Origin of the sequence: Kitasatospora sp. A2-31 (assembly GCF_022288725.1) — a bacterium.
Taxonomy (GTDB): Bacteria; Actinomycetota; Actinomycetes; order Streptomycetales; family Streptomycetaceae; genus Kitasatospora.
The window spans coordinates 173,015-227,661 of record NZ_JAKNTA010000013.1; the positions used below are offsets into that span (position 1 = coordinate 173,015).

General features: G+C 75.9%; 46 protein-coding genes and 1 pseudogene (1 of these 47 cut by a window edge). 24 read left to right on the forward strand and 23 right to left on the reverse strand.

Annotated elements, in window-relative coordinates; translation table 11 throughout:
* The 6 genes from MCM47_RS30390 to MCM47_RS30415 form a co-directional block, all read right to left on the reverse strand.
* Positions 1–1,054, reverse strand: the 5' portion of a protein-coding gene (locus tag MCM47_RS30390; RefSeq protein ID WP_238864948.1) for an MFS transporter. 536 nt of this gene lie to the left of the window's left edge; 1,054 of the gene's 1,590 nt are visible here — the first part of the coding sequence; it begins with the start codon at positions 1,052–1,054; its stop codon lies beyond the left edge, outside the window.
* 67 nt (positions 1,055–1,121) lie between these two features.
* The gene (locus tag MCM47_RS30395; RefSeq protein ID WP_238864949.1) at positions 1,122–1,685 is read right to left on the reverse strand and encodes a TetR/AcrR family transcriptional regulator; all 564 of its coding nucleotides are present in this window, start codon (positions 1,683–1,685) and stop codon (positions 1,122–1,124) included.
* A 209-nt stretch (positions 1,686–1,894) separates the two neighbouring features.
* Positions 1,895–2,287, reverse strand: coding sequence for a cell division protein SepF (locus MCM47_RS30400; RefSeq protein ID WP_238864950.1), 393 nt, complete (start codon positions 2,285–2,287; stop codon positions 1,895–1,897).
* 268 nt (positions 2,288–2,555) lie between these two features.
* A complete protein-coding gene (locus MCM47_RS30405; RefSeq protein WP_238864951.1) occupies positions 2,556–3,083 on the reverse strand; it encodes a DinB family protein in 528 nt (175 codons plus the stop codon).
* 71 nt (positions 3,084–3,154) lie between these two features.
* Positions 3,155–3,964 carry a TVP38/TMEM64 family protein gene (locus MCM47_RS30410; RefSeq protein ID WP_238864952.1) on the reverse strand — a complete coding sequence of 270 codons (810 nt, stop codon included), beginning with the start codon at positions 3,962–3,964 and terminating at the stop codon, positions 3,155–3,157.
* An 86-nt stretch (positions 3,965–4,050) separates the two neighbouring features.
* Positions 4,051–5,325 (reverse strand): MFS transporter, encoded by a 1,275-nt coding sequence (locus MCM47_RS30415; protein WP_238864953.1) that lies wholly within the window; start codon positions 5,323–5,325, stop codon positions 4,051–4,053.
* A 186-nt stretch (positions 5,326–5,511) separates the two neighbouring features.
* On the opposite strand from MCM47_RS30415, the gene MCM47_RS30420 reads away from it, so the two are divergent.
* From MCM47_RS30420 to MCM47_RS30450, 7 genes are all read left to right on the forward strand, one after another.
* On the forward strand, positions 5,512–6,705 hold the full coding sequence (locus MCM47_RS30420) for an ROK family transcriptional regulator (protein ID WP_238864955.1): 1,194 nt from the start codon (positions 5,512–5,514) through the stop codon (positions 6,703–6,705).
* Positions 6,706–6,889: 184 nt separating this feature from the next.
* On the forward strand, positions 6,890–7,306 hold the full coding sequence (locus MCM47_RS30425; RefSeq protein ID WP_238864958.1) for a molybdopterin-binding protein: 417 nt from the start codon (positions 6,890–6,892) through the stop codon (positions 7,304–7,306).
* A 35-nt stretch (positions 7,307–7,341) separates the two neighbouring features.
* Positions 7,342–7,794, forward strand: a complete 453-nt coding sequence (locus MCM47_RS30430) for a hypothetical protein (protein ID WP_238864960.1) — start codon at positions 7,342–7,344, stop codon at positions 7,792–7,794.
* Between the two features lie 76 nt (positions 7,795–7,870).
* Positions 7,871–8,626: a glycerophosphodiester phosphodiesterase gene (locus tag MCM47_RS30435; RefSeq protein WP_238864962.1), complete on the forward strand. Its 756-nt coding sequence runs from the start codon at positions 7,871–7,873 to the stop codon at positions 8,624–8,626.
* Positions 8,623–9,741, forward strand: a complete 1,119-nt coding sequence (locus MCM47_RS30440) for a winged helix DNA-binding domain-containing protein (protein ID WP_238864964.1) — start codon at positions 8,623–8,625, stop codon at positions 9,739–9,741. The genes MCM47_RS30435 and MCM47_RS30440 overlap by 4 nt, the downstream gene beginning before the upstream one ends.
* Positions 9,742–9,886: 145 nt before the next feature.
* Positions 9,887–11,008: an AI-2E family transporter gene (locus MCM47_RS30445; protein ID WP_238864966.1), complete on the forward strand. Its 1,122-nt coding sequence runs from the start codon at positions 9,887–9,889 to the stop codon at positions 11,006–11,008.
* A gap of 117 nt (positions 11,009–11,125) precedes the next feature.
* Complete coding sequence (locus MCM47_RS30450; RefSeq protein WP_238864968.1) at positions 11,126–12,004, forward strand: virginiamycin B lyase; 879 nt, start codon at positions 11,126–11,128, stop codon at positions 12,002–12,004.
* A 52-nt stretch (positions 12,005–12,056) separates the two neighbouring features.
* Here the strand turns inward: MCM47_RS30450 and MCM47_RS30455 are convergent, their stop codons facing one another.
* From MCM47_RS30455 to MCM47_RS30470, 4 genes are all read right to left on the reverse strand, one after another.
* On the reverse strand, positions 12,057–15,206 hold the full coding sequence (locus MCM47_RS30455; RefSeq protein ID WP_238864970.1) for a LuxR family transcriptional regulator: 3,150 nt from the start codon (positions 15,204–15,206) through the stop codon (positions 12,057–12,059).
* A 239-nt stretch (positions 15,207–15,445) separates the two neighbouring features.
* Positions 15,446–15,631, reverse strand: coding sequence for a hypothetical protein (locus MCM47_RS30460; protein WP_238864972.1), 186 nt, complete (start codon positions 15,629–15,631; stop codon positions 15,446–15,448).
* A 107-nt stretch (positions 15,632–15,738) separates the two neighbouring features.
* Complete coding sequence (gene lanM / locus MCM47_RS30465; protein ID WP_238864974.1) at positions 15,739–18,972, reverse strand: type 2 lanthipeptide synthetase LanM; 3,234 nt, start codon at positions 18,970–18,972, stop codon at positions 15,739–15,741.
* Positions 18,973–19,229: 257 nt separating this feature from the next.
* The gene (locus tag MCM47_RS30470; protein ID WP_238864976.1) at positions 19,230–19,475 is read right to left on the reverse strand and encodes a hypothetical protein; all 246 of its coding nucleotides are present in this window, start codon (positions 19,473–19,475) and stop codon (positions 19,230–19,232) included.
* 245 nt (positions 19,476–19,720) lie between these two features.
* Here MCM47_RS30470 and MCM47_RS30475 point away from each other — a divergent pair, with 245 nt between their 5' ends.
* From MCM47_RS30475 to MCM47_RS30495, 5 genes are all read left to right on the forward strand, one after another.
* The gene (locus tag MCM47_RS30475; RefSeq protein ID WP_238864977.1) at positions 19,721–20,494 is read left to right on the forward strand and encodes a sigma 54 modulation/S30EA ribosomal C-terminal domain-containing protein; all 774 of its coding nucleotides are present in this window, start codon (positions 19,721–19,723) and stop codon (positions 20,492–20,494) included.
* A 146-nt stretch (positions 20,495–20,640) separates the two neighbouring features.
* A complete protein-coding gene (locus tag MCM47_RS30480) occupies positions 20,641–21,153 on the forward strand; it encodes a pyridoxamine 5'-phosphate oxidase family protein (protein WP_238864979.1) in 513 nt (170 codons plus the stop codon).
* Positions 21,154–21,701: 548 nt separating this feature from the next.
* Positions 21,702–23,435 carry a cytochrome c oxidase subunit I gene (gene ctaD, locus MCM47_RS30485; protein ID WP_238865093.1) on the forward strand — a complete coding sequence of 578 codons (1,734 nt, stop codon included), beginning with the start codon at positions 21,702–21,704 and terminating at the stop codon, positions 23,433–23,435.
* Between the two features lie 195 nt (positions 23,436–23,630).
* Positions 23,631–24,164 carry a hypothetical protein gene (locus tag MCM47_RS30490; RefSeq protein WP_238864981.1) on the forward strand — a complete coding sequence of 178 codons (534 nt, stop codon included), beginning with the start codon at positions 23,631–23,633 and terminating at the stop codon, positions 24,162–24,164.
* Positions 24,165–24,484: 320 nt separating this feature from the next.
* Positions 24,485–25,204 (forward strand): response regulator transcription factor, encoded by a 720-nt coding sequence (locus MCM47_RS30495; protein ID WP_305068045.1) that lies wholly within the window; start codon positions 24,485–24,487, stop codon positions 25,202–25,204.
* Between the two features lie 40 nt (positions 25,205–25,244).
* Here the strand turns inward: MCM47_RS30495 and MCM47_RS30500 are convergent, their stop codons facing one another.
* On the reverse strand, positions 25,245–26,492 hold the full coding sequence (locus MCM47_RS30500) for a hypothetical protein (RefSeq protein ID WP_238864983.1): 1,248 nt from the start codon (positions 26,490–26,492) through the stop codon (positions 25,245–25,247).
* A gap of 270 nt (positions 26,493–26,762) precedes the next feature.
* Between MCM47_RS30500 and MCM47_RS30505 the strand changes: the two genes are divergently transcribed.
* Positions 26,763–27,323: a pyridoxamine 5'-phosphate oxidase family protein gene (locus tag MCM47_RS30505; RefSeq protein ID WP_238864985.1), complete on the forward strand. Its 561-nt coding sequence runs from the start codon at positions 26,763–26,765 to the stop codon at positions 27,321–27,323.
* Between the two features lie 150 nt (positions 27,324–27,473).
* Here the strand turns inward: MCM47_RS30505 and MCM47_RS30510 are convergent, their stop codons facing one another.
* Positions 27,474–29,171: a GAF domain-containing sensor histidine kinase gene (locus MCM47_RS30510; protein WP_238864987.1), complete on the reverse strand. Its 1,698-nt coding sequence runs from the start codon at positions 29,169–29,171 to the stop codon at positions 27,474–27,476.
* Positions 29,172–29,710: 539 nt separating this feature from the next.
* Between MCM47_RS30510 and MCM47_RS30515 the strand changes: the two genes are divergently transcribed.
* Together MCM47_RS30515 and MCM47_RS30520 are read left to right on the forward strand one after the other, a co-directional pair.
* Positions 29,711–30,580, forward strand: coding sequence for a universal stress protein (locus MCM47_RS30515; protein WP_238864989.1), 870 nt, complete (start codon positions 29,711–29,713; stop codon positions 30,578–30,580).
* A gap of 366 nt (positions 30,581–30,946) precedes the next feature.
* A complete protein-coding gene (locus MCM47_RS30520) occupies positions 30,947–31,954 on the forward strand; it encodes a hypothetical protein (RefSeq protein WP_238864990.1) in 1,008 nt (335 codons plus the stop codon).
* Between the two features lie 196 nt (positions 31,955–32,150).
* Here the strand turns inward: MCM47_RS30520 and MCM47_RS30525 are convergent, their stop codons facing one another.
* From MCM47_RS30525 to MCM47_RS30535, 3 genes are read right to left on the reverse strand one after another with little or no spacing between them, the layout of a single operon-like run.
* A complete protein-coding gene (locus tag MCM47_RS30525; protein ID WP_308222517.1) occupies positions 32,151–32,699 on the reverse strand; it encodes a copper chaperone PCu(A)C in 549 nt (182 codons plus the stop codon).
* Positions 32,700–32,737: 38 nt separating this feature from the next.
* Positions 32,738–35,074: a heavy metal translocating P-type ATPase gene (locus MCM47_RS30530; protein WP_374209235.1), complete on the reverse strand. Its 2,337-nt coding sequence runs from the start codon at positions 35,072–35,074 to the stop codon at positions 32,738–32,740.
* Complete coding sequence (locus MCM47_RS30535) at positions 35,071–35,253, reverse strand: hypothetical protein (protein WP_238864992.1); 183 nt, start codon at positions 35,251–35,253, stop codon at positions 35,071–35,073. Before MCM47_RS30535 ends, MCM47_RS30530 begins: the two co-directional genes overlap by 4 nt.
* 142 nt (positions 35,254–35,395) lie before the next feature.
* Between MCM47_RS30535 and MCM47_RS30540 the strand changes: the two genes are divergently transcribed.
* Complete coding sequence (locus MCM47_RS30540) at positions 35,396–35,743, forward strand: hypothetical protein (RefSeq protein ID WP_238864993.1); 348 nt, start codon at positions 35,396–35,398, stop codon at positions 35,741–35,743.
* A gap of 114 nt (positions 35,744–35,857) precedes the next feature.
* Here MCM47_RS30540 and MCM47_RS30545 read toward each other — a convergent pair whose 3' ends face one another.
* On the reverse strand, positions 35,858–37,924 hold the full coding sequence (locus MCM47_RS30545) for a TerD family protein (RefSeq protein WP_238865101.1): 2,067 nt from the start codon (positions 37,922–37,924) through the stop codon (positions 35,858–35,860).
* Positions 37,925–38,324: 400 nt separating this feature from the next.
* On the opposite strand from MCM47_RS30545, the gene MCM47_RS30550 reads away from it, so the two are divergent.
* Positions 38,325–38,951, forward strand: coding sequence for a hypothetical protein (locus MCM47_RS30550; protein ID WP_238864995.1), 627 nt, complete (start codon positions 38,325–38,327; stop codon positions 38,949–38,951).
* Positions 38,952–39,022: 71 nt separating this feature from the next.
* On the opposite strand, the gene MCM47_RS41990 is transcribed toward MCM47_RS30550, so the two are convergent.
* Positions 39,023–41,389, reverse strand: a complete 2,367-nt coding sequence (locus MCM47_RS41990; protein WP_255752990.1) for a lamin tail domain-containing protein — start codon at positions 41,387–41,389, stop codon at positions 39,023–39,025.
* 321 nt (positions 41,390–41,710) lie between these two features.
* On the opposite strand from MCM47_RS41990, the gene MCM47_RS30565 reads away from it, so the two are divergent.
* Positions 41,711–42,619, forward strand: a complete 909-nt coding sequence (locus MCM47_RS30565; protein ID WP_238864997.1) for an alpha/beta fold hydrolase — start codon at positions 41,711–41,713, stop codon at positions 42,617–42,619.
* A 125-nt stretch (positions 42,620–42,744) separates the two neighbouring features.
* Here MCM47_RS30565 and MCM47_RS30570 read toward each other — a convergent pair whose 3' ends face one another.
* A complete protein-coding gene (locus MCM47_RS30570; RefSeq protein ID WP_238864999.1) occupies positions 42,745–43,164 on the reverse strand; it encodes a PPOX class F420-dependent oxidoreductase in 420 nt (139 codons plus the stop codon).
* A 61-nt stretch (positions 43,165–43,225) separates the two neighbouring features.
* Entirely contained in the window at positions 43,226–44,539 is a 1,314-nt protein-coding gene (locus tag MCM47_RS30575) for a D-alanyl-D-alanine carboxypeptidase family protein (RefSeq protein WP_238865001.1), read from the reverse strand.
* Positions 44,540–44,764: 225 nt separating this feature from the next.
* Between MCM47_RS30575 and MCM47_RS30580 the strand changes: the two genes are divergently transcribed.
* On the forward strand, positions 44,765–45,772 hold the full coding sequence (locus tag MCM47_RS30580) for an alpha/beta fold hydrolase (protein WP_238865003.1): 1,008 nt from the start codon (positions 44,765–44,767) through the stop codon (positions 45,770–45,772).
* A gap of 71 nt (positions 45,773–45,843) precedes the next feature.
* On the opposite strand, the gene MCM47_RS30585 is transcribed toward MCM47_RS30580, so the two are convergent.
* The 3 genes from MCM47_RS30585 to MCM47_RS30595 form a co-directional block, all read right to left on the reverse strand.
* Positions 45,844–47,394, reverse strand: a complete 1,551-nt coding sequence (locus tag MCM47_RS30585; RefSeq protein WP_238865005.1) for a VWA domain-containing protein — start codon at positions 47,392–47,394, stop codon at positions 45,844–45,846.
* Positions 47,391–48,263 carry a MoxR family ATPase gene (locus tag MCM47_RS30590; RefSeq protein WP_238865105.1) on the reverse strand — a complete coding sequence of 291 codons (873 nt, stop codon included), beginning with the start codon at positions 48,261–48,263 and terminating at the stop codon, positions 47,391–47,393. Before MCM47_RS30590 ends, MCM47_RS30585 begins: the two co-directional genes overlap by 4 nt.
* A gap of 319 nt (positions 48,264–48,582) precedes the next feature.
* A complete protein-coding gene (locus MCM47_RS30595) occupies positions 48,583–49,254 on the reverse strand; it encodes a Tat pathway signal sequence domain protein (protein ID WP_238865007.1) in 672 nt (223 codons plus the stop codon).
* A 374-nt stretch (positions 49,255–49,628) separates the two neighbouring features.
* Here MCM47_RS30595 and MCM47_RS30600 point away from each other — a divergent pair, with 374 nt between their 5' ends.
* The 3 genes from MCM47_RS30600 (at position 49,629) to MCM47_RS30610 (ending at position 51,733) form a co-directional block, all read left to right on the forward strand.
* On the forward strand, positions 49,629–50,432 hold the full coding sequence (locus MCM47_RS30600; protein WP_238865010.1) for a TetR/AcrR family transcriptional regulator: 804 nt from the start codon (positions 49,629–49,631) through the stop codon (positions 50,430–50,432).
* Positions 50,433–50,567: 135 nt separating this feature from the next.
* Complete coding sequence (locus tag MCM47_RS30605; protein WP_238865011.1) at positions 50,568–51,215, forward strand: DUF6230 family protein; 648 nt, start codon at positions 50,568–50,570, stop codon at positions 51,213–51,215.
* A gap of 2 nt (positions 51,216–51,217) precedes the next feature.
* The gene (locus tag MCM47_RS30610; protein WP_238865014.1) at positions 51,218–51,733 is read left to right on the forward strand and encodes a DUF6114 domain-containing protein; all 516 of its coding nucleotides are present in this window, start codon (positions 51,218–51,220) and stop codon (positions 51,731–51,733) included.
* A 93-nt stretch (positions 51,734–51,826) separates the two neighbouring features.
* Here the strand turns inward: MCM47_RS30610 and MCM47_RS30615 are convergent, their stop codons facing one another.
* The gene (locus tag MCM47_RS30615; protein WP_238865016.1) at positions 51,827–52,951 is read right to left on the reverse strand and encodes an NAD(P)-dependent alcohol dehydrogenase; all 1,125 of its coding nucleotides are present in this window, start codon (positions 52,949–52,951) and stop codon (positions 51,827–51,829) included.
* Positions 52,952–53,096: 145 nt separating this feature from the next.
* On the opposite strand from MCM47_RS30615, the gene MCM47_RS30620 reads away from it, so the two are divergent.
* Positions 53,097–54,017, forward strand: coding sequence for a helix-turn-helix domain-containing protein (locus MCM47_RS30620; RefSeq protein WP_238865018.1), 921 nt, complete (start codon positions 53,097–53,099; stop codon positions 54,015–54,017).
* A gap of 187 nt (positions 54,018–54,204) precedes the next feature.
* Positions 54,205–54,647 (forward strand): annotated as a pseudogene (locus MCM47_RS30625) (flavohemoprotein); the annotation flags it as partial.

The following is a 54,647-nucleotide window of genomic DNA, read 5'->3' on the forward strand; positions in this document are numbered from 1 at the left end:
AGCCGATCATCCCGACGCCGAGGCCCATGGCCAGCAGACCCGCGGTCAGCGCGGCCCGGGCGCCGGTGCGCCGCACCAGCCGAGCGGTCAGCAGACCGCCGACCACCGCGCCGGCGAAGGCCGGCAGCTCGGCCAGACCGGCCTGGAGCGGCTCGTAGCCGCGGACCAGCTGCAGGTACTGCGAGGTCACGAAGACGACACCGGAGAGGCCGATCAGTGCGGTGAGCGAGGCCAGTACGGCCGCGGTGAACCGCCGGTCGGCGAAGAGCCGCACGTCCAGCAGCGGAGTCGGCAGGCGCAGCTGGCGCCGGACGAAGACGGTCAGCGCGGCGGCGCCCGGCACGGCGGCGAGGGGGACGTCCCAGCGGGCGACGCCGTGCGCGGCGGCCTCCTTGACGGCGTAGACCACGCCGATGACGCCGGCCAGCGAGAGCAGCACGCTGAGCACGTCCCAGCGGCCCGGTCGCGGGTCCCGGGACTCGGGCAGCAGCCACGCGCCGAGGACGAGCAGCAGGAGCAGCACAGGGATGTTCAGCAGGAAGACCGAGCCCCACCAGAAGTGCTCCAGCAGCGCCCCACCGACGACCGGGCCGAGGGCGGCACCGGCGGTGGCGCCGGCACCCCAGATGCCGATCGCGGTGGCGCGCTCGCGGTCGTCCGGGAAGAGGGCGCGGATCAGCGAGAGGGTGGACGGCATGATGGTCGCCCCGGCCACGCCGAGCAGCGCGCGGGCCAGGATCAGCCAGCCCGGACCGGGGGCGTAGGCGGCGAGCAGGGAGGCGGCGCCGAAGGCGGTGGAGCCGGCCAGCAGCAGCTTCTTGCGGCCGATCCGGTCGCTCAGCGCGCCCATGCTGACCAGGAGGCCGGCCAGCACGAAGGAGTAGGCGTCGCCGATCCAGAGCAGCTGGGTGCCGCTGGGGCGGAGCGTCTCGCTGATCGAGGGTATGGCGAGGGAGAGGACGGTCGCGTCGACGGCGACCAGGGTGACGGCCAGGACGAGGACGGCGAGGCCGGTCCAGCGCTGGCGGGGGCTGGTGTGGAGGGTGCTGCTCATGGGGTATCGGTTTCCGACCGCCTTCCGGCGGCCTGTGCGTCCGAGGTGCTGTGGGCGGGGGACGTGGTTACTGCGGATGCGGCTGCGGCGGGGTGCGCAGCGCGCCGCCGAGGAAGAGCTCGGCGAGCGAGAACGCCGCGTCGCGCGGGGCGAGCCGGCCGTCCTGGATGGCCCAGCCGATTCCGGCGACCAGGTCGAAGAAGGCCTCGCTGAGCCAGGCTGCGGAGAGCTCGACGCGGAAGACGCCCTGTTGCTGGCCGCGCAGGAAGAGCGCGTGCATCCGGACGATCTGCGACTCCCAGAGCTCGTCGATGGCCTCGTCGTCGTAGAGCTGGTTCTCCCCGGCGAGGAAGGCGCAGAGCGCGGCGTCCGGGACGACCGCGTCGACGAGGCGGCGCAGCGCGGCGTGCGCGTCGCCGTCCTCGATGGCCGCGGTGTCCAGGGCGGCGCGGAACCGCTGCAGGCCGAGCAGGCCGACCTCGCGGATCAGGGCGTCCCGGCCGGGGAAGAGCCGGTGGAGGGTGGCGCGGCTGATGCCCGCCGCGCGGGCGATCTCGTCGAGGTGCGCGGTGGGGCGGCGGGAGAGCACGCCCACGGCGGCTTCGAGGACGGCGTCGCGATCGGTGGCCATGATGCAAGCATACATCGATTGAGACATCAGTGTCTCAATCAATGGTGGCGTGATGCAGATGAGTCGGAATAGAAGCAATGGTGGTGGGGGGGAGCGGTGGGGGTGGGAGGTCTGGGGCGGGGGCCCGGGGCGGGACGGCAAAGAGACCGGGGACGGCGGTGGCCGTCCCCGGTCTCTTCGGTCGCGCGTGCCCGGCGGCACGCGGATGCTCAGCTCTGGTTGTAGAACCCGGTGTCGTCCAGCGGTCGGTCGATCACCATCACCTCGACGTCCGCCGGGGTGAGCAGGAACACCCGGCGGGCGATCCGCTCGATGCCGCCGCAGGTGCCGAAGACCAGCCCGGAGGCGAAGTCGACCATGCGCTTGGCCTCGGCCTCCTCCATCTCGGTGAGGTCCATGACCACCGGCGTGCTCGCCCGGATGTGCTCACCGACCGTCCGGGCGGCCTCGAAGCCGGTCGGCCGCAGGGAGACGATCTTCGTGGGGGCGGGGGAGGACGGTACCGTCTCCTGCTCGATCCACTCGTCGTCGTACACCGCGGCCGGGTAGTTCCCGGAGGGCATCAGCCACCCGTTGTGGTGCTCGTCGCGAAGTGCTCCCATGCCGCGCCTCCCTGCCTCGTTCCGTACAGGTCCCCCGGTGCGCGTGTCCTTTTGACACGTCATCCACTCGTCGGAACTGTCCGAGTATCGCACTGATCACCGGTCCCGTGCCCGCTCGCGACCCCCGTACGAGTCGTGCCGCGCCGGAAACCCGGGCGAACCCGGGCAACTGTTGCGACGCAACGGAACCGCGGACGGTTGCGCGCGTAGACCATATCGGTCGTGGTCACCGCCCAATTGACCCTTTGTCAACAATGCGGAAACGATTTCACTCGCCGGTGACGCCGTCCACCAGCTCCCGGAGCAGATCGGCGTGCCCGTTGTGCCGGGCGTACTCCTCGACCATGTGGACGAGGATCCAGCGGAGCGTCACCTGCTCGCCCCGGCGGTCGCGTTTGGCGACCGTCTCCAGCGGCAGGCCCTCGCACGCGGCCCGGGCGGCGGCCACCTCGGCCCGCCAGGTGCCGAAGTCCGCCGCGGCGTCCGCGCCCTCGATGTTGTCGAAGTCGCCGTCCGGGTCCTCGCGGGTCCAGTACAGGCCGTCGGGGCCGGTGTCCTCGCCGAGCAGGACGGTCCGGAACCAGTGCCGTTCGACCTCGGCCATGTGCCGGACCAGCCCGAGCAGCGAGAGCGTGGACGGCGGTACGGACCGCAGCTTCAGCTGCTCGTCGGTCAGCCCCTCGCACTTCAGCGCGAGGGTGGCGCGGTGGTAGTCGAGCCAGGCGGTCAGCATCGCGGTCTCGTCCGCCGTCATCGGGGGGTCGATCCGGGTGGTGGTCGTCGTCATGGCGGCCATCGTGGCGCACCCGGCGCCGTGGACGCGAGCGAATAGTCGGCGGGGCGGGGCGTGCCGCCGCCCGGGGGCGCTCAGGCCGCGCTCGAACGCCGTCGCGCGGCCGCCCGCCAGAGCCCCACCAGGCTCCCCACGACCAGGACGCCGATCGTGCCGGCCGAGAGCAGGAACGCCGCCGAGCCGGGCTCGTCCGCACTGGCGGCCGCCGTGACGTAGACGGCCGTCGCCGGGGTGACGCCGAGCGCGGTGGCGACCAGGAACGGAACGAACCGCACGCCGGAGAAGGCCGCACCGTAGTTGCCGGCCTGGAACGGCAGTCCGGGCATCAGCCGGAGCACCAGCACGCTGCGGAAGCCCTGCTCGGTGAACCGCTTGTCCAGGGCGAGCAGCATCCGCCCCCGCAGGTACGGGCGGAGCGCCTCGCGTCCGAGCAGGCGTCCCAGGGCGAAGGCCATCGCCGCGCCGAGCGTGGTGCCGACCACGGCCATCGCCACGCCCTGCTGGATGCCGAGCAGCAGCCCGGCCGCCGCGTTGAGCGCCGGCCGGGGGACGAAGGCGAGCGTGCCCACCGCGTACACCGCGACGAAGACCGGGGCCAGCCAGTACCCGGGCACCCCGGCGGGCAGTCCGCCGGAGAGCAGCGCCGTCGGGCTCCAGAACAGCAGCGAGCCGGCCGCCGCGCCCAGGACCAGGACCAGCAGGGCGAACCGCAGCCACGCTGAGCGCGCGGCCGGACCGGTCGGCGGCGTGGCCGCCCCGGTGGTCGGCGGTTCAGCGGCCGGCGGCCCGGTGGTCGGTGGCTCGGCGGCGGGCGGCGCGGGCGGCGCGGGCGGTGCGGGCGGCGCGGGCGGCGCGGGCGGTGCGGGCGGCGTGGTGTCGGGCACCGACCGAGCCTAACCGCTGCGCCCCGCCCGCCCGGCCCGGGACCGGGCGGGCGGCTGCCGGCCCCGGGCACCCCGGCCGCCCCCGGCTACCGGCCGAAGGGCGCGGCCGCCGGTTCGGCCTGGGGCCGGGCGTCGGCCCCCGGGGCGGCCGGGGCGTCCGGCTCGGCGCGGCGCAGCGCGCCCGCGCTCGGCAGCAGGGCCAACGCGAGGGCGGTCACCACCGTGAAGGAGGCGGTCAGCGAGGTGGCCTGGGCGAGCCCGCCGACGACGGCGGGGGCGATCAGTCCGGAGGTGTAGGTCACGGTGGCGACGCCCGCGATGGCCTGGCTCGGGTTGGTGCCGATCCGGCCGGCGGCCGCGAAGGCCAGCGGGACGACCACCGCTATGCCGATCCCGATCAGGGCGAACCCGGGGATGGCCAGCAGCGGGCTGTCCGCGCAGACCACCAGCACGCCGCCCGCGCCGGCGACCGCGCCGCTGAGCCTCGTCGCCCGGACGGCGCCGAGCCGGCGGATCGCCGCGTCGCCGGCGAGCCGGCTGACCGCCATGGTCAGCGAGAACGCCGTGTACGAGGCGGCCGCGAGGGTGGCGGAGGCGCCGGTGACGTCCTTGAGGTAGACGCCGCTCCAGTCCATCGAGGCGCCCTCGGCGAACACCGCGCAGAAGCCGACCAGGCCGATCACCAGCGAGCTGCGCGGGGGCAGCGCGAACCGCGGCGGCGCCTCCGCCTCCTCGGGGGCCCGGAAGTCCGGCAGGCCGCGGCAGACCGGCTGGGCCAGGGCGCAGAGCACCAGGGCAGTCAGGGGTAGCTGGAGCCGGGCGTCGAGGTCCTGGTGGGCGGCGAGGATGCCGAAGGCGGACGCCAGCAGCCCGCCCGCGCTCCACATCCCGTGCAGGCCGGACATGATCGAGCGCCCGACCCGCCGCTCGATCTCCACGCCCTGCGCGTTCATCGCGACGTCCGCCATGCCGGCGGTCGCGCCGTACACCAGCAGGGCCGCGCAGAGGGCCGGCAGCGAGGGGGCGAGCGCGGGCAGGACCAGTGCCAGGCACCAGACCGAGAGCAGTCCGCGCACCGCCGCCCGCCCGCCGTGGCGGTGGACCACCCGGCCGGCCAGCGGCATCGCCACGAACGAGCCGATCGCCGGCATCACCAGGGCGAGGCCGAGCTGGCCCGGCGAGAGGTCCAGCCGGTCCTGGATCCACGGGATGCGGCTGACGAAGGTACCGCCCACCGCGCCGTGCACGGCGAACACCAGGGCGATGGCGGTCCTCGCCCGGCGCGGCCGCTCCAGCGCCTCGTCGGCGGGGCCGGTCCCGGCCGGTCCCGGCGGGGGTCCTGCGGTCGGTGCGTCTGTCATCGGGTCTTCCCTCCCGGCCGCGCGGCGCGCGGCGATGCCCTGTGCCGTAGGCGCTCCCACCGGTGTGGGGGTTCCTACCGGTTCCTACTCTTGCGCGCCGCGGCGGACGGCCGTCCGTGCCCGGTGCGATTCGATAAATTATCAGGAAGGGACCCTGATAGAAACACTCTGGAAGGATGCACTTCCATGACCACCGCGCGTACGGCCACGCCGAGCACCGCCCGGGCGATCAACGACCGGCTGGCGCTCAACCTGCTGCTCGAACAGGGGCCATTGACCGCAACCGAGCTGCGCGACCTCACCGGCCTCTCCCGGCCCACCGTCGCCGACCTGCTGGAGCGCCTGCAGCGCACCGGCCTGGTCGCCGTCGTCGGCGAGCGCGGCGAGCAGCGGCGCGGCCCCAACGCCCGGCTGTACGCGCTCGTCGCCTCGCGGGCCCACCTCGCCGCCGTCGACGTCCGCTCCGGCGGCGTCAGCCTGGTCGTCGCCGACCTCGCCGGACAGGCCCTGGCCACCGCCGAGCTGGCCGTCGAGGGCGACGGCGACGACGGCACGGCGGGGCTGATCGTGCGCACCCTGCACGAGACCGCCCGGCGGGCCGGCGTCGAGCGCCTGCACACCATCGCCGTCGGCGCCCCTGGCCTGGTCGACCCCGCCACCGGGCGCCTGCACAGCACCGGCGCGCTGCCCGGCTGGCACGCCGAGCTCCTCGCGGCACTGCGCGAACTGCCCGGCACCGACGTGATCCTGGAGAACGAGGTCAACCTGGCCGGCCGCGCCGAGTACCGGATCGGTGCCGCCCAGGGCCGGGAGACCTTCGTCCTGATCTGGCTCGGCCACAGCGTCGGCGCCGCCGTGATCCTCGACGGACGGCTGCGCCGCGGGGCCTCCGGCGGCACCGGCGAGATCTGCTTCCTGCCCGTGCCCGGTACCTCCGGCCTGCCCAGCGCGGGCGGGTGCGAGGAGGGTTTCCACGGCCTGGTCGGCAGCGCCGCGGTCTGCGGCCTGGCCCGCGCCCACGGCCTGCCCGCCGACCCCGCCGACGACGCGGCCGCCGCCGAGGCCGCGGTGCGCGGCGCGCTCGGCGCGCTCGGCGAGGGCGAGCCGGGCGGTGCCTTCCTGGACGAGCTCGCCGCACGGATCGCCGTCGGGGCGGCCGCCGTCTGCGTCGTGCTCGACCCGGGCTGCGTCGTGCTCGGCGGCGAGATCGGCCGCGCCGGCGGCCCCGAGCTGGCCGGCCGGGTCGAGCACCGGCTGGCCGGCCTGTCGCCGCTGCGCACCGAGGTCAGGGCCGGGACGGCGGGCGGCGGCGCGGTGCTCGCCGGCGCCGTCCTCACCGCCGGGGACGCCGTCCGGCGGGACCTCTTCGGCGAGCCGTAGGACGTCCGCCGGCCGCCGGCCGCCCGGCTCGCCGCCCGTTCGACCGGCGGCGGCCCGCTCCGCTTGGCCCCGGGGGCGCCCGGTACGGCAGGATGGCGGCGACGGTCGCGACCGCGGCCGCCGCGACCACCGAGGACGGCCCCGGCCCCCGGGGGGCGATCCGAACCACCGTCAGGAGTCACCCATGGGCCAGTCCGAGGCGCCGGTCAACCCGTACCGGATCGGCGAGGCGGCGGCGATGCTCGGCGTGAGCGCCGACACCATGCGGCGCTGGGTGGACGCGGGCCGGGTCGCCGCCGAGCGCGACGAGCACGGCCACCGGATCATCCCCGGAGCCCAGCTGGCAGCCTTCGCCCGGGAACTCGCCCGACCCGAGAACGCCGAGGCCGAGGGGCGGCCCTCCTCGGCGCGCAACCGGTTCCCCGGCATCGTCACCGACGTGGTCCTCGGGGACGTCGCCGCGCAGGTGGAGATCCAGGCCGGGCCGTTCCGGGTGGTGTCGCTGATCAGCCGGGAGTCCGCCGAGGAGCTCGACCTGGTGCCCGGCGCCCCGGCGACCGCGGTCATCAAGTCGACCAACGTGATGATCGAACGACGCTGAAGCTCCGCTCCCGCCGACGAGAGGACCACCGCCCGATGCCCCACCCGCCGCTGCCGTCCACCCAGAGCGCCGTGTTCGCCGTCGAGGCGATGGCCGCCCGGCACGGCCGCGAGGTCCGGGCGAGCCACGACATCGGCCGCGACCGGACGTTCGCCGGGCTGGTCGGCGCCGACGCGGCCGCCGGCGGCTCCGAACCCGACGCGATACCCCACGAGGCGCTGCTGGAGATCGCCGGACGGCCCGCGATCAGCGTCCGCCTCTTCGTCCACGACGAGGCCGTGGTCACCGTCGACGACATCGCCTTCGACGTGCCGCGCGACAGCGTGCCCGCCTTCCTGCACTCGGTCTGGAGCGGCCTGGTCCACGTCAAGCAGCGAGCCTTCCCACCGTCCTGCACGCTGATCGTCACCGTCCCCGGCGAACCGGGCTACCGCGAGGCCGTCACCCGCCTCCAGCTGTCCCCGTGGCTCGCCGGACTGATCCGCTGAGTGCCCACCGCCCGGCCCGGCCCCGGCCGGCCCCTGTGATCCCGAGCGCGACCGACCCGAGGAACCCCACGCCGCGATGAACGCCGCCCGCCCGACCGCCGCCCGCTCGACCGCCGCCGGCCCGACCGCCGCCGGCCCCCGCCCGGTGCTCGCCGTCGCCCACCGCGGCGACCCCTACCGGTACCGAGAGAACACCCTGCCCTCGATCGAGTCCGCGCTCGCCGCGGGCGCCGACGCCGTCGAGGTCGACGTCCGCCTCACCCGCGACGGCGTGCCCGTGCTGCTCCACGACGAGACCCTGGAACGCCTCTGGGGCGACCTGCGCCCGCTGCGCCGCGTCCCGCTCGACCAGCTGGACGAGCTGCGCGACGGCGAGCTCACCATCCCCACCCTCGCCGAGGCGCTCAATGCCGTGGCCGCGACCCCCGCCGCCCGGCTGCTGATCGACCTGGACGACCCGCACCCGGTCGCGGCCACCTGGGAGGTCGTCACCGGCCTCGGCCTGGAGCACCGGGTGGCCTTCTGCGGCCCCGCCACCGCGATGCTCGCCGTCCGCGCCGCCGCCCCGCACGCCGAGATCGCGCTCACCTGGAAGCAGCCCCGGCTGCCCGTCCGCGCCCTGCTGGAGGACCTGCGGCCGGCCTACCTGAACCCGCCGTTCGGCCTGGTCACCGCCGAGTTCACCGCCGCCGCCCACGACGCCGGGCTCGCCGTCTCCACCTGGACCGCCGACCTGCGCCGCACCATGCGCCGGCTGTGCGCGGCCGGCGTCGACTCGATCACCACCAACCGGATCGACCTGCTGCGCTCCGTCCTGGACGGCCGGCGGTGAGCCGGACACCCGCCGTCGCGCCCGTCCTGAGCAGCCGGGCGCTCGGTCGTGCGCTGCTGGCCCGTCAGCACCTGCTCGCCCGGTCCACCATGACGGCGGGAGCGATGGTCCGCCACCTCGGCGGCCTCCAGGCGCAGGCCGCGCCGCAGCCGCCCTACCTCGGCCTGCTCAGCCGGCTGGACGGTTTCGCCCACGAGGACCTGACCGCGTTGATCGCGGGGCGCGAGGTGGTCCGGATCGCCCTCCAGCGCGGCACCATCCACCTGGTCACCGCCGACGACTGCCTCACCCTGCGCCCGCTCGTCCAGCCCGTGCTCGACCAGGGCCTGCGCAGCGCCTACGGCAAGCGGCTGAACGGCCTGGACCTCGACGCGCTGGCCGCCGAGGCGCGGGCGCTGGTCGAGGAGGAACCGCTCACCTTCCAGCGGCTCGGCGCGCTCCTGGCCGCCGACCGTCCCGACCGCGATCCGGCCGCGCTCGCGCAGGCCGCGCGCTGCCGGCTGCCGCTCGTCCAGGTGCCGCCGCGCGGCATCTGGGGCCGGAGCGGCGGCGCCGCGCACACCACCGCCGAGCACTGGCTCGGCCGCCCGCTCGACCCGGCGCCCTCGCCGGACGACCTGGCGCTGCGCTACCTCGCCGCGTTCGGCCCCGCCACCGCCGCCGACCTGCAGAAGTGGTGCGGCCTCAGCCGGCTCGGCCCGGTCCTGAAGCGGCTCGAACCGCAGCTGCTGACGTTCCGCGACGAGCACGGCCGGGTGCTGTACGACCTGCCCGACGCGCCCCGGCCCGACCCGTCCGTGCCGGCGCCGGTCCGGCTGGTCGCGCCCTTCGACAACCTGATCCTCTCGCACGCGGACCGGACCAGGGTGCTGCCGGAGGAGTACCGGCCGCGGGTGATGACGCAGAACGGCATCGTGCCCGGGATCCTGCTGGTCGACGGCCTGGTCGCCGGCAACTGGGAGCTGACGGAGGGCGGGACCGGCGGGCGCACCGTGGTGATCCGCCCGTTCGCGGTGCTGGGCCGGGCCGACCGGCGGGCGGCCGAGGCGGAGGCCGAGCGGGTCCTCGTCTTCGCGGGCGGGAGCGGGGCGGTCCGCTTCGAGGAGGCGGGGTAGCGCGGGCGCGCTTCTTCCAGGTGCCACCCCGGGTGCGCTCGGGTTCGCTGCCTTGAGCGCATCGCATTCCGCACAACGGGCGATCCGTCACGTCATCTGCTGAGATGGGGCGAGCAGGGCGCGATCGACCCAGGCGGAGGTGGAGATGTCGGGGGAGGTGCCGGGGGAGTCCCCGTCCGGCGGCGGTCCCGCGGAACGCCGGGAGGACCACCGGCGGCCGTACCTGATGCTCCCGGCCGGGGTCCGGGCGGCCGCCGCCTGGTCGGCCGCGGTCATCCTCCTCATCGCCGTCGCCTCCCTGGTGGGCTTCGCCCTGGTCGAACTGCGCGCCGCCACCATTCCGGTCGCCCTCGCGCTGCTCGGCACCGCCCTGCTCCACCCCGTGATGCCGTGGATGGTCCGGCACGGGGTCGGCCGCGGCACGGCCGCCGGGCTCACCTGCGCCCTGCTGGTGGCCGCCGTCGGCGGCGTGGTGGCCCTGCTGGTCAACTCCCTGGTGCACAGCGCCCCGCAGATCGCCTCCGCGCTCCGGGAGGCCGGCGACCGGATCGCCGAGTGGCTCGGGCCGTTCGGCGAGAAGATCCGCCACGCGCTGGACAACGCGCAGGGCGAGAGCAGCGCGCTGGTCTCCACCGTCACCAACGGCGTGCTCTCCGGTCTCGGCCTCGCCACGCAGGTCCTGACCGGTGCGGTGCTGGCCCTGGCGCTGGTCTTCTTCTTCCTCCGTGACGGCCACCGCACCGGCGAGGCCATCCGCTCCCACCTCCCGCCCCGCACCGCCGAGACCGTCGTCGCCTGCGCCGACCGGGCCTTCGACGCGATGGCCGGCTTCATGCGCGGCACGACGCTGATCGCGCTGATCGACGCGCTCTTCATCACCGTCGGCCTGCTGCTGCTCGGTGTCCCCGGGGCGGCCGGGCTCGGCGCCCTGGTCTTCATGGGCGCCTACATCCCCTTCGTCGGCGCCTTCCTCTCCGGGACGGTGGCGGTGCTGGTCGCGCTCGCCGAGGGCGGCATCGGCACGGCGCTCTGGGCGCTCGGGATCGTCCTCGCGGTGCAGGCGGTGGAGGGCAACATCCTGCAGCCGCTGATCCAGAGCCGGACCGTCGAGCTGCACCCGGCCACCATCATGATCGCCGTGGTGGCCGGTGCGGGCCTCGCCGGGATCCTCGGCGCCCTGCTCGCCGTCCCGCTCTGCGCCGCCGGGGTGGGCGTGATCTCGGTCCTGCGCGGGGACGCCGCTCGCACCCGGCGCGGCTCCCGCTAGGGCGCGGGCGAGGACGGCCGTGCCGGGCGCCGGCCGCAGGTGGTTGCCGTACGGACCGGAGGCGTGACAGGATCGCTAATGCGACGCGAGTCGCGATAGCGAAGGGGTGGCTGGCGGATGGCGATCGAGCGGTTCCGGGTGTCGGACGGTCAGGCCGGGCCGTACGGGGTGGCGGTGGGGCCGGACGGCGGCGTCTGGTTCACCCTGGTCCACTCCGGGGAGGTCGGGCGGCTGGCGGCCGACGGTTCGGTGCGGCGGTTCGGCCCGGCCGCACCGGAGAGCGGGCCGGCGGTGATCACGGCGGGCCCGGACGGCGCACTGTGGTTCACCCGGATGCGGGACCACCGGATCGGACGGGTCGGCACCGACGGCCGGGAGCGCTCGTTCGGGCTGCCGACCGAGGGAGCCGGGCCGTACGGGATCACCGCGGGCCCCGACGGCGCCCTCTGGTTCACCGAGCCGAACGCCGGCCGGATCGGGCGGATCACCGTGGACGGCGAGGTGACGGAGTACCCGCTGCCGGTCGACGGCGGCTTCCCCTCGATGATCACCGCCGGGCCCGACGGGGCGCTCTGGTTCACCCTCAACCAGGCCCACGCCGTCGGCCGGATCACCGTCGCCGGGGAGGTCGCCGTGCACCCGCTGCCCACGGAGGGGGCGGCCCCGGTCGGGATCGCCCGAGGCGGCGACGGCGCGCTCTGGTGCGTCGAGATCGGCGCCGGGCAGGTCGCCCGGGTCGCGCCGGACGGCACGGTCGTCGAGCACCCGCTGCCCGACCGGGCCGCCCGGCCGCACGCGATCGCGGCCGACCCGCAGGGCCGGCTCTGGTTCACCGAGTGGGCCGGCAACCGGATCGGCAGCCTCACCCCGGGCGGCGCCTACCGCGGCTACGACCTGCCCGTCGCGGGTGCCGAGCCGCACGGCATCGCCGTCGGCCCGGACGGCGCCGTCCACGTGGCCCTGGAGATCGGCGAGATCGTCCGGCTGACGCCCTGAGCCGCGGTGCGGCCGGTACCCGCGGCAGCCCGGCCCCGCTCCACGGAAGGCCCTACGCGAGGGGGCCGGCGGCGAGTTCGGCGGCGAGGTCGCAGAGGGCGGCGCGGTCCGGGCGGCCGGTCTTGGCGAGCAGGCCGGCGATGTGCTTCTCCACCGTGCGCGGGGAGATGGAGAGCCGGCGGGCCAGCTGCTGGTTGCCCGGCCGCTCCGCGAGCAGCACGAAGACCTCGTACTCGCGCAGCGTCACGCCGCAGCCGCGCAGCTCCGCCGGGACGGCGTCGCGGCCGCCGCGGTGCTGGGCGACGCTGGCGCCGGCGCGGCGCAGCAGCGCGCGGCAGGCGGCCGCGACCGGCTGGATGCCGGTGGCGTGGAAGTACTCCTCGGCCGTGCGCAGCCAGGCCACCGGCTCGCCCCAGCCGTCGGCGAGCGCACTCTCGGCGGCGAGCCGCAGCGCGAGGTGGTGGGCGAGCGGGAACGGCGCGGCGGTCGCGCGGGCCGCGGCGACGGCGCGGGCGGCCTCCTCCGGGTGGCCCTCGCGGCCGAGCAGGATGGCGTCGGCGAAGCCCAGGAACTGGCGGTTCCAGGCGAGTTCGGCAGCGGGGGCGGTGGTGGCCCGGGCCAGGTCGGCGCGGTGCCAGGTGCCGGACAGCACCTCCAGCAGCGGGTGCAGGCCGTGCCGGCCGGCCAGGTAGAAGACGCTGGGGTGCTGCTCCTCCCAGGCGATCCCGGCGGCCAGTTCGGCCCTGGCCCGGTCGACGTCCTCGGCGAGCAGGGCGCCGACGGCCCGGCAGAGGCCGTGGCGCAGCGGCATCAGGAACGACTCCTCGCCGCCGGCCTGCCGGAACCGGGCCAGCTCGCGCTCCATCTCGCGGTCGCGGCCGAGATGGGCGGCGAGGGTGGCGGAGCCGAGCAGCAGATAGCGGTGGGCGCCCAGGTTGCGCAGCCGGGCGGTGGCGTCGAGGCGGGCGTCGATGACGGCGCGGGCGGTGTCCCACTCCCCGCGCAGCACGGCGTTCATGGCGAGCAGGCCGTCCAGGGTCTGGGTGAGCACGATCGCGCCGAGCGCTGCGGCGGCCTCCCGGGCGGCTTCCAGGCGGGCGCCGTCGCCGGTGCGCATGAAGGCGTTGGCGCCGAGCCGGAGCAGCGCCTCGACCCGCCAGACCGGGAGGGCGTGGGCCTCCGCGACGGCGAGCATCCGCTCCAGGCAGGCCTCGGCGTCGTCGAAGCCGCGCTCGCGGGCGAGCAGGGCGAGCAACTGCCACGCCTGGCAGGCGACCACCGGCAGGCCGGCGGCCTCGGCCACCTCGGCGGCCCGGCGGGCGAGGCGCTCGGTCTCGGCGAGGCGGGTGCGAGCCGGCCGGGGGTCGGTCGCGGCGGTGTTCCGGGTGTCGCCGGTGCCCCCGGGCTCTCCGGCTGCGTCGGTCCCGTCGGTCCGCCCGGCCGCCGCGGGTCGTTCCGGCCGTTCCGGCCGTTCGGCGCCGTCGGCGGCGGGGCCGTGGCCGGGCAGCAGGGCGAGGTGGCCCTCCACGACCACCAGGGCGGCGTCCTGTTCGGGGCGCAGGTCGGTGCCGGCCAGGGCCCGGGCGGCGGCGAGCTGGGCGGCGGCCTCGCCGGCGCGCTCGGCCATCACCGCGGCGAAGGCCAGCCGGGTGTGCAGGTCGATCCGGCGGTCGGTGGCGGGGCGGGCGTGGGCCGGCGCCCGCTCCGCGGACGAGCGCTCCGCCGGCGGGTGGCCGGCGGGCGCCGGCGGCAGCGCGTTCGCCGGCGCGGCGGAGGGTATCGCGGGCAGTGCACGGGCCAGTTCGAAGGCCCGGTCCAGCTGGCCTGCCTCGGCCAGTGCCAGCAGCAGCTGCTCGACGACGGCGGCACGGTCAGCCGACCCGGCGAGCTCGTGGGCGCGTTCCAGCAGCACCACGGCCGAACCGGCGGCGCCGGCCGCCAGGGTCCGCCGGCCGGCCTCCGCGAGGTGTGCGGCGGCGCCCGCCGGATCGCCCCCCGCCACCAGCAGCGCGGCCACCAACTGGCGCCGCTCGTCGCCGAGCTCGGGGTCCGCCCGCAGGACCGCCCCGGCGGCGCGGCGGGCCAGGGCGGCGCGCTCGGCGGGGGCCAGGGTCGCGATGACGGCGTCGGCGGTGAGGGCGTGCCGGAAGGCGTAGCGGTCCGGGTCGGCGCCGTCCGGCACGATGACGTTGGCCTCGCAGGCGGAGCGCAGGTGGCTGAAGAGCGTCCGGTCGTCGTGACCGGTGATCAACTGGACGGTGGCGACGGAGAACCGGCTGCCCAGGGTGGCGGCGGTGAGCAGCAGGTCGCGCACCGGCGGGTCGAGCTGGTCGATCCGCCCGCCCCAGCTGCGGACGACCGTGGTGGGGACGGCGGTGCAGAGGTCGCCGGCCACCTCCCAGCGGCCCTCCGACCGGCGCAGCGCGCCCGAGGCGAGCATGTCGGCGAGCAGTTCCTCGACCAGGTAGGGGCAGCCGTCGCCGCGTTCGGCGAGCCGTTCCAGCACCGGCGCGGGCACCTCGGCGGCCTCGCTCTCCAGGATGTCCGCGGCCATCGTCCGGACGTCGGCGGGCGGCAGCGGCCGCAGCTCGGTGACGGTGGCGGCGCGGCGGCGTTCGGCGGCCCGGACGAGGTCCAGCGCCGGTCCGGGCTCTCCGCGCAGCGTCCCGACCAGCAGGACCGGCAGGCCGTCCAGGTTGTCGACCAGGTACTCCAGCACGGCGACCGTCTCGGCGTCGGTGTCGTGCAGGTCCTCCAGGAGCAGGACGCATCCGGCGTCGCGGCCGAGGACGGCGAGCAGGCGCAGCAGTGCCTCGGCGAGCTCGACCACCGTCTCCGGGTAGGCGGGCGCGGTTCCGGCCGTTGCGCGCCACTCGGGCACCAGCCGGGCGAGGGCGGGGCGGTAGGGGGCGAGCTCGGCGTCGGTGGGCGTGCCGGCGGCCCGGAAGCGCGAGGCGAGGGCTTCGATCAGCGGCCGGAACGGCGTCACGGTCAGCGTCGAGGAGCCCCGGCCGCGCAGCACCGGCAGGCCGAGTCCGTAGGCTTGGTAGGCGCACTCGCCGGCCAGCCGGGACTTGCCCATGCCGGCGTCGCCGAGCAGGAAGACCGCCCGGCCGGACCGCTGGCGGGAAGCGGCCAGCGCGTTGCCGAGCAGGCTGATCTCGGCGTCCCGGCCGACGGTGATCGACGAAGTCGTGCGCATGGGCGCAGGCTACTTGACGGTTCGTCCGATCAGTAGTGCCGCTCATCGGCCACGAAGCGAACACGCTGCCATCGCCGGATCGTTACCGTACGACCGCATCTGCCGGTGGCCGGTCCGTTTCGGAGCGGAGAGGGCCCGGCGGCGTCGGATCGGACCCGGCCGGTTCGGGTGGCGGGGCGCCGCCACCGGGGGGCTGCCCGGTCCCCGGTGGCGGCGGTGTGACGGCCCGGCTCCGGGTCCTAGGCCGGGACGGTCATGGTCGGGAAGTCGAAGGCCGGTGCCGTGCCGCCGGAGGCGAGCAGCTGCGAGCGCAGGCCCAGGCCGCCGCCGGCCCGCAGGCGGATGTCGCCCGCCGGGTGGTCGAAGGAGTCGTCGGGCCGGGTGTCCGGGTACTGCCGGGTCGGCGCCGGGTCGGTGTCGTTCACGGGGTCTCCCATTCGTCGTCGGGGTGGGCGGTGGCGGTCGGAGCGGGCGGCTGGCTGCCCGCCCGCCGCGCCGCCCGCCATCCTGGCGGACGGCGGGCGCGGCGCGTTCAACGGGCCGGCGGACGAGCCGGCGGGGCGGTCGGTGTACCCGGGCGCAGCAGCAGCGCCGGCGGGACGCGTTCGGGGTAGCCCAGCCGCAGCAGGCCGTGGCCGATCCCGGCGAGGCCGGTGAGCAGACCCGGGTGCGGCACGTGGTCGGGGCTGCCGCAGCGCGGGCCGTCCTGGTCGAGGCCGGCCAGCAGCGCACCCGCCCGCCGCACCCAGGGCGTCCGGCCGGGCACGGGGCTGCCGTGGCCGAGCAGTTCGAGGACGCCCAGCTCGCCGTGGCAGAGGCTGTGGTCGGGCAGGCCGGCGGCCCGGGCGGTGTTCCGGGCGGCGCGCTGCAGCCACTCGGCGAGCGGTCGGTCGCCGAGGGCGGCGGGGCTGTCGGCCACGGCGAGGGCGATGCCCGGCCGGCCGCGGCACCAGGAGGACTCCCGGGCCCGGACGGCGGTGGCGGCGTGCAGGGCGGCGAGTCCGGCCGCGCGGTGCGGGCCGTGGGCGGGCTCCGCCACGGCCTCCGCGTACCGCAGCAGGGCCCAGCCGGTGCCGGCCGCGCCGTGCGCGAAGCCGGTCCCGGCGGGTGCCGCCGCGGCGGCCAGCCGTGCGGCGCAGTCGGCGGCGGCGCGCAGCGGCTCGGGCCGCCCGGTGGCGGCGTGCACGGCGAGCAGTGCGGCCAGGCCGCCGGCCGTGCCGCTGTGCACACCGGTGTCGGTCTCGCGTTCGGCGGCCGCCGCGGTGAGCGCCACGGCGGGCGCGCACCACTGCCGGATCAGCGGGTCGTCCAGGGTGCGGGCGATCTCGGTGAGCGCGTAGGCGATGCCACCGAGCCCCGCGAAGCCGCCGGAGCCGACGGCGGCGGGCCGGTCGGGGTGCGCGGCGAGCGTGTCCAGCAGCCCGGGGACGGGCGCGAGCGCCCGGCGGGCCACCTCGGCGTAGCGGTCCGAGCCGGTGAGGGCGGCGAGTTGGGCGAGGAAGAGCGCGGTGCCGGTGTAGCCGCCGGCGAGGTCGGCGCCGAGCGGCCGGACCCGCCAGTACCGGTCGGCGAGCAGTTCGAGGCCCAGCCAGTTGGTCCGGCTGCGCCCGCCGTAGGCGGCCGCGACCAGCTGGTCGCCGACGCCGCGGGCGGCGGCCAGCAGCCGCTCCGGTTCGGGGGCGGTGGCCCACAGGTTCTCCGGCGCCGGGCGGCCGGGCCGGTGCGCCGGTACGGCGGCGCCGCAGGCCATCGCGGCCCGGACGATCCACTCCTGGTCCTTGCGGTCCACCCCGCCGAGCGCGGCGAGCTTGGCCTCGGCGCGGGCCAGCCCCGTCTCGGCCAGCTCGCCGGGCAGCCGGCGGCCGTCGGCGGTCCAGAGGTCGCGGCCGCCGGGGCGGGCGGTGAAGAGCGGGACGTCGCCGGCCCACAGGTCGGCGAGTTCGTGCTCGGCCAGCCCGGGGCGGCCGGGGTCGTCCACGGCGTCGGTGCGCAGCAGGTCCAGGACGGCGCCGCGGTCGGCGGCGTCGCGCAGCAGGTCCGGGTGGGTCGACTCGTCCAGCAGCCGGGCGTAGACCCGGGTGGCCCGCGGCACCACCCGGACCTCGTCCTCGGCGAACGCGCGCAGCAGGCCGCGCGGCCCGGCGAGGTCCTCCCGGCCGTCGGCGAGCGCCGTGTAGCCGGCCCGGAACCCGGCCACCAGGGCCTCGGTGTGGTCGGCGGGGTCGACGGCGGCGCCGTCCAGCCGGGGGCGGTTGCGGGCCTCGCGGAACGGGCGGGCCCGCCGGACCAGCCGCATCTCGTCCGTGCCGGCGCCGGCCCAGTCGACGCCCTCCACCGGGGAGGTGGTGCGCAGACCGCCGCCGATGCCGGAGACGTCCACCGCGCCGGCGTCGCCCAGCAGCAGCTGCGGCAGCAGGCCGACCCGGTGGACCGACTCCTCCAGGGCACGGGCCGCCGGGTCTGCCGTCGGGCCGGCCGGGGAGGGCGGGTGGAACAGCGTCTCCACGTCCACCAGCACCGGCTGGTCCGCGCAGGCGACCACGTTCTCGACGTGCATGTCGGTGCCGTCCAGCACGTGCAGCAGCGCCAGCAGCGCGCCCTGACGCCGGTAGAACCGCTCGACCTCCGACCCGGTGCGGCAGGGCCGGAACTCGGCGAACTCCGTCCAGCCGTAGCCACCCCGGTCGAGCAGCCCGAGCGCGCGCAGCCCGGGCACGCCGGGCCGGCTGTTGTACCAGCCCAGCAGGGCGTTGAAGTGGCGGTGGGCCGCGACCGGGCGCGGCCGGTGGACGACGGAGGCGCCGTTGGCGAAGTGCAGCACCGCGACGGCCCGGCCGTGCCGGTGGCGGTCGCCGGCCTCGGTGTCGACGGCCACCAGCGGCCCCGGGTCGGTGCCGCGCAGCAGCCCGGAGACCAGCAGCGGGCGGTCGGCGAGGAGCCGGAGGAGCAGCTCGGCGTAGGCGTCGGCGGCGTCCAGGCTGGTCCGGGCCAGCAGCCGGGCGAGCACCGGATAGGTGCGCAGCAGGGCGGCGAGGCCGTCGCGGCGGGCGGTGAGGGCGACGAAGGAGCGGAACCGCTCCTGCGGGGTGCCGCCGCGGAGCCGGCCTGCGGCCCGGGCGGTGTGCAGCTCCAGCACCAGGGTGCGGGCGGCGATCCGGGCGAGGCGCTCGGTGAGCCCGGCGGTGAAGGCGGCCCGTAGGGCGGGCAGGTCGAGGTGGACGGCGAGGTCGGCCGGCGCGCTCCGCTCGGCGGGTGAGGCGTGGCCGGTGCGGTCGGTGCGGTCGGGCGGGGCGGCGGCGGGACAGAGGGTGGCCGACAGCCGGACGAGCGCGCGGTCGGCGAACGGCGCCAGGACGAGGCCGAAGCCGCTCAGGCCGGGGTACGACGTCTTCGGGACGACCGCGCGGACCGGTGCCGCGGCGACCGCGGCCTCGGTGAAGGCGGCCCAGTCGGGGCGCCCCGCGGGACGGGCCTGGCCCGGCGTCAGGGCCGGCTCCCACCAGGCGGAGGGGGCCGGCCCGGCCACACGGAGCCGGGCCGGGCCCGTCCGTCCGGCGCCCCGCGCCGCGTCGGGGGTCGATACCGCGGCGGGGGCCGGGGCGGAAGCCCTGGTCGGGGCCGGAACGGTGGCCCGGACCGGGGCATCGCCGGGCATCGGAGGGTGCGGGGTCGCGGTGGCCGTGGTGGGTACCTGCGCGACCGGGCCCTGATCCGGTGCGCGGCCCCCGTCGGGGCGCGCGCTGCGCACGGCGCTCACCTCTGCCACCACCGCACCTCCGATGCCGGGAGAGGGCGGCGCTGCCGTCGAAGTCGCTGCCCTCGGTGCTGAATCCTTGTCCTGCCGTGGCCGCCGGGGCATGGGGGACTCGCCCCCATCTTTGTGCCGTCCGGCCCGCATGATCCGCTCCCCTCGTTCCCCGCGACGTCCGGCGCCGTCCTCGTGGAGCGCTCCGGCCCCCGCCGGCCGGGAGTCCCTGAGCGTGCCTCCTCCGCGTCGACCGTAGTGGGCGCGCGGCCGGCCGGTCAGCGCCGGGCGACCAGGAGCGGGGCGGCGACGGTCGGACGCCCGTCCATCGTCCGCACCGGCGGGGTGCGTTCGGCGACGGGGTCGAAGGCGCCGAGCAGCTCGTCCAGCCGCTCCCGGGTGCGGTGACGGCAGACCGCGCCGCCGCCGGTCTCGAACACGCCGTGGCGGCCGGTCCGCTCGGGTGGCCGAAGGCCGCCGTGGGCGGAGTCCCGGTGCTCGGCCTGGTTGTCGAGAGTGGGCATGTCCCGATCATTCCACGGAGTGCCGGGTTCGTGGTGGGCGGCGCGTCGGGGCGATCGACGGGCTTGCCGGCGGGGCGGCTCGGGTGGGCGGTGCCGGCGTACCGGTGGGTCGAGGGGCTGGTGGGGTGGGGCCGTTCGGCCCTTGTCGGTGGTCCCGCAGCGGAGGGAGGGTGGGCGCCGAACAGGTGTGCGGCGCAGGCCCGGGGCAGGCCCGGCGGCGCACGGAGGGACAGGAGAGGGTCCGAGTGGGCGGGTTGGTCACGGTGCAGATGGACGAGCAGCTGGCACGGGATGCGGCGGCCGCCGCGCGGGCCCGGGTCGCGGCCGTCACGGGCGGGGCGGACGCCCTGGTCGAGGCGGTCCGGGTGCGGGTCGGCCGGATCGGCGCGGGGACCGTGGTGGCGCAGCTGAACGCCGAGGTGAACGGCCGGCGGATCCGCGTCCAGGAGACCGCCGCGGACCTCGGCGAGGCGTTGGACCGGCTGGCCGACGGGCTGCGCCGCCGGATCACCGCCGTGGTGGCCGGCTGGTCGCCCCGCCCGTGGCCCCGGCGGGGGCGCGGCCGGGGCCTCGCGGCCGCCACCGCCCCCGCACCGGACGCGCCCCGACCGCTTGCCGAAGTCCCCTGCGGCGCAGAGTCGTCGAGCATCGTCCGGCGCAAGCGGGTGGGCCTGGTCCGGTGCTCGCCGGACGCCGCCGCCCGGACCATGGACGCGATGGACTTCGACATCCACCTGTTCGCCGACCCCGTCACCGGGACCGACGCTGTCGTCTACCGGGTGGGCCCCACCGGGTACCGGCTGGCCCGGACGGCGGCTGCCGGTCCGCCGCTCCGGCCGGCCGTCCCGTTCACCCTGAGTCCCTGCGGCGCACCGGAGTTGACCGAGGAGCAGGCGGTCGCGCGGCTCTCCGCCGCCGAGCTGCCCTTCCTGTTCTTCGCCCACCCGGCGACCCGGCGCGGCCGGGTGCTCTACCGCCGGTTCGACGGGCGGCTCGGGCTGATCGAGGCCGCCTCGTGAGCGACGAGGCCGTGCGCAGGCGGCTCCGGGCGCGGCGCCGTCCGGCGGGGTCGGCCGGGGTGGCGAGGCAGGCGGGGTCTGCGGGCGCTGTGACGTCGGCGGGCTCTGCGGGGGCGGCCGGGCCGTCCGCGGTGTCCGTTCCGCCGGTGCCGGCGTCGGGGACCGTCCCGGTGCCCGGCGCCGCGCCGTCGGCCGGTGGCTTCCCGTCGGCCGGTGGCCACCCGCCGGGCGGGGACGTCCCGCCGCGTCACCTCGTACCGCTCGAACGGGCCGAGGCGCTGCGGCTGTTGGCCGGTGTCCCGTTCGGGCGGATCGTCTTCACCTCGCGCGCGCTGCCGGCCGTCCGGCCGGTCAATCACCTGCTCCTGGACGACGCCGTGGTGATCCGCACCCACGACGGCGCCGCGCTCACCGCGGCGGCGGTCGGCGCGCAGGAGGGCGTCGTCGTCGCCTACGAGGCCGACGCCATCGACCCGGTGACCAGGCTGGGGTGGAGCGTGGTCGTCATCGGCTACGCCCGTCCGGTCACCGATCCCGACCGACTGGCCCGCTACCGGGAGGCGTTGCGCCCCTGGGTGGCGGCGTCCATGGACCACACCGTGGCCATCCGGCCGGACCTCGTGACGGGCTTCCGGCTCGTCGCCGAGGCCGCCGGCTGACGCCGTCCGCCAGCTGACGCCGTCCGCCGGTTGGCGTCGCCCGCTCGCGGGCCGCTCGCCCGCTCGCGGGCCGCCGGCCCGCGGCAACTCCCCTCCGACACGCGGGTGTTGGAAGGGCCCTGGAGCGCGCCGGTACGGGCCGTCGGAGTTCGCCCCGACTCCACGCCCGTACCGGCGCTTCGGCATGCCCGGAGCGGTCCGGCGGGGCCGTCCGGAGGGGCGGCTGTGCGGTGACGACGACGCGCCTGCGGGGTGGCGGCCCGGCCGGGCCGTCGGCGGAGGTCCCGGGCGCGGCTCCGGAACGGAGGCCCACCGACCCCCGGCTGCTGGGTCCAAGGGCCCTGGGGCGCAAGGGTGTCGAGTTCTGATCATGGATCGCCATCCATCCGCAGTAGTTCCGAAGGAGTGCGTCCTTGAGCGCCATCGAGGCACAGGGCGACAGCGCGCCGCCGCCGTCCGCCGTCCGGTCGGGGGAGGTCCGGGTCCGAAGGCCCGGCTCGGCCCTGGTCAGGCTGCTGACGACCACCGACCACAAGACGATCGGCTCCATGTACCTGGTGTCGGCGTTCGGGTTCTTCCTGATCGGCGGCATCCTCGCGCTGGTCATGCGCGCCGAGCTCGCCCGGCCGGGGACGCAGATCCTCTCCAACGAGCAGTTCAACCAGGCCTTCACCATGCACGGTTCGGTGATGCTGCTGCTCTTCGCCATGCCGCTGTTCACCGGCTTCGCCAACTGGATCATGCCGCTCCAGATCGGCGCCCCCGACGTGGCCTTCCCGCGGCTGAACATGCTGGCCTACTGGCTGTTCATGTTCGGCTCGCTGATCGCCGCCGGCGGATTCGCCACCCCGCAGGGCGCGGCCGACTTCGGCTGGTTCCTCTACGCCCCGCTGTCCGACGCGGTCCACTCGCCCGGCGTCGGCGCCGACATGTGGATCATGGGCGTCACCCTCTCCGGCTTCGGCAGCATCCTCGGCGCGGTCAACTTCATCACCACCATCATCTGCATGCGTGCCCCCGGCCTGACCATGTTCCGGATGTCCATCTTCTGCTGGAACGTCCTGCTCACCTCGGTCCTGGTGCTGATGGTCTTCCCGGTCCTGGCCGCCGCGCTGCTGGCGCTGGAGTGCGACCGCAAGTTCGGCTCGCACGTCTTCGACCCCGCCAACGGCGGTGCGATGCTCTGGCAGCACCTCTTCTGGTTCTTCGGCCATCCCGAGGTCTACATCCTCGCCCTGCCGTTCTTCGGGATCATCTCCGAGGTGATCCCGGTCTTCTCCCGCAAGCCGATGTTCGGCTACGCGGGCCTGATCGCGGCCACCGTCGCCATCGCCGGCCTCTCGGTGACGGTCTGGGCGCACCACATGTACGTCACCGGCCAGGTGCTGCTGCCCTTCTTCTCGTTCATGACCTTCCTGATCGCCGTGCCCACCGGGGTCAAGTTCTTCAACTGGGTCGGCACCATGTGGAAGGGCTCACTGAGCTTCGAGACCCCGATGCTCTGGACCGTCGGCTTCCTGGTGACGTTCCTTTTCGGCGGGCTCACCGGCGTGCTGCTCGCGGCTCCGCCGATCGACTTCCACGTCTCCGACTCGTACTTCGTCGTCGCGCACTTCCACTACACGCTGTTCGGCACCGTGGTCTACGCGATGATGGCGGGCTTCCACTTCTGGTGGCCGAAGATGACCGGCAAGATGCTCGACGAGCGACTCGGCCGGATCAGCTTCTGGACCCTCACCGTCGGCTTCCACGCGACCTTCCTGGTGCAGCACTGGCTCGGAGCCGAGGGCATGCCCCGCCGCTACGCCGACTACCTCGCCTCCGACGGGTTCACCACGCTCAACACGGTCTCCACGATCGGCTCGTTCCTGCTCGGCCTGTCGATCCTGCCGTTCCTCTACAACGTCTGGAAGACCGCCAAGTACGGCGAGAAGGTCACGGTCGACGACCCGTGGGGCTACGGCCGTTCGCTGGAGTGGGCCACCTCCTGCCCGCCGCCCCGCCACAACTTCGCGACGCTGCCGCGGATCCGCTCCGAATCCCCGGCGTTCGACCTGCACCACCCGGAGATCGCCGCCCTCGACCACCTGGAGAACACCGGCGAGCCGGCCAAGCACCTCGCCGGGGTCGTCCCCGCCGCGTACGACACCCCCGTCCGGCGCGGCCTCGCCCGTCCGGCGGAGGCCCCGCCCGGTGGGCCCGGGCGGTCCGGGCGGGGGGCGCTGCCGGAGTCGCCGGAGGCGGCGAAGCCGCCGAGGCCGGCGGACGCGCCGGAGCGCTGACCCGGCCGCCGGGCACCGACCCCGGCGGCCACCCGAGACGCCGTCCCCGCCCGCCCCTCCCCGATGCCCCCGGCCGGGCGGGGACGGCCGCCCCGACCACCGCCCCGGGCACCGACCACCGCCCCGGGCACCGACCACCGCCCATCCGCACCCGCACACCATCGCTCGAACCCCATCGGCTGAGGAGCGCACGGCATGTCCCACACCGTTCTGGCCATCGGCACGGCCGCCATCACCGCCTCCGGCTGCGTCTGGTACCTGCCCGCCATCGCCGACCTCCAGGCGGGCGACGACCGCCCCCGGTCGGTCCGGACCGCGGCGGCCGCCTGCGTCGTCTGGTGGGCCGCGCTGGCGCTGGCCGGCGGACTGCTGCTGGCCGTGCCCGCCTGGCAGCCCGCGGCGCAGGTCGCCCTCGCCGGTCTGGTCGCCGGCCTCCTGCTGCGGATCCGGGCCTTCGCGCAGAGCCGGGCCGAGCGGCGCGAGGACCGGCTGCGCTGGGCGATGCTCGAAGCCGGGCCCGTCCCGCGTGGTCCGCGCCCGGCGGCCGCGGTCCTGATGGGCTGGCTGCTGGTCGGCCTGGCGGTCTCCTCGCTCGGCGCGCTCTCCATCCTGCTGGCCGGCGGCGGCGCGCTGGCCCCCCGGCTGGCCGCCGCGGCCGGCAGCGCGGTGGCGGTGTCGGGGGCGTTCCTCCTCGTCGGTATGGGCAACGCCCGCCGGCACCGCCCCTGACCGGACGTCCGCCGCCCGTCCCTGACCGGACGTCCGCCGGCACCGTCTACCGGACGTCTGCCGCCCGCCCCTGACCGGACGTCCGCCACCCGGGGCGGGGTGCCCTGACCGGCCCGGTCCCGCCCGCGTGTACGGCCGTACGGCCGCCGCCCCGGCTCCTCGCGGTCGACTCCCACCCCGTCCGAGGGCGGGCGCTCCCGCCGTGCTGACGGACCGGGCCGGAATGGGGCCGTTGGGCCCTGGGGGCGCCGGCCGCCGACCAGGCATGATGCGATGGACCCGCGGCAGCGTGCCGGGGCACGAGAAGGTGGAGCCGCGAGATGGCAAGCATGACGGGGGGCGTCGAGACGCCGGCGCCGGTCAGGGTGTTCCTGCTGGACGACCACGAAGTGGTGCGCCGCGGCGTCCACGACCTGCTCGACGGCGAGCCGGACCTGGAGGTGGTCGGCGAGGCCGCCACCGCCGAGCAGGCCCTCGTCCGGGTCCCCGCGCTGCGCCCCGACGTCGCGGTGCTGGACATCCGCCTCGGCGACGGCGACGGCGTGGCGGTCTGCCGCGAACTCCGCTCGCGCATGCCCGACCTGGCCTGCCTGATGCTCACCTCGTTCGACGACGAGGAGGCGCTGCTGGACGCCGTGATGGCGGGTGCCGCCGGGTACGTCCTCAAGCAGATCAGCGGCACCGACCTGGTGGCAGCCGTGCGCACCGTCGCCTCCGGCCGGTCCATGCTGGACTCGGGCGCCACGACCCGTCTGCTCAACCGCCTGCGCAGCGACGCCGAGCCGACCCAGCCGGCCGCCGCCGGGCCCGAGCTCACGGCGCGCGAGCAGGAGGTGCTGGAACTGATCGGCGAGGGCCTGACCAACCGCCAGATCGGCGAGCGCCTCTACCTCGCCGAGAAGACGGTGAAGAACCACGTCTCCCGGCTGCTGGCCAAGCTCGGCGTCGAACGCCGTGTCCAGGCCGCGCTGATAGCCACCGAGCGGCGCCAGTCGGCCGCCCCCACCCACGCCGGGCACCACACCCGGCCCCGCGGCTGACCCCGGACGGCCGGCGCGCCTTCCTCCGCCGCGGTCGGCGTCAGCCGCCCCGGGAGCCGGACGGGCCGGCGCCGTGGTCGCCGTTCAGGAGCACCTCGCGGTGCTGCCACGCGAGCTGCAGCAGCGCGGCGCCCGCCGGCTGCATCGGCTCGCGGTCGGCGAGGCGCTCCACCTGCCCGGCCGTGAAGGGGATGCCCGCGGCGTGGCCGGTGCCGTCGTCGAGCCGGACGCGGTGCCCCTCGTCGTTGGTGGCGACCATCCGGGCGAAGACCTCGTCGAACAGGTCGGCGTCGAACACGGCGACGGTGAGCAGGTCGGTCACGAACGTGAGCGGGTCCACGCCAAGGCCGAGCCAGTACGTCCGCAGGGTCCCGGTCGCCCGGGCCGACGCCAGCGTCCGCTGGAACGGCCAGGCGTCGTAGTCGATCGGGGCGGTGTCGCTCCCGTAGTCCTCGCTGCCGCCGAGCAGTTCCTCGCCGAGCTCGCGGACGATCGCCCGCCAGAGGTCGAAGTCGTTGGCCTCGTTCCACGGCGCGTCGTGGGAGGGCTGGAACATGCCCACCGGCATCACCTGGAACAGCCCGCCGCCGCTGGCGACCTTCGCCGGGTCGCGCCAGTGCAGGACGAACTCGGCGCCGCCCGTCCGCCGGTCGTGGCGGACGGCCAGCGTGCTGACGGCGGCCAGGACCGGCCGCCGGGCGAGGTCGGTGGGATCGCCGACGGCGGCGCGGAACGGTGTGGCGCCCGCCCCCGGCCGCGACCCGCCGGGTACGGACAGGGCTGCGGCCGCGTACTCGTGGGCCGCCGCCTCGCAGATGTCGACGACGTCGAAGTAGCGGCCGCGGCCGAACGTCAGCGTCGGAACGGGGGCGTCCTCCGCCACCTCCAGAAGCCGGTAGCAGCCCCGGTTCTCGAAGAGCCGGGGCCGGGCCAGGTCGCCGACGGCCTCCGCATAGGTCTCGTACGGGGTGCCGTCGGCCCGCCGGGGGAGGACGGCGGTCAGCTCGGGGCGGCGGCCGTCGATCGGAGTCGCCGGGGCCTGCTCCTGCCACCGCAGCCGGACCCGGTCCAGGGGCACCGGCGCCGCGGGAATCCAGTGCCGGCGCGCCAGCAGCCTGCCGCCCGGGGCGAACTCGTGCGGGGCGTGCCCGGCCGCGGCCGACCTGGTCAGCTCGAACCGGTTGCGGTTCAGGTGGTCGCGCACCTGCCGCCACCGGGCCCGGCTCGCCTCCGGAGCGACGGGTGGCTCCGGTGCGGTGGGCCGCTGCGGCGGGGGGCTGGTGGACACGGCGCTCCTCGGGATCGTGGCGGGCTGCCGCCGAACAGCGTACGAGCCGGACCGCGGTACGGCGCCGGGCACCCGGGCCTGCCTGTGCCGGGCGCCCGGGCCGGCTCCGATCCGGGCCGGGTGCGGGCTCACCGCCGGTCGGATCGTCCGCCGCCGGTCCGCGCCTGGCGGCCCTCCCGCCGGATCCGGCGCCGGCGGCCGCCGGGCGGGACCCTCGGCAGGACCATCGGCCCTCGTCGTCCCGGGGCCCGGCGGGCGACCATCGCTGGCATGGATGCCGATCGTGAAGCGCAGTCCCCGCAGCAGGAGCCGCCCGGTCGGGCCCGACCGGGCGGCGCCCGCAGCCGGGAACTCGCCGCAGGCCCGGTCGTGGACGTCGTCGCGGACCGCTCCCCGGACGTCGGTCCGGGCCCCGAGCTGGACGAGGCACGGGCGCTGGAGCTGTTGGCCGGCACGCCGGTCGGGCGGGTCGTCTACACCCTCGGCGCTCTGCCGGCGGTGCTGCCGGTGCCGTTCCGGGTCGACGAACACGGCGGTGTGCTGTTCGCGGTGGACGCCGGGTCGGAGCTGGTCCAGGCGGTGGACGGCGCGGTGACCGCCTTCGAGGCCGACGACGTGGACGACGGCGACGGCACCGGATGGTTCGTCACCGTCCTGGGTCGCGCCGAGGTGCGGCCGGTCGAGGTCGGCGGCGACGGGCTCCCGGGGCCGGACCCGGCGGTCGCTCGAACCGGCCCCGCGTGCGAGGACCGGCCACCGGCCCGGCGCGAGGTGCTGATCCGGATCGGCCCCGAGCTGGTCGTCGGCCGACGGCTGGCGGCCGGACCCTGACCGGGGGCGGTGGCGGGCCCCCGCCGTGCGGCGTCCGGCCGTACTGTGCCGTGCCGCGTCCCGCCGTGCCGCCTCCGGCCGCGCCGCGCCCTGCGGCGCCGCACGCCGTGACGTGCCGTGCCCCGCGCCTCCTGCCGTCGACCGCCGCGCTCAGACCCCCAGGGGAGCCTCCCAGACCAGCCTCGTGCCGCCGCCCTCCGCCGGCTGCAGCTCGAAGCTGCCGCCGACCCGCTCGGCCCGCTCGGCGAGGTTGCGCAGCCCGCTGCGCCGCCCGCCGTCGGGCACCCCGACCCCGTCGTCCGCGACCGTCAGCGTCACCCGGCCGCCCAGCGCTCGCAGCACGACCTCCACCCGGCTCGCCCGGGCGTGCCGGGCCGCGTTGCTGAGCGCCTCGCCGAGGACGGCCATGACGTGCTCGGCCAGCTCGTGCGGCACGTCCGTGTCGAGCAGGCCCTCCATGCTGAGCCGGGGCGGGAAGCCCAGCGTGGCCTGGGCCTCGCCGACCGTGCGGGTGGCGCGGGCGCGCAGGCCGCGGTCGGGCTCGCTGTGGGCGCGCAGACCGAAGATCGTCGATCGGATGATCTTGATCGTCTCGTCCAGGTCGGCGACCGCCCGGCTGACCCGGTCGGAGGCGCTGCGGCTCTCGATCAGCCGGCCCGCGCTCTGCAGCGTCATCCCGGTGGCGAAGAGCCGCTGGATGGCCAGGTCGTGCAGGTCCCGGGCGATCCGGTCGCGGTCCTCCAGCAGCGTCAACTGTTCCGCATCGCGCCGCCGTTCGGCCAGCTCCAGAGCGAGTGCGGCCTGGTCGGCGAAGCCCAGCAGCGGGCCCGTCTCCTCGGCCGTGAACGGCTCGCGCCCGCTCGCCCGGGCCAGGAGCAGGACACCGCGCCCGAACCCCGTCCCGGTGCCCAGCGGCACCGCCACCGCCGGCCCGAGGCCGGCGAAGCGGTTCGGCGGACCGGCCGGGAAGCGGGCGTCGCCGGCCAGCTCGTCGCTGGTCACCGGCGAGCCCGAGGCGTACGCGGCCCCGGAGAGGGTGCCGTCCACCGGCACCGTCACCCCGATCCGGCCGCTCGGGTCGGCGCCCATCGCCACCTCCACGGTGAGCTCGGCCGCCCGCTCATCCGGCCCGGCCAGCGCCACCGAGACGTCCGCCAGCTCGGCCCCCGCGATCTCCCGGGCACGGCGGGCGATCAGCTCCACCACCTCCAGGCGGGGCGCGCCCGAGAGCAGGCTGCGGGTGATCTCGGCACTGGCCTGCAGCCAGCGCTGTCGCCGCTGCGCCTCCTCGTAGAGCCGGGCGTTGTCGATGGCGACCCCGGCCGCGACCGCGAGGGTGGCGATCACCGCCTCGTCGTCGGCGTCGAAGTCCAGACCGCCGCGCTTGTCGGTGAGGTAGAGGTTGCCGAACACCTCGCCGCGCACCCGCACCGGCACCCCGAGGAAGGTGTGCATCGGCGGGTGGTTCGGCGGGAAGCCGACGGAGGCCGGGTGCTCGGAGAGCACCGGGCAGCGCAGCGGTTGCGGGTTGCGGATCAGCTCGCCGAGGATGCCGCGCCCGGCCGGCAGCGGCCCGATCGCCTCGATCTCCTCCCCGGTCAGACCGACCGTCAGGAACTGCGAGAGGGTGTGCCCGTCCGGCCCGATCACGCCGAGCGCGCCGTAGCGGGCGTCGACCAGGTCGGCGGCGGCCTCGACGATCCGGTGCAGGGCCTGCGAGAGGTCCAGCTCGCGGCCGACCGCCAGCACCGCCTCCAGCAGGCTGTGCACCCGGTCGCGGGTGCCGCGGGCCGCGTCGATCCGCCACTGGAGCTCCTCCAGCAGCTCGTCCAGGCGCAGCTGCGGCATCCGGGCGGGAGCGCCGTTGCGGGCGACCGGCCCGTCGGGGCCCTGGTGCCCTCCCGCAGTGCCGCCACCCCCTGCGCCCGCCCCCGGGCGGGCTGCCGCCGGGCCGTCCGCCCCGGCGCCCGCCGGGCAGGCCGTCGTGTTGCCCGCAGGCTCGCCCGCAGGGCAGGCGGGCCCGACGTTCGCCGAATCGCCGGTGCCCGCCCGCGTACCGTTCGCGCCGCCCACCGGCGTCCTCCTCGTGGGTCTGTCCGTCTGGTCGCTGTGTCCGCTGGATCCGCACGCGCGCGAACCCCCCCCCGGGTCACCCGACCAGGAGGATTGTCGGAATTCACGGTAGTGCCCGGGGAGGGCCCTCCGAAACGCCGGGGTCGGGGCGAACTGTGCCGTGGCGCGTCCGGCGGGTGGGACCAATGGCCCGGCGGCGCGGGCCGTGCGGCTCTGTGCGCGGGCGCGCGCGGCGGGGAGGGTGGGGTCATCGGACGGCGCGTCAGGATGCGTGCCGGCCGCCGAGCGCCCGCCCGCAGCGGAAGGAACCTCCCATGACCCCACCTGTTCTGGTCGGAGTCGACGGCTCGCCCGAGAGCACCGCCGCCGCCCACTGGGCAGCCGAGGAGGCACTGCGCCGCGGTGCCCCGCTGCGCGTGGTGCACGTCTGGCCCTGGCTGACCGACGGCCGGTCGGCCTTCGCCGACGCCGGCTCGCTGCCCGCAGGTGCCCAGCGGATGCTCGCCGAGATCGCCGACACCCTCCGGGCCGGCCACCCAGGCGTGGACGTGCACACCGACGTGGTGCTCGACGCCGCGGTGGACGGCCTGGTGGCCGCGGCCGAGGATGCCGGCCTGCTGGTCCTCGGCTCGCGGGGCCTCGGCGGCTTCACCGGCCTGCTGCTCGGCTCGGTGAGCCGGGCGACCGTCGCGCGCAGTTCGGCCCCGGCGGTCGTGGTCCGGTCGGCCGAGGCGCAGGCCGGGGTGGTGATGGGCGCCGTCCCGGAGGTTCTGGTCGCGGTCGACGTCCAGGCACCGAACGAGGCCGTGCTCGCCTTCGCCTTCGAGGAGGCGGAGCTGCGCGGTGCCCGGGTCCGCGCCGTCCACGGCTGGGACCTGCCACCGGCGTTCGCGACCGTGGGCTTCGTCCCGGCGCCGGCCGAGATCGCGGAGCTGCAGGGGCTTGAGGCCAAGGCGCTCGCGGAGGCGCTGGCGGGCTGGCGCGAGCGGTACCCCGGGACGGAGGTGGTCGAGGAGGTCCGGCTCGGCCCGGCCCGCGCGGTGGTCGAGGCCTCGGCGACGGCCGAGCTGGTGGTGCTCGGGCGGCGGCGGCGCCCGCACGACTTCGGCCCGCGGCTGGGCCGGGTGGCGCACGCGGTGCTCCACCACGCGCAGGCACCGGTGGCGGTCGTGCCGCACGACTGACGGCAGCGGCTTGCGGCGGGCGGCTCGGGGCGGCCGGTGGTCGGCCGGTGGTCGACTGGTGGTGGAGGCGGGTGGGCGGTCGGCCCGGTGGGCGCCGGAACCCGGGCCGTTCGACCCTGCCGTCCGGTCGCCCCCGGGGGCACCCTCGGGAGTACCGGGGCCGCCGCCCGCGGCACCGCCCCCGTCCGGCGCACGCGGAACGCCGGGCAACCGGTCGAACGGGCTTCCTCCGGCGTTCCCCGCCCCGACCGGCCCGACCGGCCCGACCGGCCCGAGCAGATCGGCCAGACGGCCCGAGCAGGCCGAACCGGCCCGACCGTCCGAGCAGAGGCCGGAGGAAGGGCCAGAGGCAAGGAGAGGATCACCATGACCGAGCCCACCCTCACCCCGGCCGACCTGCGGCTTCTCGCGGCCGCCGGCGGCGCGGCGCCGTCCCTGCACAACAGCCAGCCCTGGCGGTTCCGCCCGACCGAGGACGGGCGCGGCATCGAAGTGCTCGCCGACCCCGCCCGTGCCGTACCGCTCGCCGACCCCACCGGCACCGCGCTGCACATCGCGGCCGGCGCGGCCCTGTTCAACCTGCGGGTGGCCGCCCTCGGGCTCGGCCGGGAGCCGGTCGCCCAGTTGCTCCCGGACCCGGACGCCCCGGGACTGCTCGCCCGGCTCGACCTCTCGGCCGCCGCCCGCGACGCCGAACCGTTCGGCCGGGACCTCCGCCCGGCGATCACCCGACGTCACTCCAGCCGCGAGCCGTTCACCAACCGCGACGTGCCGGAGGCGGTGCTCGGCGAACTCGCCGCCGCCGCCGAGGCCGAGGGTGCGGTGCTCGCCTCGCTGGAGGAGGGCGGCGTCCGGCGGGTGCTCGCGCTCACCGCCGAGGCCGTGGAGCGGACGTCCCAGGACCCGGACCGGCAGGCCGAGGCCCGCGCCTGGCTCCGGTCCGACGACGCGGTGGGCGAGGCCGTCGACGGCATCCCGTTCGCGGCCCTCGGCTCCCGGGACCGTGACGCCCGCCTCCCGATGCGCGAGTTCGCCGGCCGCCCGCCGTACCGGGACGCGCCCGCGCGGCCGGCCGAGCGGTTCGAGGCCCTGCCCCAGCTCTGCACGCTCGTCACCCGCACCGACCGCCCCGTGGACTGGCTGCGCACGGGGCAGGCGCTGGAGCGCGTCTGGCTCCTGGCGACCGTCCACGGCGTGCGCCTGACGGTCTGGCACCAGCCCCTGGAGTGGCCCGACACCCGTTGGGGCCTGCGCGATCCGGCCGACGGCCCGGGCTACGTCCAGCTGGTGCTCCGGATCGGTTACGGCCCGCCGGGGAGCGCGACGCCGCGCCGCCCGGTCGAGGAGACGCTCGACGCGTCCCTCGCGCGCTGAGCCGGTCGCGCTGCAAGGTGCCGTGTCGCACCGCGGGGCACCGCGGTGCACTGGCGGGGCACCCCGGGGCGCTGCGGCCCGGAAGCTGCGCGGGACGCGGGTCCGGAGTGGGAAGTCGGCAGGTCCGACTTCCCACTCCGCCCGTCAACCCGCGTCGGCCGTCGCCGGAGGGCACGGTGCGCGGCCCGCCACCTGGTCAGCCGGTGCGCCGGCCGCCCGGGGGGACCACCTGGGCCCGCACGGTGAGGTCCGGACTGTGCCGGAAGCGGAGCGTGAACCCCACCCACTGGCCCGCCCGCAGCGGCGGCGGGCCGGCGATCATCAGGTCGGCGTCCTCGGGCGACATCGCCAGCTCGCCGTGCGCCGGCACCGGCAGTCCCGCGACCGGCTCCCACCGGCCGGACGCCCCCTGGTGGAGGTGCCGCTTCAGGGTGACGCGGCCGCCGAGCTCCCAGTCGGCGCCGATGAGTTCGTCGGGTACGTCCCCGGGGTTGCGGACCGTGAAGAACGCCGTCGCCGCCGAGGTCGCCGTCGACCCGCCGGAAGTGGGCAGCAGCACCCAGCCGGGCCCGGCCTCCACCGGGCGCTGCCGCCCGGCCCCGCCGACCGCCGTCCAGCCGGAGAGCAGGGCCAGGGCCAGCACGGCCGCCGCCACCGGCGGCCCGACCGCCTTCACCCGCTCCACCGCCGGCCCGACCGCCTTCACCCGCTCCACCGGCGGCCCGACCGCCTTCACCCGCTCCACCGGCGGCCCGGACCGTCCTGCCCGACCCGTCTGCGTCCTCACCGGGCACCCCCGGCGTCCCCCGCGCTCCCGGGACCCCAGGCGCCCCGTCCGCTGCGCCCACGCCGTCCGTCCCGCCGGCCGCCGCCCGGACCGCCGCGCGCCGGCTGCCAGGTCCGCAACCGAAGGCTGTTCCCCACCACCAGCAGCGAGCTGAGCGACATCGCCACCGCCGCCAGCATCGGGTTGAGCACCCCGACCGCCGCCAGCGGGATCAGCACCGCGTTGTACCCGAACGCCCACAGCAGGTTCGCCCGGATCGTGGCCAGCGTGCGCCGCGCCAGCCGGACGGCGTCCACCACCGCCTCGATGTCGCCGCGCACCAGCGTCAGCCCGGCCGCGCCGATCGCGGCGTCGCTGCCGGAGGCCAGCGCCACCCCGAGGTCCGCGGCGGCCAGCGCGACCGCGTCGTTGACGCCGTCGCCGACCACGGCCACGGTCCGCCCGGAAGCCTTCAGCTCGGCGACCACCTCCGCCTTGCGCTCGGGCGTCGCCGAGCTGTGCACCCGGGTGATGCCCAGCTCGCGGGCGACGGCCTGTGCCGCGCCGGGGCCGTCCCCGGTCAGCAGGACCGCCTCCAGACCCATCCCGCGCAGCCGGTGGAGTGCCCGCCAGCTGCCGGCGCGCAGCGCGTCGCCGACCGCGAGGACGGCCACCGGGCGGCCGTCGAGCTCGGCCACCACCGGAGTCCGCCCGGCCTCCCCGGCCCGGGCCACCGCGGCGGCCAGCCCGGCCGGCAACGGACCCGCGGCGTCGTCGGGCCGCACCACCCGGACCAGCCGCCCCTCGACGGTGCCGCTGACCCCGACTCCGGCGGTGGCCGTGAAGCCGGCCACCGCCGGAAGGGGCTCGGAGCCGCACCGGTCCCGGGCCGCCCCCACGACGGCCCTCCCGACGGGGTGCTCCGAACGGTGCTCGACGGCTCCCACCAGCCGCAGCACCTGGTCCTCCGCCACCCCCGGGGCGGTGGTCAGCTCGGCGAGCTCCATCCGCCCGGTGGTCAGCGTGCCGGTCTTGTCCAGCACCACGGTGTCGATCCGGCGCAGGCTCTCCAGCACCTCCGGCCCGCGCACCAGCACGCCCAGCTCCGCGCCGCGACCGGTCGCGGCCAGCAGGGCGGTCGGCGTCGCCAGACCCAGCGCGCACGGGCACGCCACCACCAGGACGGCGACCGCCGCCGTCACCGCCGCCTGCGGTTCGGCGCCCGCGCCGAGCCAGAAGCCGAGCACGCACACCGCGACCGCCAGCACGCAGGGCACGAACACGCCGGCCACGGCGTCCGCCAGACGCTGCGCCCGGGCCTTTCCGGCCTGGGCGTCCGCGACCAGCGCGCTGATCCGGGCGAGCTGGGTGTCGGCGCCGACCGCCGTCGCCCGGACCACCAGGGCGCCGCCGACGTTCACCGTCGCCCCGGCGACCCGGTCCCCGGGGCCGACCTCCACCGGCACGCTCTCGCCGGTGAGCAGGCTGAGGTCCAGCGCCGAGCCGCCGTCCACCACCACGCCGTCGGTGGCCACCCGCTCGCCCGGCCGGACCACGAACTCCTGCCCCGGCAGCAGCCGCTCGATCGGCAGCAGCCGCTCCCGCCCGGAGCCGGCCTCACGGACGCACACCTGCTTCGCACCCAGCTCCGCCAGCGCCCGCAGCGCCGAGCCGCTGCGCCGCCGCACCCGGCCCTCCAGCAGCCGCCCGGCCAGGACGAACAGCGGCACCCCGACGGCCGCCTCCAGGTAGACGTGGGCCGCGCCGCCGCCGTCCGCGGTGAGCGAGAACGGCATCCGCATGCCGACCTCCCCCGCTCCGCCGAACACCAGCGCGTACGCGGACCAGCCGAAGGACGCCACCACGCCGAGGCTGACCAGCGTGTCCATGGTCGCCGCAGCGTGTCGGAGGCCCTGCCGGGCCCGCCGGTGGAAGTCGGCCGAGCCCCAGCTCACCACCGGCAACGCCAGCCCGAAGCAGACCCACTGCCAGGCCGGGAACTGCAACGACGGCACCATCGACAGCACCAGGACCGGCACGGCCAGCAGCGCCGTCACCAGCAGCCGCCGGCGCTCGCCCGGCTCCTCCGGCAGGTCCGCCGCGGGCGGCGCGTCGGCGGCCGGCTCGGCCGTGTACCCGGCCCGTTCGACCGCGGCGACCAGCTCGTCGACACCCACCCCGGGCGGGTGCAGGACGCGTGCCCGCCCGGTGGCCAGGTTGACGCCCGCCGTGACGCCCTCGATCCGCGCCAGCCGCTTCTCCACCCGGCTCACGCAGGCCGCGCAGGTCATCCCGCCGACGGCCAGGTCGGTGCTGACCAGTGCTCCGGTCTCCCGGTCCGTGAGGGGACTCACCGGCCCGCCCCCATGTCGTGGCCGCTCATCCCGGGCGCGCCCCCGCCACCGCCGCCGGGCGTCAGCCCCGGTGCCACCGGGCCGGCCGCCCGCCCTACGGCGAAGGCCACCCCGAACACCACCACCAACAGCAGGGCGAACCCCGCCAACACGCTCCACGGCCGGCCACCCGGCGACATCGCACTCACCCCCCAGCAGTCGGGCGAGCCGGCCGGAAGGTTCCCGTACGCCCGACATGGCGCCGATCACACCGCCCGGCGCGGGCCGGTCGACGCCGTACCATCGTGCGGATCCGGATTCGGACGCTGAGGGAGCGGCAGGATGGCGGGGACGGGGATCAGGGGCGCGGGCAGCCGTACGGCGGACACGGTCGGGGCCTGGGTGTTCGGCGCCATGACGGCGGTGATCGACGGGCTCGCGCTGGCAGCCCTGTGCAGAGGCCACGCGTCGGAGGTACCGGCACAGCAACGGGCCGGCGTGGACCTGACGCTCGGTCTGCTGGCGGTGTCGCTGTTCGGCTCGCTGCTGGGAGCGGCCCTCGCCGGGAAGCGTTCGACCCCCCAACGCCGCTGGCGCTTCGCCATGACCGGCGCCCTCACCGCCCACCTGCTCATCCCGGCGGCCTGGGCGATCGCGATCATGATCGACCCCCCGACCTTCGTCTGGTGACGGCCCGCCCGCCGCCACCCGTCCGGCCCCGCCGGCCTCGCACCGCTTCGTCTTCGGGGAGCGGGCAGGGCCGGAGCGGCCTGCCCGCTGCGGCCCTGCTGACGCCGGTACCCGCTACGCCCGGCGCGCCGCGCGGTGGTCGAGGTGGGCGATCACGTGCGTGTGGAACCGCTCGACGGCGGCGTCGACGCTGCGGATGAAGCCGGACTCGGCGTTGCCGCGCGTGCTGCCCATGCTCTTGGAGAGCGAGAGCCGGAAGCCCGTGATCCGTGAGGAGTCCTTCGGCAGCAGGTCGCCGGGCTCGGGCCGCAGCTTCTCCAGGGTGCCCCGCGGACCGGCGACCGCGCCGTCGGTCAGGGTCTCGACGTGCAGATCCGCCGGCGCCTCGGCGAGCTGGCGGACCAGTCGCTTGACCCAGCTGAGCGGATACCCCTGCTCGGGGGCCGGTATCTCCGTCGAGGTCCGGAGCTTTCCGACGCGCAGGTCCGCGGTGATGCCGATGGTGCCGATGACCCCTTCGATCCGGATCTCGGCGCTCAGCCTGCCGTCCGCGCAGAGGCGGTCGGCGAGTGCCGTCCGCCGGGCCCGGGCGTCCTCGCCCCGGCGGTGGGCCTGGACGGGAAGCACCTTGACGCCGAGTTCGCCGCCGAGCTGGAAGCAGACCTGGCGGATGAGACGTTCCCAGCTCTCGACGACCTGGGTGGCGCGGTCGTCCCCTTCGACGAGGGTCTCGTCGTCGATGCCGTTGCGGACCGGCACCCAGGCCGGTCCCATGTTCTGGAAGCCGTGGCAGCCGGAGTTCTCGTGCTGGAGGTAGTGCAGCAACTCCTCCAGCAGCCAGGCGTGCGCCGGGTTGGCCACACCCTCGTGCCGGATCAGCATCTTCGCGTGGAAGGCCACCTCGGCCCAGGACAGGTGACAGAGCGCCACCTTGTGCTTGCGGCGTCCGTCGATCTTGACCGGGACGAGCGGGCTCCCCTCCAGCGCGACGTCGTTCGAGACGGTGATGACCGCCTCGTAGCCGCGGCGGGCGGCGATGTCCATGTAGTCCTGGACCTGCTCCGCCTTCAAGGGGTTGCCGTTGGTCTTGCTCTCCACGAGGGCGGTCCACCGCCGGCCCGCCCGCTCGACCCGGATGACGCCGTCCGGGCGCTTGGGGGAGTCTCCGTGGGGGAGCGACACCTCGGTGAAGTTCTCCATCCGGCCGGCGGGGGCGCCGAACGCCGCGGTGAGCCGGCGGCCGAACTCCGGGACCTGGGCCATCACCGACAGCAGGACCGAGGTCGCGCGCACCTCGCGCTCGCGGTCGCTCTTGAGGGTGGTGGCGGGGAACAGCCGGGCCGTCCTCCACGTGTCGTTCTCGGCCAGCGACGGCCTGGGGGTCTTGGGCCGCGTCACCTTCTTCCGTGCGGTACGGAGCCGGCTCGGTGCGGCCGGCACCGGTTCCGGAGCGGCGGGCTGAGCCGGAATCAGGACCTTGGTGGCCGGTGTCCCGCTAGGCCCGTCGGACCGGGAAGGAACGCCGACGGCCTGCGGGTCGGTGCCCTGGACGGCCGGCAGGCCGTGGCCGGCGGTCGGCGCGTCGGGGCTCTCCTCGTCCGGGAGCCCCGGGAGGACGGACTCCTCGCCCTCGCCCTCGCCCTCGTCGTCGTCGATGTCGATGCCGAAGTCGGTGGCGAGGCCGGCCAGCCCCGTGTCGTAGCCCTGTCCGACGGCGCGGAACTTCCATTCCTGCTGGCGCCGGTAGATCTCGCCGAAGACGAAGGCGCTCTCCGAGGTCGCGTCGGTGATGGCGAATCCGAGCAACTGCTCACCGCTGCTGTCGGCGAGGCCGAGCCGGAGGTCGTCCAACCGGCCGAAGGCGGCCCGCCGGTGTCGGCTGGCTGCGATGACCAGCCGCTCGACGTCGGCCGGTACGGCAGTCAGGTCGAGCTGGATCCGGTCCTCGGTGCCGACCTCGCTGGGAGCCTGCCCCAGGAGCTGGACGCTGCCGTCCTCGGCCGCGGGGTTGTTGTAGAAGTAGAAGTCGGCGTTGCTCCGCACCTTGCCGTCGGCGGTCAAGAGCAGCACCGAGACATCGGCGTCGCCGTCGCCGTCGGGGCTGCTCCAACCCAGGCTGACGGTGACCGAGTCGGTGCTCTCGCTCAGCGCCGCAAGCGCGACGTTGGCACCCTTGACCATGTCCTGCACGAATGTCCTCCCAGGGGCCCGGGCTGCGTCGACGGTACCGGGGCAGCCGTGAACGGTGACGGTCGCGGGCAGGTGCTCCGAGCGACCGTCAGGGAGCCTAGCGCCCCTGGTGCGCAGTCCGGGCGGGCTCGGTGCAGATTGTCCGCACGCAATCGGAATGTGATGTTCCCGAGGTCATGACAGGTGTCGCCCCGTTCCGACGGGGTGTGCTTCCGGCCCGGCTCCCCGATGGGCCGTGGCCGAACGGCCGGAGCGCGCCTTCCGTGCGGTCGCGGGATGCGGGGCCCACTCGAACGGGGGAGCAGGGTTCGCGGCGGGGGGTGGTTGTTGCGAAGCATGGGGCGTGCGGGCCGTCGGGTCCGGGGCAGTGGAGTCGGGAGAGGGAACCTCGGTGCGCGAAGTTCAGGGACTGCAGCGTCGGTGCGGCGCGCGGGTACGAGTGGTGGCGTTCGCGGTGGCGGTGGGCGCGGTGGGAGTGCTGGCGGCGTGCAGCAACTCGTCGACCAACCCGTCGATCGCGACGGCGCCGGCCACGACACTGACCGCGGCGCCCGAGCCGTCGCAGTTCTCGGGGGAGCCGCCGTCCCCGCTGGCCTCGGCCGCGGCGTCGGCGTTGGCGTCGGCTTCGGCCGCGTCCGCGGCCGCCGCGGCTGCCGCGGCCTCGTTCGAGGCGTCGGTGGCGGCACAGGGCGAGGAGGCACGGGCCCGGGCGTCGCAGGTGCTGGCGACGCTGGACGACGGCGGGAACGCGCTCCAGGACGTCGTGCTCACCGGGGTGCCCCGGACCCGGACCGGGGGCCTGCACGCGGTGGTGGTGACCATCACGAACAGCGGCCTCGACACCGCCTCGTACGCGGTGCAGGTCGACTTCACCGACACCAGCGGCAAGACGGTGGACAGCGCGGTGGTCGGAGCCGAGCAGCTGCCGGCCGGCGAGCGGGCCCAGCCGGTCGCCTTCAGCAGGGCCCCCGCCGACCAGACGCTGCTGCCGGTGGTGGTCAAGGCCGTGCGGTTCTGACCCCGGCGACCGGCCGGAGCCGGAACCGCACGGGGCCGGAACCGCACGGGGCCGGAACCGCACGCGGAGCGCTACGGCAGCGCGATGCGGACGACCTGGGGGTCGTGGTCGCTGAGCTGGGTGGCGAACTCGCTGTTGAGGTGGACGATGTCGTAGCCGTACGGCCGCGCAGCCAGGGCCGGTGAGATCAGGATGTGGTCCAGGACCTGGGAGTTGCCCTCGTAGACGTAGGTGTAGCGCTCGGCGAGCGGCAGCGTGCGCGGCAGGTCGACCAGTGAGCCGCCGGCGGTCAGCAGGTCGGCGGTCCTGGAGAACTCGAAGTCGTTGAGGTCACCGAGGACGATCACCGAGGCGTTCGGGTCGACCGCGAGGATCTGGTCGGTGAAGCCCTTCACCACTGCGGCCTGGGCGTGCCGCTGGGTCTCGGACGGGTGGGCGGGCTGCTGGTAGCGGCCGAAGAGGGGCTGGTCGCCGCCCTTGGAGTTGAAGTGGTTGGCGATGACGAAGAGCGGGCGGCCGTTCCAGCGGAACTCGCCGGCCAGCGGCTTCCGGCTGGCGTTGAAGGCGGAGTCGGTGGGGGCGATCCGGCCGGGGGAGTAGGCGAGGGCCGGGGTGCCGCCGTTGTCGACGACCGAGTCGGCGGTGGTGGAGCCGGCGCCGGGGCGGTCGGTGAAGGTGAGGCCGCGGTCGGTGCGGAAGAGGAACACCTGGCGGATGTTGCCGCCGGGCTGGCCGCCGTCCTGGTCGTCGACCGGGTTGATCTGGCGGTAGGAATAGGCCGGCCCGCCCGCCGCGGTGACGGCGGCGGTCAGCTTGGCGAGCGTCTGGTCGGCGGCCACGGTGCCGTCGTCGGCGGCGCCGCTGTTGTCCTGGATCTCCTCCAGCGCGACCAGGTCGGGCGAGCGGAGGTTGGTGACGATGCCGGCCGCGAGGCCGTCGAACTTGCTCTGCGGGTCGCTCGGCGCCAGGTTCTCCACGTTGAACGTCGCAGTGGCGAGCTCGCCGGCGGCGGCCGCGGTGGTGGTCTCGGGCGCGATGCCGCCGGAGGCGACCGAGGGGGCCGCGGTGACCAGGAGCTTGAAGTTCCCGAAGGAGTAGTCGAGCACGCCGACGGTCGCGCCGCTGAGCGTGTCGCCGACGTCGGCGGTCGGGGTGGGGGCGAGCACGTCGTCGAGGAGCACCCGCTCCGGGTTGCCGTCGGCCGCCTGGAGCAGGATCCCGCCGCGGTTGGTGCGGGTGGTGCTGCCCTGCGGGACGACGGGGATCTCGCCGAAGCGGCTGCGCGGGCCGACCACGGCCGCGTTGTCGAGCTCGACCCGCATGCCCTCCAGGGACTCCCAGAAGTCGAGGCCGTCGGTGGCGGGCCGGAAGCCGCCGGCCGTCTCGACGTCGCCCGTGGTGACGGAGGAGATCACCGAGGCGGGGGGTACCCGCCCTCCGGCGCCGACCACCGTCGCGGCCGGCAGCGGGGCGTTGTGGGCGAGCACGGTGACGGTGGGGGAGGTGAGCTCGGTGACGGTGAGGTTGGTGGTCCCGCCGGTGCCGCCGGGGCGGTACTCGGCCACGGTGGCGCCGACCTTCACCGAGTCGCCGAGGGCGACGCCGGGCGCGCCCGCCGTGTAGACGTAGACGGCCTCGCTGGTGGCCGGGTCGGTGTCCGGGGCCGGGTCCTGGTACCAGAAGCCGCTCGCGCCGACGGCGGTGACCACGCCGGGCACGGCGCTGACCGACGACCCGGCCAGCGGGGAGGTGCGGGCCGCGCCCTGGATGTCGTGTATTCGGGTCCCCCCGCCCGAACCGCCGCCGGTGGGGGAGGAGTTGCGCGGGGTGGGCGCACCGGTCGCGAAGTCGGCCGCGTTGTCGTCGGTGTCGGTCGCGCCGCTTCCGGCCCGCAGCGCGGCGGTGGTGTTGGAGAGGTTGCCGGTGGGCGAGCCCTCGGCCGAACTGGCGGTGGAGCCGTAGCCGACGAAGTCCTTCACACCGGGCTGGGTGGCGCAGCCCGAGGCGCAGGTCAGTGCGGTGCCGCCGGTCACCAGGGCGACCTTGCCGGAGGTGGCGCTGAGCGCGAGGGTCCCGGTGGCGTCCGGGGCCGGCAGTGCCGCGCCCGAGCCGGACCCGGCGGCCTCCTGGACCAGGTAGTACCTCCCGGGCGCGATGGTCCCGGTCAGGGTGGTCCGTGACCAGGACGAGCCGCCGGCCGAGGCGTACTGCACGGTCCAGCCGGTGACGTTCACCGCGGTGGTGCCGCGGTTGTACAGCTCGACGAAGTCGTTGGTGTACGGGGCGCCGGAGTTGCCGCCCCCGCCGTACACCTGGCTGATCACGACGTCCGGCGACACCGCCTGCGCGGTGGTGGCCGGTAGGGCCGGCAGCGCTCCCACCACGACGGCGGACACCACCGCCGTCGTGCGGAGCCGGACTCGATCGGTTCGCCGCATGGGCTCTCCTTAGGGCGGCCGGACGGGCGGTGGGCCCGCCGGCCTGGAGGTCTGGGATCTGACGATCCGGTGGTCTGACCAGTCGGTGGAACGCCGGGCGCTGAGGTTGTAGCAGCGCCGACCGCTCCGTACCGCGGGCGCCGGCCGACGACAAGACGTACAGCGGGAGAACAGTTGGTCGTCATGTACGCACCAGAACGGTTCGTGCAGGGGAGGAGGCGGTCGGCGCCGCCGGCTGGACGGTCGCCCGGCGCAGGAGTCTTGTGGCGCGGGCTACCGCCCGGTAATTCTTGTTGACTCCAGATCTCACAGAGGAGCCGCATGCCCGCCGACGTGACCTTCCCGCTGCCCGCCCCGTACGGCCCCGGCGCGGTGACCGCGCGCTACCAGCGGCTCGGCGCCGGCAGCCCGCTCCTCCTGCTGCACGGCATCGGCCACCACTGGCAGGCCTGGGAGCCGGTGTTGCCCGCGCTCGCCGAGCGGCACGAGGTGATCGCCGTCGACCTGCCGGGGTTCGGCGCCTCGCCGTCGCTCCCGCCGGGGGTTCCGTACGGGCTGGACGCGGTCGTCCCTCTGCTCGGCCGGCTCTGCGCGGCCCTGGGGATCGAGCGCCCGCACGTCGCCGGGAACTCGCTCGGCGGGCTGCTGGCGCTCGGGCTCGGCAAGGCGGGGCTGGCCGCTTCGGTGACGGCGCTCGCCCCGGCCGGCTTCTGGACGGAGGCCGAGCGCCGCTACGCCTACGCCGTCCTCGGCGGGATGCGGATCGGCGCGCGGCTGCTGCCGCAGCCCGCCGTCGAACGGCTGGCCCGTACCCGGATCGGACGGGCGGGGCTGGTCTCCACCATCTACGCCCGCCCGGGCCGGCGAGATGCCGCTGCGGCGGCCGCCGAGACCAGGGCGCTGCGGGAGGCGACCGGTTTCGAGCCCACCCTGTCGGCCGGCCGCGGCCTGCGCTTCAGCGGGGACCTCGCCGCGCTCCCCGTCACGGTCGCCTGGGGCTCCCGGGACCGCATCCTGCTGCGGCGTCAGGGCGTCCGCGCGCTGCACGAACTGCCCGACGCCCGGCTGGTGCGGCTGCCCGGCTGCGGGCACGTGCCGATGAGCGACGACCCCGGACTGGTCGCCCGGGTGATCCTGGACACCTGCGGCCGCGCCGAGCGCTGGGACGCCCCGGCCGGGCGGGTCGCCGCTCAAGGGCCCGCCACCGGGCGCGGGCCGGCGCCTCTGTAGCGGGCCCGCCGGGTGAGCCACGGGTGCGTCCCGGGTGCGCGGCGGTGCGCCGCGGGCCCGCTGCGGGGGAGCCGGGTCGGGCCGGAGGCCGGGGCCGTCCGCCCGCACGGCCCCGGGGGAGGGCGTCAGTCGGTCAGCGTGATCCGGATGCCGACGGTGCCGCGCTCGCCGCGCCGCAGCCGGCTGCCGAGCAGGGTGAGCACGCCCAGGAGGCCGTACTTCTGCCGCAGCAGCGTCCGGTAGGCGGCGGTCCGCTCGGGCCCGAGGATCTCGGCGGTGGCCGGGTACTGATCACCGGTCGGCCGGCCCTTGACGTCGCAGGGCCCGACCGTGACGTCGGCGCGGTTGCGGATCCGCTTGGCCTTCCAGGAATCCGCGACCGTCCAGATGCCCAGTGCGTCGCCGTCGCGGACCACCCAGACCGGGGTCGGCACGCCGGTGCCGTCCTTCTTGTAGGTCGTCACCAGCAGGTAGCTCCCCGAGGCGAGGCGGACCAGGCGTGCGAGCCGTTCCTGCCGGGCGGGGTCGGGCGTGGGGGCGTTCATGCCGGGAAGTCTAGGCCCTGCCCGGGGCCGCACCGGGTCGCTCCGCCGGCGCCCTCGCCGGTCACACCCGGCGCAGCCGCCGGCGGGCCGAGTCGACCGTCCGGCGGACGGCGCGGGCGGCGCGGACGGACCTGCGCCGGCGGCGCCCGCCCACCGCGGTCGAGCCGCCGAGCGCCGTGGCGCCCGTGCGGGTGAACGCGACCGGGACCGGAGGAGCCTCGGTGACCGCCACCGGGCCGGGGCGCCGGTGGATCAGCGACCGGCCGGCGGCCAGCAGCACCAGCGCTCCGCCGAGCGCGACGGCCGTCCAGCCGCCCGGGCCGAGCGCGCGGCCGGCCTGCCGGATCGCGTGGGGCAGCACACCCGGGCTGGGTTCGGCCGACGCGGCCGCGGACGGATCGGCCGGCTCCTCCGCCAGGTACCCGACCGGCTCGACCTTGCCGACCGCCGCGAACCCCCAGTCCAGCAGGCTCGCGGCCTCGTCGTAGACGGTGGCCTGCGCCTCCGGGTGCATCACCGTCACCAGCAGCGTGCGGCCGTCGCGTTCGGCCGCACCGGTGAAGGTGGACCCGGCATTGGTGGTGTAGCCGTTCTTCACCCCGATCAGCCCGGGGTACTTGCCGAGCAGCCGGTCGGTGTTGGCGATGTCGAAAGAGGTCCGCTGCCCGGTCGTCTTGTCGACCCCGCCCGGGAAGCGGGCGGTCCGGGTGGAGCAGTACGCGCGGAAGTCGGCGTTGCGCAGCCCCGCCCGGGCGAACAGCGTCAGGTCGTACGCCGAGGAGACCTGGCCGTCCATGTCGTAGCCGTCCGGCGAGACCACGTGGGTGTCCCGGGCCTGCAGGGAGACCGCACGGGCCTGCATCTGCGCCACGGTCTGCGCGAGGCCGCCGTTCATGTGGGCCAGCACGTGGACGGCGTCGTTGCCGGAGCTGAGGAAGACGCCCCGCCAGAGGTCCTCGACCCGGTACGGCAGGTTCTCCTTGATGCCGACCAGGCTGCTGCCCGCGCCCAGGCCGGCCAGCTCGGCCGACGCCACCCGGTGCTCCAGCGAGCGGTCGAACTTGGGCAGCACGGTGTCCGCGAACAGCATCTTCAGCGTGCTGGCCGGCGGCAGCGGCAGGTGGGCGTTCTGCGCCGCCAGCACCTCACCGGTGGCCGCGTCCGCGATCAGCCAGGAGCGCCCGGTCAGCGGTGACGGCAGGGCGGGCGCGCCGGGCAGCGGCGCCACCTGGACGGCGGAGCGGCCCAGCCGCTCCCCGCCGACCACGCCGACCGCGTCCTGCGCGGTGGCCGCCGGCGCTGCGGAGACGAGGACCAGCGCGGCGACGGCCGAGGCCGCCGCGGGTCTCCTGACGTGGTGTGACCTCTGCTGCACACCGCGAACGTACCCGCACGGCCGCCGCCCCGCCCCGCCCGCTGCTCCGTCCGGGCGCCGTGGCCCCGGGGGAGTGCGACGGGAGACCACGACTGCGGGTCGGGCCGCTTCGGGCGGGGATCCGGGGTTCCCCGTCCGGCCGGTGGGGCAGGACGGATAGCGAACGGTCGGACGGATTCCGGCCCGTGACGACATGACGCGACCTGAGGAGCAGGGGTGGGCAACATGACCAGGCACACCGACAGTGCCTACGGCGACATCCAGCACCGCGCGATCGAGGTGAACGGCGTCCGGCTGCACCTCGCCGAGCAGGGCGAGGGGCCGCTGGTCCTGCTGCTGCACGGCTTCCCGGAGAGCTGGTACTCCTGGCGCCACCAGTTCGCCCCGCTCGTCGCCGCCGGCTACCGCGTGGTCGCCCCCGACCAGCGCGGCTACGCCCGCAGCGAGCAGCCGGCGGCCGTCGACGCCTACACCCTCCTCCACCTGGTCGGCGACGTCACCGGCCTGATCACCGCGCTCGGCGGCGGCGAGCCGGCCGTGGTGGTCGGCCACGACTGGGGCGCGCCCGTCGCCTGGGCCGCCGCCGCGCTCCGGCCCGACCTGGTGCGCGGCGTGGCCGGCCTCAGCGTGCCGCCGCTGCCGGTCACCGGACTGCCGCCGCTGGCGCAGGCCCGGGAGCGGTTCGGCGACGGCTTCTACCAGAACTACTTCCAGCAGCCCGGCGTCGCCGACGCCGAGCTCGCCCAGGACCCGCGCTCGACCTTCCGCCGCATCCTGTTCAGCGGCTCCGGCGACCGCCCGGGGGCCGACCGCCCAGCCGCCTGGGTCGTCCCGGAGGGCAGGACCCTGCTGGACACCGTGCCCGACCCGGAGAAGCTGCCGCACTGGCTCACCGAGGACGACATCGAGGCCTTCGGCGCCGACTACGCCGAGCACGGCGAGCACGCCTTCACCGGCCCGCTCAACTGGTACCGGAACATCGACCGCAACAACGAGCTGGGCGCCGCCTTCGCCGGGCGGGCCATCGAGGTGCCCGCGCTCTACGTGGCGGGGGACCGGGACATGGTGACGGCACTGGTCGGCCCGGAGGCCACGGCCCTCCTGCTCGACAAGCTCACGCCCAAGCTGCACCGGCACGTCACGCTGGCCGGTGCGGGGCACTGGACGCAGCAGGAGCGCCCGGCCGAGGTCAACGCCGCGCTGCTGGACTTCCTGCGACACCTGGACGGCTGAGCCGACCCGCGGGCACCGACCTCCCCCACGTAGTGGCTCGGCTGCCGTTCTGACGCATCATCGAGCGAGCGTCAGAGCGGCAGCAGCCGGGCGATCAACTCGCCGAGGCGGCGGGCGTTGCGGCAGGAGTGCATCTCCACCACCTCCGCGTAGACGGGCGCCGCCGAGTCCCCGGTGCCCCAGAGCGCGGGCTGCTCCGGATTGAGCCAGTACACCCGCCGCGCCCGTGCGGCGATCCGGCGCAGCGCGTCCGGCTGCGGGTCGCGCTGGTTGTTCCGCGCGTCCCCGAGGATCAGCACGCTGGTGCGCGGCCCGACCGCGTCCAGGTGGTGCTCGGCGAACCCGGCCAGCGCCGAGCCGTAGTCGCTGTTGCCGTGGTAGCCCATCACCTTGGCCTCGGTGAGGATCCGCCGGGCCAGCGCGGCCGGGTCGGTGCCCCCCGCGGACAGCAGGCCGGTCACCTCGGCGGTGCGGTTGACGAAGGCGAACACCCGGACCTTGCTGAACTGGTCCCGCATCGCCTGGACCAGCAGCATGGTGAAGTCGGCGAACCCGGCCACCGAGCCGGAGACGTCGCAGAGCAGTACGATCTCCGGTCGGGCCGGCCGGCGGACCCGGTGCGCCGGGCGCAGCGGCACCCCGCCGGTGGAGAGCGAGCGCCGCAACGTGCGGCGCAGGTCGATCTGCCCGCGGGCGGCCCGGCGCCGCCGCGCGGCCAGCCGGGTGGCCAGCTTCCGGGCCAACGGGTTTACCGTGCGCCGGAGTTCGGCGAGCTGGTCGCGGCCGGCGGTCAGGAAGTCGATCCGGTCGGCGGTGGGCGCGACGGCCCGTTCGGCGATCCGCTCCGGGCCGCGCAGCTCGGCCACCCGGCGTCGGGCCTCGGTGCCGACCATCGCCCGGAAGCCCTGGATCCGGCGCCGGACCTCGTCGGCGAGCACGCGGTCGGCCACGTCGGTCGCGTCGGCCACCGCGCTGGGGACGTCCGCGGCCGGGCCCGCGCGCAGCGCCGCCAGGACGCGGGCCAGCAGGGTCTCGGGCGCGAGCCGGCCGAGGGTCTGGTAGGCGGACCAGCCGTCCGAGCCCGGGGTGGCACCGCCGTCGTAGCGGCCGAACGCGGCGACCGCCTCGCCCGCGAGCCGGGCCTGTGCGGCCCGGTCGTCGGCGGCCAGCGCGGCGACGAGGCGCTCGCGCAGCCGCTCGCGAAGCTCCTCGGGTCCGGCGTCGCCGTCGGGGCCGCCCGGGGTGTCGGGGGACGACTGCTCGGGGTCGGTCGCGGCCCCGGCCCGGGCGGACTCGGGCGCGCCGACGCCGAGCGGGAAGAAGAGGTCGAACGTGGCGTCGTAGGCGCCGCGCTGGCCCTCGGAGCGCAGCAGTGCGGCGGCCAGGCCGGCCCGCAGCTGCTCCCGGTCGGCGAGGCCGAGGACGTCGACCACGGCGGCGGCGTCCACCGTCTCGGCCGGACCGATCCGCAGGCCGTGGCCGCGCAGCGCCCGGACCAGCCCGGTCAGCCGGGCGGCGACGTCGGGGCCGTCGGTCGTGGGCGTGGAGGCCTCGGCGTCGGCGGCGGCCGCCTGGGCGGGGGCTCCGGTGCCGGCGGCGCGGCGCGGCGCGGGGGCGGTCATGCGCGGGTGAGCTTCTGGGCGGCCTTCACCACGTCGTCCTGGTGCTTGAGGATCACGCCGAGGGTGTCGCGGACCACCGCCTCGTCCAGGGTCTCCGCGCCGAGCGCGAGCAGGGTGCGGGCCCAGTCGATGGTCTCCGCCACCGACGGTGCCTTGCGCAGCTCCATCGCCCGCAGGGCCCCGACCACCCGGACCAGCGACTCGGCCAGCACCGCGTCCAGGCCGGGGACCTTCAGCCGGACGATGCGGCGCTCCAGCTCGGCGTCCGGGTAGTCCAGGTGGAGGAAGAGGCAGCGGCGGCGGAGCGCCTCGGAGAGCTCGCGGGTGGCGTTGGAGGTGAGCAGGACGAACGGGCGCCGGGTCGCCGTGATGGTGCCCAACTCCGGGACGGTGACCTGGAAGTCGCTGAGCACCTCCAGCAGCAGCGCCTCCACCTCGACGTCGGCCTTGTCCATCTCGTCGATCAGCAGCACGGTCGGCTCGTCGCCGCGGATGGCGGTCAGCAGGGGCCGGGTGAGCAGGAACTCCTCGCCGAAGATGTCGGTACGGGCGCGGTCCCAGCCCTCGTCCCGCCCGGCGGTGATGCGCAGCAACTGCTTGGCGTGGTTCCACTCGTAGAGCGCCCGGGCCTCGTCGATGCCCTCGTAGCACTGCAGTCGCACCAGTCGGGCCCGGCCGATCTCGGCCAGGGCCTTGGCCAGCTCCGTCTTGCCGACCCCGGCCGGGCCCTCGACCAGCAGCGGCTTGCCCAGCCGGTCGGCGAGGAAGACGGTGGTGGCCACCGCGGTGGAGGCCAGGTAGCCGGTCTCGGCCAGCTGGGCGGCGGCGTCCGCCGCCGACTCGAAGAACCCCGTGCCCTCGCCGCGCATGCGCTTCACTCCCGTCGGTGTGCCCTGGCCCGTGGCCCGGGCGCCCGGGCCCACGGACCGGGCCCCGCGCCGGGTGGCCTGTGACCCCGCACCTTACCGGCCGGTCACTTCGCTGTCCCGGGTCGTTCGGGGTTGTTCCCGGGGTGTGCCGGGTCGGGTGCGTGGCCGGGGCACGCCGAGCGGCGTGCGGCGACCGGGGCCGCCGCACGCTGCCTGCGCCTGCTGCCCGCTATCGGGCCGCCGGGCCGCCGGGCCGTCGCGCCGCCCCGCTGCGCTTCCGCGGCCGGGCGGCCGGCAACCGTTCGGGACCCGGCCGGTCTCAGTTCACGAACACGTGCGGGCTGCCGGCGACCGAGCTGTCGACCACCGGCCCGTACGTCGCGGAGAAGTAGCCCGCCGCGAAGCAGAGGCTCGGACCGGCGACCTTGTTGAAGGCCTGGGACGCGAAGCCGATGGTCTGGCCGGTGTTGGAGGTGGTGCCGGAGATGCTGCCGGGTGCGCGGTAGACACAGGTGATGGTGCCGAGGATGGTCTTCAACACCACCGTGGTCTGCAGCGGACCGGCGGCCGTCGGGGCGAGGGTGACCGGGTTGCCGGCGGCGTCGCTGACCGAGTTGGTGTACGGGAGGTTGTTGACCGTGATGCTCTGGACGCCGGTGACGCCGACGACGTTGGCGGTGCAGGAGCCGAAGGTCTGGGTGTTCAGCTGCTCGGTGGCCACGCCCGGTGCGGCCGGGTTGCCGGTGACGGTGGCGGAGAAGGAGGACGTGGCGCACTTGATGCCGCTCGTCCCGGTCGCGCTGGAGTAGAAGGTGGCGTAGGAGCCGGCGACCAGGTCGGCGGTCAGGACGTCCCCGACGGCGATGTCGGGCCCCCCGACGGCGGTGTGGGTCAGCACGGCGGGGCCGGCGGCCTGGGCCGGGGTGATCGCGGCGCTGGTCAGGGCGGCGGCGGCCAGGGCCGCGACGCCGAGGGTACGGCGGATGCGCATGAGGGTGCCTCTCTCCGTGCGGAGTCGGTGGGGGAGCCCCGCGGGCCGCACGGGGGTGCGGCGGTGTGGTGCGCGGGACGGTGCTGCGGGGTCTTGCCGAGCCGTGGTGTGCGGCGCGCGAGGGCGCAGGTGTGGGGGGAAGGCGCGTCCGCTGCTGCGGCGGACCCGGCGCCACGGGCCCGCCGGTACGGCGAGTTGGTGCAGGGATTGCGTGGGTGCACGTCGACGGCTGCCACCGCCGGGCATGCGTTCGCCATACTGAACAGTCGGAACGCGTGAAGGCCTCCGGCGGCTCGACGCCGCCCGATTGGAAACCTGCGAGTGTTGTAAACCCGCCCTTGCGTCAATGTCAAGACAAAGCACGGGAGTTGGCGATGAGCTCGGATGCCGTTCCAGCCGCCGAGGCGCTACTGCTGCCGGGTGCGCGCACCGGCCGCGACCCGGCCCGCTCGATCAAGCGCGGCCCGAGCCGGCTGCCGCCCGACGTGGTCGCCGCCACCCAGCGGGAGCGGCTGCTCGACGGGCTCGTCCACACCGTGGCCCAACACGGCTACCAGCACGCCACGGTGAGCGACATCTGCCGCGCGGCCGGCGTGACCAGGCCGGTCTTCTACGAGCTGTTCAGCGGGAAGGAGGACGCCTTCCTGGCCGCCCACCGGCACGGCACGGGTGTGGTGATCCGGCGGATGGCGGCCGCGTTCGCCGCGGCGCCGGACTGGTGCACCGGGATCCGCGAGTCGCTGCGCGCACTGCTCAACCTGCTCGCGGGAGTCCCGGCGTTCGCGACCATGGCGGTGATCGAGATCGAAGCCGTCGGCCCGGCCGGGCGCCGTGAGATCGCCCAACTCCTCACCCGCTTCCGGGCGTTCTTCGCAGAGGTGCCCGAACCTCCGGGCGGGGTGGGGGCGGAGGCATTGGTGGACGCGGTCGTGGGCGGCGTCTACCGCACCCTGCATCGCGCGATCGACGCCGGCCGGACGGATCAACTACCGGATCTGCTGCCGGCGTTGAGCCTGTTCTGCCTGGCTCCCTTCCTCGGGCCGGCGGAGGCCCACCGGCGGCTCGCGGAGGTTCCCGTGCTGAGCCCGACTGCTCCGGTGCAGGTCACGGTGGCCGGTCCGGACGCGGACGATGATCCTTCGTGCACCCGTATTGACCCGCCGGATACCGGGCAGTAGCTTCCCAGTGACCCACTGCGGTCCGACCGGCCCGCCCCGCTGCCGAGAGGCGGGCCACCGGTCGGACCGCAGAACGCTGTCCGCGCCAGGGCAACGTGCCAGTGCCTGCACTTCCCACCACCCGAGGGAGCACACATGGCCACGTCCGAGGACGCCGCCCCCACACCCGAGAGCACCGACGCGCCCGTCGAGAGAAGAGGCCGGGTCCGGCTGAGGCGCACCGCGCTGATGGCCGTCCCCGCCGTCGCGGTCGGGGCGGTCCTGATGACCCTCACGGCGCAGGGCGTGCTAGCCGCCCAGTTCGCCATCTCCGGCATGCCGTTCACCGTCACCGCCGACAACCTGGAGGGCGTCGGCTTCGAGCAGTTCGGCAGCCTGGACCACATGATCGAGGACAGCCCGAACCAAGGTGACACCGGCGGGCAGGTCCTGGTCGCCGTCTCCGCCATCAAGCAGGCCTCGCTCACCAAGCTGTGCCAGAGCGTCGACCTCGGTGGCATCAACCTGCTGATCAAGGCCGGCGACGCGGGCACCCCCGTCACCGCCACCGACCTCACCACCGACTCGGACCTGCTCTCCGGCGACGCGTCGTTCACCAACCTGGAGATCGGCGGCGACGCCAGCACGTTCACCAAGGCCGGCGTGAAGGGCCTGCCGGGCGTGTTCGGGCAGCAGGCCGACACCGTCAACATCCGCAACCTGCGCCAGCACAACTACGCCACCACGGCGGGGGCGTTCAAGCTGCCCAACCTGCGGCTGAGCTTCAGCTCGGAGGGCTGCTGACGGTGGCCGCCCCCGTACCCGACGCCGCCGGCCCGGCCGGGAACGGCACCGCCGCGGACGACGCGGCCGCCGAGGTCTCCGCGGCCGCGCCGCCCGGAGAGCCCGAGGCCGCGCCGGCGGCCCGGACCCGTCCCGGTTGGCGGGGCTGGCGGGGCCGGCGCCCGTTCTGGGGCGGCGTGCTGGTGCTGCTCGGCGGCGCGGAGATCCTCTTCACCCTGCGGGCCCCGCTGCCCGTCGTCCTGCACATCGGGATGCAGGGACTGGCCGGCTACCTGGTGCCGGTCGTGATGGTGATCTGCGGCGTGCTGATCCTGGTCAATCCCACCCAGCGGCTCTTCTACTCGGTCCTCGCCGTGCTCAGCTCGCTGGCCAGCTGGATCACCTCCAACCTGGGGGGCTTCCTGATCGGCATGATCATCGGAGTGGTGGGCGCCTGCCTCACCTTCGGCTGGCTCCCCGACCAGCCCGCACGCCGGCGCCGCTTCCGCCGCAAGGCCCCCGGACCGGCCCGAGCCTGACCCCGGTCCGGCCCCACCACGACGCCCCGCCCCCGGTGATAGGAGAGCACCGGAGGCGGGGCGTCGTGACCTGTGGTGGGCGTACCGGCGAGGTCAGATGGTCGCGGTGTCGATGACGAAGCGGTAGCGGACGTCGCTGGTGAGGACGCGGGCGTAGGCGTCGTTGATCTGGTCGGCGCGGATCAGTTCGATCTCGGCGCCGATTCCGTGGGCCGCGCAGAAGTCCAGCATCTCCTGGGTCTCCGGCAGGCCGCCGATCATCGAGCCGGAGACGGACTTGCGGCCGATCAGCAGGGTGTGGGCGTTGATGCTGACCGGCTTCTCCGGTGCGCCCACCTGGACCAGGGTGCCGTCGGTCTTCAGCAGGCCGAGGTACGCGCTCAGGTCGAGGTCGGCGGAGACGGTGTTGACGATCAGGTCGAAGGTGCCGGCCAGCTCGGTGAAGGTGGCCGGGTCGGAGGTGGCGCGGTAGTGGTCCGCGCCGAGCTTCAGGCCGTCCTCGCGCTTGCGCAGGGACTGGCTGAGCACGGTGACCTCGGCGCCCATGGCGTGCGCGATCTGCACGCCCATGTGCCCCAGCCCGCCGAGGCCGACGACGGCGACCTTCCTGCCCGGCCCGGCGCCCCAGTGGTTGAGCGGCGAGTAGAGGGTGATGCCGGCGCAGAGCAGCGGCGCGGCGACGTCCAGCGGCAGCGCGTCGGGGATGCGCAGCGCGTACCCCTCGTCCACGACCAGCTGGGTGGAGTAGCCGCCGTACGTGGGCTCGCCGTCGCGGCCGATGCCGTTGTAGGTGAAGACCGCGCCCGGGGTACCGGTGCAGAACTGCTGCAGGCCGGCCCGGCAGTTGTCGCACTCGCGGCAGGAGTCGACGAAGCAGCCGACCCCGACCCGGTCGCCGACGGCCCAGCGGGTCACCCCGGGACCGACCTCGGCGACCACGCCGGCGATCTCGTGGCCCGGGACCATCGGGAAGATGCCGTCGCCCCAGTCCTCGGCGACCTGGTGGATGTCGGAGTGGCAGATGCCGGCGAAGCGGATGTCGATCAGGATGTCGTGCTCGCCCAGCGCCCGGCGCGGGACGGTGGTCCGCTCCAGCGGGGCCTTGGGGGCCGGGGCGGCGTACGCCGCGACCGTGCGCGGCCCGGCCCCGGCCCCGGCCGCCGGGCCGGCGGCGCTCGCGGCGGTGGCGGTGTTCGCGGTGTCGATCGTGTTCGTCATGTGCCCCAGCCTGCGCCGGCGCGACGGTGGCAACCAGGTCAGCGGTTGTCGTACGACGGTCCCGCGTACGACCGCGGAACCTACGCGCGGGCAGCGTACGACCGGCCAACGTACGACTGGCAGGCTCACCCTCATACTGGGCCGCATGGACCCGCGCACCGAACTCAGCGAATTCCTCCGCTCCCGTCGGGCCCGGCTGCGGCCGGAGGACGTCGGTCTGCCGGACTACGGCACCCGTCGGCGGGTGCCCGGACTGCGCCGCGAGGAGCTGGCCCAGCTGGCCGGCGTGAGCACGGCGTACTACATCAGGCTTGAGCAGGGCCACGGCGAGAACGTCTCCACGGCCGTGCTGGACTCGATCGCGCGCGCCCTGCGGCTCACCCCCGCCGAGCGCGAGCACCTGCAGCGGCTCACCAAGCCGCCCCGCCGCCGGAGCGGGCGCGCCGCGGCGGCCCGCCCCCAGCAGGTGCGGCCCGCCCTGCAGCAACTGCTCGACGCGATGGAGGGCGTCCCGGCGTACGTGCTCGGACGGCGGCTGGACATCGTCGCGTGGAACCGGCTCGGCAACGCGTTGACCGGCGACTTCTCCGCGATGCCGCCGGAGCAGCGGAACATGGCCTGGCACGTCTTCCTGGACCCGGCGGCGCGTGAGCTGTACGACGACTGGGAGGGCAAGGCCACGGACGTGGTCGGCATCCTGCGGTTGGAGGCCGGCCGGGACCTCGACGATCCCCGGCTGGCCTCGCTGATCGGTGAACTCTCGCTGAAGAGCGCGGACTTCCGCCGGCTCTGGGCCGCGCACGACATCCGGGACAAGGGCCACGGCACCAAGGACCTGCACCACCCCGTGGTCGGCCGGCTGACCCTGCGCTACGAGACGCTGCGGCCGGCCGGCGATCCGGACCAGGTGCTGGTGACCTACCACGCCGAGCCCGGCTCGCCCTCGGCCGAGTCGCTTCGTCTGCTCGCCAGTTGGGCCGCGACCGGGCCGGCCGAGGGTGTGGGATCCGCCACGCCGGCCGCCCCCGCCGAGGGCCGGGAGTCCCCGGCGGAGCGGCCCCGTTAGGCCGGTGGTCCCGGGCCGGTCGGGACCACCGGCTCTGTCCGGGACCCTCCGCCGGGACGTTCACTGGAACTGCGCACCCTCCGGGCCCTGCCCTGCCCGGAACCGGCCCGGTCCGCCGATCGGGCCGGTTCGCGAGGTGAACAGAGCGTGTACGTCGAGCATCTGACGGATCGTTAGGCTGCTGGTCATGGAGATCAGCAGCAGCGCCGCGTCCACCGAGTACGACCGGTTGATCGCGCGCCACCACGCCATGCGCCTTCGCCGGCAGATCCTCGCGCCGGCACCCGCGTTCCCGGCACCCGCGTTCCCGGCACCCGCGTTCCCGGCGACCGCGTTCCCGGGGCCGGCGGACGGACGGGGCGGCGCGCCGTCCCCCACCGGCCGGTCTTACGACGGTGCGGCCGACCAGCGGCTGATCCTGCGCACCCTCGGCCTGGTCACCCCGTTCGCGGACCTGATCGACCACCTCTATCGGTTCATGTTCCTGCGCCGCCCCTACTTGCGCTCGCTCTTCCCGGCCTCCATGGAGTTCCAGCGGTCCCACCTGGAGCGGATGTTCACCTACCTCGTCGAACACCTCGACCGGCCCGCCGAACTCGCCGACACGCTCGGCCGACTCGGCCGCGACCA

Bases quoted from the DNA above. Each gene is read 5' to 3' on its own strand.
- MCM47_RS30395 (WP_238864949.1), bottom strand. From the start codon at position 1,685: ATGGCCACCGATCGCGACGCCGTCCTCGAAGCCGCCGTGGGCGTGCTC.
- MCM47_RS30400 (WP_238864950.1), bottom strand. From the start codon at position 2,287: ATGGGAGCACTTCGCGACGAGCACCACAACGGGTGGCTGATGCCCTCC.
- MCM47_RS30405 (WP_238864951.1), bottom strand. From the start codon at position 3,083: ATGGCCGCCATGACGACGACCACCACCCGGATCGACCCCCCGATGACG.
- MCM47_RS30415 (WP_238864953.1), bottom strand. From the start codon at position 5,325: ATGACAGACGCACCGACCGCAGGACCCCCGCCGGGACCGGCCGGGACC.
- MCM47_RS30420 (WP_238864955.1), top strand. From the start codon at position 5,512: ATGACCACCGCGCGTACGGCCACGCCGAGCACCGCCCGGGCGATCAAC.
- MCM47_RS30425 (WP_238864958.1), top strand. From the start codon at position 6,890: ATGGGCCAGTCCGAGGCGCCGGTCAACCCGTACCGGATCGGCGAGGCG.
- MCM47_RS30430 (WP_238864960.1), top strand. From the start codon at position 7,342: ATGCCCCACCCGCCGCTGCCGTCCACCCAGAGCGCCGTGTTCGCCGTC.
- MCM47_RS30435 (WP_238864962.1), top strand. From the start codon at position 7,871: ATGAACGCCGCCCGCCCGACCGCCGCCCGCTCGACCGCCGCCGGCCCG.
- MCM47_RS30445 (WP_238864966.1), top strand. From the start codon at position 9,887: ATGTCGGGGGAGGTGCCGGGGGAGTCCCCGTCCGGCGGCGGTCCCGCG.
- MCM47_RS30450 (WP_238864968.1), top strand. From the start codon at position 11,126: ATGGCGATCGAGCGGTTCCGGGTGTCGGACGGTCAGGCCGGGCCGTAC.
- MCM47_RS30455 (WP_238864970.1), bottom strand. From the start codon at position 15,206: ATGCGCACGACTTCGTCGATCACCGTCGGCCGGGACGCCGAGATCAGC.
- MCM47_RS30470 (WP_238864976.1), bottom strand. From the start codon at position 19,475: ATGCCCACTCTCGACAACCAGGCCGAGCACCGGGACTCCGCCCACGGC.
- ctaD (WP_238865093.1), top strand. From the start codon at position 21,702: ATGTACCTGGTGTCGGCGTTCGGGTTCTTCCTGATCGGCGGCATCCTC.
- MCM47_RS30490 (WP_238864981.1), top strand. From the start codon at position 23,631: ATGTCCCACACCGTTCTGGCCATCGGCACGGCCGCCATCACCGCCTCC.
- MCM47_RS30495 (WP_305068045.1), top strand. From the start codon at position 24,485: ATGGCAAGCATGACGGGGGGCGTCGAGACGCCGGCGCCGGTCAGGGTG.
- MCM47_RS30505 (WP_238864985.1), top strand. From the start codon at position 26,763: ATGGATGCCGATCGTGAAGCGCAGTCCCCGCAGCAGGAGCCGCCCGGT.
- MCM47_RS30510 (WP_238864987.1), bottom strand. From the start codon at position 29,171: ATGCCGCAGCTGCGCCTGGACGAGCTGCTGGAGGAGCTCCAGTGGCGG.
- MCM47_RS30515 (WP_238864989.1), top strand. From the start codon at position 29,711: ATGACCCCACCTGTTCTGGTCGGAGTCGACGGCTCGCCCGAGAGCACC.
- MCM47_RS30520 (WP_238864990.1), top strand. From the start codon at position 30,947: ATGACCGAGCCCACCCTCACCCCGGCCGACCTGCGGCTTCTCGCGGCC.
- MCM47_RS30535 (WP_238864992.1), bottom strand. From the start codon at position 35,253: ATGTCGCCGGGTGGCCGGCCGTGGAGCGTGTTGGCGGGGTTCGCCCTG.
- MCM47_RS30540 (WP_238864993.1), top strand. From the start codon at position 35,396: ATGGCGGGGACGGGGATCAGGGGCGCGGGCAGCCGTACGGCGGACACG.
- MCM47_RS30545 (WP_238865101.1), bottom strand. From the start codon at position 37,924: ATGGTCAAGGGTGCCAACGTCGCGCTTGCGGCGCTGAGCGAGAGCACC.
- MCM47_RS41990 (WP_255752990.1), bottom strand. From the start codon at position 41,389: ATGCGGCGAACCGATCGAGTCCGGCTCCGCACGACGGCGGTGGTGTCC.
- MCM47_RS30565 (WP_238864997.1), top strand. From the start codon at position 41,711: ATGCCCGCCGACGTGACCTTCCCGCTGCCCGCCCCGTACGGCCCCGGC.
- MCM47_RS30570 (WP_238864999.1), bottom strand. From the start codon at position 43,164: ATGAACGCCCCCACGCCCGACCCCGCCCGGCAGGAACGGCTCGCACGC.
- MCM47_RS30580 (WP_238865003.1), top strand. From the start codon at position 44,765: ATGACCAGGCACACCGACAGTGCCTACGGCGACATCCAGCACCGCGCG.
- MCM47_RS30585 (WP_238865005.1), bottom strand. From the start codon at position 47,394: ATGACCGCCCCCGCGCCGCGCCGCGCCGCCGGCACCGGAGCCCCCGCC.
- MCM47_RS30590 (WP_238865105.1), bottom strand. From the start codon at position 48,263: ATGCGCGGCGAGGGCACGGGGTTCTTCGAGTCGGCGGCGGACGCCGCC.
- MCM47_RS30595 (WP_238865007.1), bottom strand. From the start codon at position 49,254: ATGCGCATCCGCCGTACCCTCGGCGTCGCGGCCCTGGCCGCCGCCGCC.
- MCM47_RS30600 (WP_238865010.1), top strand. From the start codon at position 49,629: ATGAGCTCGGATGCCGTTCCAGCCGCCGAGGCGCTACTGCTGCCGGGT.
- MCM47_RS30605 (WP_238865011.1), top strand. From the start codon at position 50,568: ATGGCCACGTCCGAGGACGCCGCCCCCACACCCGAGAGCACCGACGCG.
- MCM47_RS30615 (WP_238865016.1), bottom strand. From the start codon at position 52,951: ATGACGAACACGATCGACACCGCGAACACCGCCACCGCCGCGAGCGCC.
- MCM47_RS30620 (WP_238865018.1), top strand. From the start codon at position 53,097: ATGGACCCGCGCACCGAACTCAGCGAATTCCTCCGCTCCCGTCGGGCC.